The following is a 49,741-nucleotide window of genomic DNA, read 5'->3' as shown; positions in this document are numbered from 1 at the left end:
CTCCGAGATTGTCGTGGATGAGCTTGTCGGACAATGGATCGCCTTGTTGCCGCTCTCCTACGCAGCCTGGTCAATGGGCATAGACATCTTGGACATGTGGCCGGGCTGGATCACGGCTTTTGCCCTGTTCCGCCTGTTTGATATCCTGAAACCTGGCCCAGTTGGGTGGGCAGATCGGCGCGGAGACCCTCTGGGGGTCATGTTGGATGACGTCATCGCTGGCGTCTTTGCAGCAATCGGTGTTTTGGTTCTGGCCGGGATTGCACATGGGTTTTTTACATGAGCCTCGCCAGAGAACTTATTGAAAAAGCGTCTTCTTCCAATGTAAAAATTGCGGCCGCGGAAAGCTGCACCGGTGGTATGCTCACAGCAAGCCTGACAGACGTTCCAGGGTCTTCTGCCGTCGTCGAGCGTGGGTTTGTGACCTATACCAACGCCGCTAAAATCGAGATGCTGGGCGTAAGTCCCGATACGCTCGATGCGCACGGTGCTGTCTCCGAAGAAGTCGCAGGTGAAATGGCGAAAGGCGCTTTGGCCGCCTCTCACGCGCAGATTGCGGTCTCCATTACCGGCATCGCGGGCCCCGGAGGATCAGAACACAAACCCGAAGGGCGCGTTTGTTTTGGCCTTGCGCAGGGATCAAAGGTCGATACCGAAACAATCGACTTTGGCGCACGCGGTCGAGATCAGGTGCGCGTGGCCGCGCGCGAACATGCGTTATCGCTGATACTATCGAAGCTTTGAATCAGAGATAGTGGGCAAGAACCGTCGTCGCGCAACGGGTCGCGCTCACTCACCGTAGAGCGCTTTCGCACGGGTCTCAAACGCCCGCACAATACGCAACATGGCCTCATTGAAAACAACACCAATTAACCGCTCCAAGATCATGTTTCGAAACGCAAAGTCGACAAAAAATCTCACTTCACAGCCGCCATCTACATCCGAGAAAGCCCAGTTCGATTTCATGTATCGAAACGGCCCGTCGAGATATTCGGTATCGATTTTGTATTCCGTTGGCAACAAAACCACGCGACTGGTAAAGCGTTCGCGAAACACTTTGAAGCTGACCACCAGATCTGCCTCCATGACCTCCGTATCGCCGTCCGGCGTTACAGATTTAACGCGCGCCGCTGAACACCAGGGCAAAAACTCCGGATATCGCGCTACATCGGCCACAAGATCGTACATTTGCTGTGCGGTGTAGGGCAGGATTTTGGTCTCGGAGTGCGTAGGCATTGATTTGTCGGTTTGTGAAGGTTAGCCACTCATGTCCTATTTCCTCCGCTCAAGATCAAGGTCAAACCCATGTCGACGCGTCCATATGTCATAGATGAAATGATTTCCGCAAAATCGATCGCTGCCCGTATTGAAGTACTTTGCCGTGAGATCCAGACCGAGTTTGCCGGTACAGACAAACTCGTAGTCGTGGGTCTTTTAAGGGGAAGCTTCGTTTTTATTGCCGATTTGGTGCGCGAGTTGAGCTTACCTATTGAAGTTGATTTTCTAGAAGCCTCCAGCTACGGCGAAGGGATGGAAAGCAGCCGCGAAGTGCGCATCCTCAAGGACCTTCGAGGCACGATCGAAGGTCGCGATGTTCTGGTGGTCGAAGACATCGTGGATACCGGGCATACACTCAATCATGTGACGCGATTGCTAGAAAGCCGCCTGCCGGCCCGTTTGAAATCCATCGCCTTGCTGGACAAACCCAGCCGTCGCGAAGTCGACTTTAAGGCAAGTTGGACGGGTTTCGAAATACCCGACGAATTTGTCGTCGGCTACGGCATTGACTTCGCGCAACGGAACCGGAATTTGCCCTATATCGGCAAAGTGCGTTTCGAGGACGCCTAGCCGCATAATGATTTGGCGTCTTGGATGACCGGTTGCTGCTAGGGTACCGAAAAAGTGACCCATATGTTTTGAAACGGAGATATACTTGCGAATAATCTGAGCCCGTCGAACGTAACACCTATGTAGCCAATTGCCACCAAAGGAGATCTAGAATGAACAAATCCTTCGCACTGCCCCTCGCCGCCGCGCTGGCCCTGACCGGTGTTGCCGGAACTGCGATCGGAGACGGCCATGCGGACAAAGCGCTGCAGTCTGCCATCAGCGCGCGCAAAGCGCAGATGCAACTGGTTGGCTTTAACACCGGTCTGCTGGGTGCCATGGCAAAAGGTGAGGTGCCATTTGATAGCGCGGTTGCTACTGCAGCGGCATCAAATCTGGCGGCAGTCGCCAAGCTGGACCGTAGCATTCTGTGGCTCGAAGGGTCCGTTCAAGGCACCGTGGAAGGCACACGCGCCAAAGCAGAAATCTGGAGCGACCCGGCGGGTTTTGATAAGGCCGCTGTGGCGATGGAGGATGCCGCGACAACCATGATCACCGCGGCGGGCACGGATTTGCCAGCCCTTCAGGCGCAAATGAAAAATCTCGGTACCACTTGCTCGACCTGTCACAAGGCCTATCGCGGACCGAAAAACTAGTCGCGCGCATGCGCAAGCTGATCACAGTTTTGTTGGTGCTTCTCGCCATTGGCGGTGGTTTCTTTTGGTATGTCACACTGCCCGATTTAGAGCCGGTGGATTTGTCAGAGACGATTCCGCCCGTTGCCGCGGACGGGGCTTTGGTCTTTGCAGCGGCTGGCTGTGCATCATGCCATGCGACACCTGACGCAACCCCTGATCAAAAACTGATCCTGTCAGGTGGGCATGCATTCAAAAGTGATTTCGGCACATTTTACGCGCCAAATATCTCATCGCATCCAGAGTTTGGCATTGGCACATGGTCTCAAGAGGCATTTGCGCGCGCGGTGATAAAAGGTGTCTCACCCGATGGCGCGCACTATTACCCGGCGTTTCCTTACGCCGCCTACAACAAGATGACAGCGCAGGATGTTGTTGATCTATTTGCCTATGTTGAAACCCTGCCTTCGTCCGCAACGCCTAGTCGCCCCCATGACGTGGGTTTTCCGTTTTCGCTGCGCCGTTCCTTAGGGTTATGGAAACGGCTCTTTATCAACGATGGGTTCCATCTCGCCGATCCCGAAAATCCGGAGGTGCTGCGCGGCCGGTACCTCGCGGAAGGATTGGCTCATTGCGCTGAGTGTCATACAGCGCGAAACGCGCTGGGTGGCTTGAATGCAGGCAGGTGGCTCGCCGGAGCGCCAAACCCATCTGGCAAGGGCCGTATCCCAAACATTACGCCAGCAGATTTGGATTGGTCGACCGAGGAATTGGTCGAGTACTTCACAAGCGGTTTCACACCTGACTATGATAGCGTCGGCGGGGAAATGGTTGCTGTGATCGAAAATCTTGCGTTGCTACCCAAAGAAGATCGCACCGCTTTGGCAGCATACCTCAAAGCTGTACCCGCGATTCCTTAGAGAAGGCGCGTTTCAGCGTTCCAACGAATCATGCACAACACTTGTTTTGCCATTGCAGATGCTGTCGCATTGCGCATCCCGTGCGATGATAGCATGGATTGCATCTTCGATATGGTGCCCGGCAACGTCATACCTTACGGTGTCCAGCGAAGTTTGAATGTCGCGCAAGGCAAAGATTGCCCAATGGTTGGAGGTCATGATTTCGGCTCTCAGAAAAGGTTACCGGCCCCGACTACACAACTTTGGCGATCAATTTCACGGGAAAACTGCCGCAAAATTCCCCAATAGACGTAACGTAACTATATCTACGCCTTGCTCAGCTTTTGTTGGCGCGCCTCTCGCAGGCGGGCAAAGTCGTCGCCCGCATGGTAGGATGATCGCGTCAACGGCGTGGCCGAAACCATAAGGAAGCCCTTGCCGTAGGCCGCCTTTTCATAAGTTGCAAATTCATCAGGGTGTACAAACCGATCTACAGCATGGTGTTTGGGTGTCGGTTGCAGGTATTGACCGATGGTCAGGAGATCGATGTCAGCGGCACGCATATCTTCCATCACCTGCATTACTGCCTGTTTGTCTTCACCCAGCCCAACCATGATTCCCGATTTCGTGAACATCGCCGGATCCAACTCCTTGACGCGTTGCAAAAGGCGCAAGGAATGGAAGTAACGTGCGCCGGGACGCACCTCTGGATAGAGACCCGGTACCGTTTCAAGATTGTGATTGAAGACATCGGGCCTTGCGGCGACGACAATCTCTAGTGCCTCCGGCGTGCATTTTATAAAATCCGGCGTCAGGATTTCAATTGTCGTGGCTGGACTCCGGTGTCGAATTGCCCGAATCGTCTGGGCAAAATGATCGGCGCCACCGTCTTCGACGTCATCCCGATCCACTGAAGTGATCACGACATGGTTCAGTCCCAGCTTTTCGACAGCATGGGCAACCCGCCCCGGTTCAAAAGCATCGAGATCATCGGGCGGTTTGCCGGTCGCAATATTGCAAAACGTACACGCGCGCGTACAGACTTCGCCCATGATCATCATGGTCGCGTGGCCCTGGCTCCAACATTCACCAACGTTTGGACAGCCGGCTTCTTCGCATACAGTTACGAGCTTGTTTTCCCGCATGATGCGAGCTGTTTCGGCATAGCCCTGACCGCCCGGCGCTTTTACGCGAATCCAATGTGGCTTCTTGGGCTGAGGATTGTCCGGTCGCCGTGCCTTTTCAGGGTGGCGTTGCTCTGGAATCTTGAGATCGCGCGGCGCCATATTGCTCCATCCTCAAATTGCTGACATGTGGTCTGCGGTATTTCCCCACAATGTAGACGACTTGCGACGCGGGTTACAACAGTCCGGCTGGTCGCAGGAGACATGGCTGCATTGCAAGAACTGCGCCCATGAAAAGCAAAAGAGCGCCTTGTGAGCGCTCCTTAAATCCACGTAAAAATGAAATTTCGGCGTTAACCGATCAGCGGTCCACCCGGCCCGATGGTTTCATCGTAGTGCCGCTTGAGCCGCATAAGTGCGATACGCAAAACGATTTTGCCGGATCGTGCTGACCATCCCAGTTTTTTCTCCGCCGTTTCCAACCCTTCAAGATAGCAGCAGCAGCGCAAAACCACATCCGACAGGCCTGGTCCGAGATCGGCCAGTGCGTCTGCGACACGTTTTCTGGCATTGGAAGGTCCGTCACCGACGCCGCTGTCCGGCACAAAGTTTCCGCGACCACCGGAAGTAAGGAACCGGTCCCAGTTCTGTGCAACACGCGGCCCCATCTGCGCAAGTTCAAAGTCTTCACGCAGGCGTTCGCCAACCGTGACAAGATCATCGCTGAGAAAGTTCTCTCCGTTCTTGTCGCGACGACGGGCCAAAGCCGTCAACGGGCTCTCTGCTAGGTTGTACCGCATCCGACGCGGGCGGCCTGTATCGACATCGGGAAGTGTTTTTGCTCCCCAAACGCGATGCTGGCCTGCAAAATCGGCCTGTGCTTCGGCAAAACCAGCCGTTTCGGAACTGGAATCATCGGATTCCATCATTTTTTCCAGTGCAGCGCGGCCCGTGGGGGTGATTGTATAGCGGGTGATTTTGCCCGACGTCTGTGGCGATATCCACTCCTTCAACGCCATTGCTTCTGCAATTTTGCGCGTCACCACACCGGTGCGTGTGGCTTGAGCACCCGCGCCATCGCGCACAATCACGGCCTTTTCCATTTCGGCTGCAACTGCCAAAACCGCGCCTTTTTCGCAAAGTCTGCGCAATACACGCATGCCTTCCGCTTTGAGAGACGCTTCACTTGGTGGGTTTGACCCGTCTTCTGAAGGGGCCGCGATACGATCTTGAAAACTCATGCGTGATGCGTCCTTTGTGTTCTTTTGAGCAGCTTTGGAACGGTTAACGAAATGAGCAGCACCCAGAGCCTTCAAGGCAGCATCAACCAATGGGTCATCGCGCCGTGTCTCAACCCGCCGGATCTGGCGCAATATTGTTGAGGCATGGCATCCGGCGGCCCGGGCGAGCGCTCTGATAGGCAGCCCGGCTTCGGTATGAGCCAAATAGACCTGTGCAGCTGCCGGGACCCAATCAGGCAAACCTGCCTGCCGCGGATCATGTGGACGCAAGGAAGTGATTTCCATTTCGTTCATGTCATTGGTACCGTGGTGCTATTGCTTCAGGGTTGATTTGAAAAACTACAGTACAACCTAGGGATGAATTGGTTACCCATTCGTTAACAGTTTCCGATTTAGCAATTATTCTAGCTAAAACATAAACAGTATTTAAACCTACGCGCGCCCTTGGACCACCAAGCGCAACAGCTAATCAAACCGGCATTTTGGGGTCCAGCGATCAAAACAGACCTCGAAGTACGCGCACAAAACCGCACTACTTCAGAGTGTTAACAAGTCCCTAAGCCCTGCGCGCGTGAATTGACCAACCTGCGCAACACGAGATTTGTCGATGTAATATCCTTCACTGTAGGGCGTAGAAACCCTCGGGGGAAATGACGGATATAAAGGAAAACAAAATGCAAGACCTGATCTCAATGCTGCACGCAATACGCCGGCCACAGCTTCTGATGCGCGCAGCTCGTATCGGCGCTGAAGATTACCGTCGCGCGGTGCACCTGCCACGGTTGTTGGGCTACGGGATCTTGCCAAGACACGGGTCTGCGCTTTTCAAACTGATCGAAATCGAAGCTGATCTGAACACGCAACGCACCAGCGGTGATGCTGGATACAGCTTGATACGCCACGTTGACGTGTTGATCGCGATGCTCGGTGAAGCACGCGTATTACGGGCGTCTCAGGCAGCCTGAGTTACATGAAACTGTCCGGCATTTCAGACTTTTTGCGTGCGATATAGTCTGAGATCGCCTCCTGGATCGCGGGATCAAGGGCGGGTTGCTGATATTCGCTTAGCATCTTTTCGACCCGCAGACTGGCAAGAGTTTGCGTGTCACGGCCGCCTTCGTCTTCCCATGTTTCGTAGGGCTTGTAGTCTAGCAAATCCGATTTCCAGAAAGCATCTTTGAAGTTCTTCTGCGTGTGCTCGCACCCCAGGTAATGACCGCCCGGACCAACTTCACGTATGGCATCCATGGCTTGAGCGTTTGTATCGCTCGAGACACCCTTCGCCAGATGATGCAGCGTGCCAAGTTGATCCGCGTCCATAACAAATTTCTCGAATGAAGACACAAGGCCTCCTTCGAGCCATCCGCAGGCATGCAGCATGAAGTTCACCCCCGCCAGGAGGCCCATATTCAGACTGTTTGAAGTCTCATAAGCTGCCTGTGCATCAGGCAGTTTCGATCCACAAAACGACCCAGCAGACCGGTACGGTAGGCCAAGACGCCGGGCCAGTTGCCCGGCCCCATAGGTGATATGCGCGGCTTCCGGTGTCCCGAAAGTTGGCGCGCCGGAATTCATATCAATGGATGTGACAAAAGCCCCCATGATCACCGGAGCACCCGGGCGGATCAACTGGCTGTATGCAATACCGGCCAACACCTCGGCCAGCACCTGAGTCAGCGTCCCGGCAACAGAAACCGGCGCCATGGCCCCGCCCACGATAAAGGGCGAAATGATACAGGCCTGATTGTTTTTCGCATAAACCTCAAGCGCTCCCATCATCACGTCATCGAAAGTCATGGGCGAGTTGATGTTGATCAGCGATGTCATCACTGTGTTTTGCTGCACGAAGTCCTCACCAAAGAGGAGACCACACATTTCCACCGAATCCTGCGCCCGCGAAGGCTCGGTCACCGAGCCCATAAAGGGTTTGTCGCTCAGCGTCATATGGGCCTGCAGCATGTCAAGGTGGCGCTTATTCACTGGCACGTCGGTTGGTTCGCAGACCGTGCCGCCAGAGTGATGCAACCACTTGGACATGTAACCCAGCTTCACGAACTTTCGGAAATCCTCCATCGTGGCGTAGCGCCGCCCTTCATAAGCATCGCGGACAAAGGGCGGGCCATAAACCGGGGCCAGCACCAGGTTACGACCGCCAACTTCGACATTGCGTTCGGGGTTTCGCGCATGTTGGACGAAGCTGGACGGCGCTGTTTGGCACAGTTGTCTCGCCAGCCCACGCGGGATGCGCACGCGTTCGCCGTCGACGTCCGCACCGGCGTCACGCCAGCGTTTCAAAGCAGCAGGGTTTTCGATGAAATTGACACCAATTTCCTCGAGCACCGTTTCGGCATTGGTTTCGATGATCTCAAGGGCTTCTTCGGTCAGCACGTCAAAGTTTGGGATGTTGCGTTGGATAAATCGCGCAGTCTCGAAAGATACCGCACTGCGCTCGGCACGCCGGGCTGCACCGCCACCACCTCTTCTGCCCCTGCGTTCTGATGCCTGTGCCATTTGCGTCTCCCCGACTTTTACCTGTGCCGGTGCTATCCCATTCAGCACTCTGCATTGGTGCGGATAGCGTCCTTGCAGGGAAAAAAGCGACATGTGCCCCCGGTGTCCGGCGTATCTCGTCGGAAAAACGACATCTGCGCGATGTGGCACCCACTGCAGCCCTTGCCACTTGGCCGCGCCGCGCCTAATCAGCATCCATGAGCACACATGATCATGACCGCCTTCTCATCATCGACTTTGGCAGCCAGGTAACGCAATTGATTGCGCGCCGATTGCGCGAGTTGCATGTCTATTGCGAAATCCATCCCTTCAATGTTGTAGACGACGCTTTCCTTGCGGAATTCACCCCCAAGGCGGTGATTTTTTCCGGCGGACCCTCATCCGTTTTCGCCGAAGGCGCGCCGATGCCGCCCAAAGGCGTTTTCGAGCTAGGCGTTCCGATTCTTGGCATCTGCTATGGTCAGCAGGTCATGATGCAGTGCCTCGGCGGCAAAGTGGAACGTGGTCATGGGACGGCAGAGTTTGGCCGAGCTTATGTGACGCCCGAAGCCCGCAAACTGGCCTTGCTGGATGGCTGGTTCGAGGTGGACCGGGAGCAGGTCTGGATGAGCCACGGCGACCATGTCAGTGAAATCGCACCCGGATTCGAGGTTTTTGGTACCTCGCCGAACGCGCCTTTTGCCATCACCGGCGATGTTTCGCGGGATTTCTATGCAGTGCAGTTCCATCCGGAAGTGCATCACACCCCAAACGGCGCAAAACTCTACGAGAACTTTGTGCGTCTGGCCGGTTTCAAAGGCGACTGGACCATGGGCGCCTACCGCGAAGAGGCCATCGCGCGCATTCGCGATCAAGTTGGCACCGGCCGCGTGATCTGCGCGCTGTCCGGTGGAGTCGATTCGTCGGTGGCAGCGGTGCTGATCCACGAGGCCATTGGGGAGCAACTCACCTGCGTCTATGTAGACCATGGATTGATGCGCAAAGATGAAAGCGTGCAAGTGGTTGGCATGTTCCGCGAACACTACAATCTGCCGCTCATCCACGCGGACGAATCTGATCTGTTTCTGGGTCAGCTCGAAGGGGTCAGCGACCCTGAAACCAAACGCAAGATCATTGGCGGGCTGTTCATCGAAGTCTTTGAAAAACACGCCAAGGCAATGGGCGGTGCGGAATTCCTGGCTCAGGGCACGCTTTATCCGGATGTCATCGAATCGGTGAGTTTTTCAGGTGGTCCCTCGGTCACAATCAAATCGCATCACAACGTAGGCGGCTTGCCCGAGCGTATGAACATGCAACTGGTCGAGCCCCTGCGTGAGCTTTTCAAGGACGAGGTCCGCACCCTGGGTCGCGAACTGGGCCTGCCCGAGAGCTTTATTGGTCGTCACCCTTTCCCTGGCCCGGGTTTGGCGATTCGCTGCCCCGGCGAGATCACGCGCCAGAAACTGGACATCCTGCGTGAAGCGGATGCTGTTTACATTGACCAGATTAGAAAACACGGACTTTACGACGCCATTTGGCAAGCCTTTGTGGCCATCCTGCCGGTGCGAACCGTTGGCGTTATGGGCGATGGGCGCACTTATGATTTCGCCTGCGCCTTGCGCGCGGTGACTTCTGTGGATGGCATGACTGCGGATTATTATCCTTTCAGCCACGAATTTCTGGGTGAAACGGCCACGCGCATCATCAATGAGGTCCCGGGCATCAATCGGGTGACCTATGACATCACCTCAAAACCGCCCGGCACCATCGAGTGGGAATGACGTCGCATGCCTTCGTCACGCTTTGCACCTGCGTTTTAGGGTGCAGCAAGCGACCAGTATGAGCCCTACGTTCAAAGCAGCACTATGGATGGTCGGGTCTATTGCTTCGTTTTCTTGCATGGCCATTCTGGGACGGGAACTGGCCGCTGAACTCGATACATTCGAGATCATGTTGTATCGAAGCGTCTTTGGCTTTGTAATCGTTGTGGTATTGGCCGGGATGACGGGCAGTTGGCGCCAGATCAACACGCGACACATGCCAGTGCATTTGGTTCGAAACATGGCACATTTTGTCGGTCAGAATCTGTGGTTCTACGCCGTCACCGTAATTCCCCTGGCACAGGTCTTTGCTCTGGAATTCACCTCCCCGATCTGGGTGATTGTTCTGTCGCCTTTCTTGCTGGGAGAAAGGCTTACAGCCATGCGTCTTTTGGCCGCCGGTATGGGGTTTATCGGCATATTGATGGTCGCGCGACCTGATATCTCGGGTATTAACATCGGCGTGGTCATGGCGGCGTCGTCGGCCATATTCTTTGCCCTGACGATCATGTTTACCAAACGGCTGACCCGCACACAAAGCACCACCTGCATTCTGTTCTATCTGACCACCATGCAACTGATCTTTGGCGTGATCGCGGCGGGTTTTGACGGCGACATCGCGCTGCCCACGTCGCAAGGGCTTCCTTTTGTCATGTTGGTCGGTGCCGCAGGCCTGGTGGCGCATTATTGCATGACCAACGCTCTTTCGATCGCACCGGCTACCGTGGTGGTCCCTTTTGATTTCATCCGTCTGCCCGCCATCGCCGTCATCGGCATGCTGCTTTACAATGAAGCTCTCGATATCTGGGTCTTAATTGGCGCAATCATAATATTTGCTGGCAATTACTTGAATATATGGTCCGAGACACGTCAAAGAAATTGATTTAACGTGAGGTCACAAGCAAAAATGCCCCTGCGTCAACAATTGACCCAATTTGCAATCGTGCTTACGTGCTCGCGCCTATCTTGCAAATCCGCACAGTCACCATCAGGCACATCTTCTGGGGAGGAGAGTCATGAAAACTTATCTAACAAGTGCAACCGCTTTGTGTCTCGCAGCAGGCAGCGCACATGCTGGCGGCATTGACAGATCAGGCCAATCCATTGAGGCGCTGTTCGAAGAGGGGCGTTACCTTGAATTCAGCGTGGTCAATGTCTCGCCAGATCTGACAGGTGACGCACGCGCAACTTTCGCAAACGGTACGGGCTCAGGCGAAATTGCCCCCAGCTATTTGCGGTTTGGTGGCGCGTACAAAGCCGATCTGAACGATCGTTTTTCTTATGCACTGATCTATGATGAGCCGTTCGGTGCGGAGGTGGACTACCCCGCAGGTACCGGGTATTTCGCATCGACGTCCGACGCATTGTTCGAAAGCCGCGCGTTGACGGGACTGGTCCAATTCAATGATCCATCCGGGTTTTCTGTCTACGGCGGCTTGCGCTTGCAATCAGTAGAAGCCAGCGTCAACGTCAACTTTGACCGCCCTGTCGGTCCGCCACTCAGGTACACCGCAGACGCAGATATTCACTATGGCCTTGGATATGTGGCCGGCGTTTCTTACGAAATTCCCGAAATCGCCTTTCGTGTGTCTCTGACATATAACTCAGAAATCTCGCACGAAACCGACACCACTGAAACGACGCTGGGTGTGGGTACACTTGCGACCACTACAGAATTTGAAACCCCACAATCCGTTAACCTGAAATTCCAAACAGGGATCAACCCCAAGACCTTGTTGTTTGGTGGGATTCGCTGGGTTGACTGGTCTGACTTTCAACTGGATCCCCGGCAATACCTGGCAGTGGTCGGGTCGCCGTTGCTGAGCTACGAAGAGGACGTTATCACCTATACCCTCGGAGTCGGGCGGCGTCTCAACGAGAACTGGTCCGTAGCTGCGAGCATTGGCTATGAAGAAACAACAGGCAATCTATTCACCAACCTGGGTCCCGCCGATGGGCAGGAAATCATCAATCTGGCTGCGATTTATCGTCAAAACAATTACGAGATCACAACAGGCCTGCGCTACATCCGTATTGGCGACACAACGACAGGGGTGCAAGGCATCCCGGCTGCAAATTTCGATGGCAATGACGCGATCGCCTTGGGCGTAAAAGTCGCATATCGTTTCTGATCCAGCGTCACGATCCTTTCAAAACGCCCGTGCGCCTAGCGCCGGGCGTTTTCTTTGCGCATGATCCGGGTGGTTGCATCAGCTGATCCTGCCTAAGGTGACCGCATGATTGAACAGACCAGCATTTCTTCAAAAACATGGGCCGCCATGCTGCTCCTTGCTCTGATCTGGGGCGCGTCATTCGTGTCCATTCGCATTGCACTTGATGAAGTCGGGCCGCTCACTTCCGTAGCACATCGTACGTTCTGGGCCATGTTGGTTTTGTGGGCCGTTACCTTCGCCATGCGTTTGCCTCTGCCACGTGAACCAAAGATCTGGGGCGCATTTTTGATCATGGGTCTTTTGAACAATGTGATCCCTTTTACTTTGATGGCCTGGGGACAAGTGCACATCGAAAGCGGTCTGACATCCATTCTGAACGCGGCCACGGCTATTTTTGGCGTTTTGTTTGCGGCTGTATTTTTCGCGGACGAACGGCTAAGCCTGCGTAAAATAATTGGTGTCAGCCTTGGGTTTCTGGGCGTCGCCATGGCGATCGGCCTGGAAAACCTACGTAATTTCGATCTTCGGTCGCTGGCGCAACTGGCCGTGCTTGCAGGGACCGTTTCCTACGCATTGGCCGGAGTCTGGGCGCGAAAGACGCTCTCTCATCTTGCGCCGCAAGTGGCCGCCGCCGGGATGCTTACTGCCTCAACATTGCTCACCCTGCCTATGGCGGTTCTCTTTGAGGGCCCGATCACACTTGATTTGCAACCCAAATCGATGTTGGCCATCGCATATTATTCCGTTGTCGCCACCGCAGGCGCGTACCTGCTTTACTACTACATCCTCAGCAAGGCCGGCAGTGGGAACCTTTTGCTGGTGACGCTGCTCATAGCGCCCGTCGCGATCATTTTGGGTGCTATTGTTTTAAGCGAGGCGCTAAATCCCAATGCCTATACAGGCTTTGCGCTTTTGGCCCTGGGGTTGATCGTGTTGGACGGCAGGTTATGGCAAAGGCTCCGCAAGCCGCGTATCCCGATCTCTGACTGATTGACCGTACCGAGTGGCAAGGCTAGGAGTTGGCGATCACTTCTGCCTTCAGGATGCGCCCAATGCTATACTCTTCTGCCGCCGAATGGCGGGCCGCGCCGCGCAAATCCGTGCTGGTCTATGGCATGTCGGGTTTGGGGAAAACGCATATGTCCAATCTGTTGCGCGCAAGTGGAAACTGGTTTCACTATTCGATCGATTACCGTATCGGCACGCGCTATATGGGCGAATACATCACGGATAACGCCAAATCCGAAGCGATGAAGGTCCCTTTTTTGCGCGAACTGCTGATGAGCGACAGCATTTACATTGGCTCTAACATTACGTTCGACAACCTCGCGCCCGTCGCCACTTACCTCGGCAAACCGGGTGACCCGAAAAAGGGTGGTTTGCCCATGGCGGAGTATACCCGTCGTCAGGAACAGTTCCGACAAGCCGAAATTTCCGCGCTCTATGACACAACGCATTTCGCAGAGCGCGCCGAGGCACTTTATGGGTATCCGCATTTTATCTGCGATTCCGGAGGGTCGATATGTGAATGGGTAGAGGCTGACGACACCCACGATGCACTAATGCGCGATCTGTCCAGCCATTGTCTGCTGATCTGGATCAAGGGTACCGCCGCTCACACCCGGGAGCTGATACGTCGTTTCGATCGCGCGCCCAAACCGATGGCGTACAAACCCACATTCCTCGCAAGCACCTGGCAGGAATATCTAAGCAAAAACAAATGCCTTGAAGGAGACGTTGATCCTGATGATTTCATCCGCTTCACCTATGCCCGCGCCCTTGCACACCGCCAACCGCGATATGAAAACATGTCGCGCTGGGGTGTCACCGTGACTGCGGATCAGGTCGCCTCGCTGAAAAATCCGCAGGACTTTGATGATCTCATCGCCTCTTGCCTGTAACCCGCGTCACCGAGCTGTGAGTGCTTCGCCCTTGAGACACCCGCACCAAAAGACTATCTGCCATGCCTGAACGCGATCTGGAATACAGTTATGCCCATCAAAATCCCCTCTGCTCTTCCCGCCTATGACGTGCTGACGCGCGAAGGAGTGATGGTACTGGATGATGATCAGGCCGCCTTGCAGGATATCCGGCCCTTGCGGATAGGACTGTTGAACCTGATGCCCAAAAAAATCCAGACAGAAACCCAGTTTGCGCGCCTCATAGGTGCCACGCCTTTGCAGATCGAGTTGAGCCTGATCCGCATGTCAGAGCATAAAACCAAGAACACCGCTTCTGAGCATATGGCCAGTTTCTACCGGCCGTTTCAGGACGTGCGCGCCGAGAAATTCGACGGGCTGATCATCACCGGGGCGCCGATCGAACATCTCGCCTTTGAAGACGTGACCTATTGGGACGAGCTGCGCGAGGTGATGGATTGGACGCAAACCCATGTGCATTCGACCTTCGGCGTGTGCTGGGGCGGCATGGCGATGACCAACCATTTTCATGGCGTCGACAAACACATGCTGGATGCCAAGGCTTTCGGTTGTTTCCGGCATCAAAATCTAGCACCATCGTCACCTTATCTGCGCGGATTTTCAGATGACTGCGTGACCCCCGTCTCTAGGTGGACCGAGATGCGACAGAGTGAGATTGACACCGCATCCGGGCTGAAAACGCTTTTGGGCAGCGATGAGGTGGGCCCCTGTCTGGTCGAAGATTCCGCCCATCGCGCGCTCTATATTTTCAACCACTTTGAATACGACCGCGATACGCTCAAACAGGAGTATGACCGCGATATTCAAGAAAACAGCGCAATTTCGCTGCCAAAAAACTACTACCCGGACAATGATCCGCGCCGGATGCCCTTGAACAGATGGCGCAGTCACGCGCATTTGCTTTACGGCAACTGGATCAATGAAATCTATCAGTCCGCGCCCTTTGAGATGTCCCGTATTGGGACCTAAGGTGCTGATCACGTGCCTTTTTCTGGCTCTGGGCCTTGTTGCCGTTGTGCAGTGGCGCGCGGGCGCGCGTGAGGCCCAGGCAGAGGCAAAACACCCGGCCCTTGGCCAGATTGTAACGGTTGAAGCCACCCCAATACATGTCAGAGTTGTCGGCAACGGCCCGGATTTGGTGTTGATCCACGGGGCCAGCGGATCGCTGCGGGACTACACGTTTGATCTGGTTGACCGGCTGAAACATCGCTACCGGGTCATCGCTCTGGACCGGCCCGGCCTGGGATGGAGTGGGCGTCTGGCGCCGGACTACGGCGGTGTCTGGAACGCCGCGGCCGAGCCTCCAGCCGTGCAAGCCCGGCTTTTGCAAGGCGCGGTTGAGGCGCTTGGCGTAACTCGCCCAATCGTGCTGGGGCATTCATTTGGTGGCGCGGTTGCCCTCGCCTGGGCGCTGGAGCAACCGGATGAAACAGCTGGGTTGGTCCTGCTGGGTGCTGCGTCAAATCCTTGGCCCGGCGATCTGGGCGCACTCTACCAGATCAATTCATCGGTTTTGGGAGGGGCACTTGTTGTGCCTATGATTACAGCCTTCGCGCCGGACAAGCGGATCGAAGACACAGTTGCTTCCATCTTCGCGCCCCAGTCCATGCCGAAGGGGTATCTCGAACACATCGGACCCGAGATGAGCTTGCGGCGCACAACACTGCGCGCAAACGCCCAACAGGTAAACAACCTGCGCCCTCATATCGTTGAAATGGCACAGAAATACCCTGATCTAACCTTGCCGGTCGAAATTCTACATGGCACTGAAGACACTATCGTGCCACTCAAAGTGCATTCAGAACCATTGGCGGTATTGTTGCCCAACGCGCGATTGACGCGGCTCGAAGGTGTGGGGCATATGCCACACCACGCAGTACCCGAGGTGATTGTGGAAGCAATCGACCGTGTCGCGTCCCGTGCGGGTTTGCGTTAAGCCCTTTAACATCCCATATTAAAATCAGACACACCCTCCGGAGGCCTCATGGACCTGCCCTTTGACGGCGCGATCAGCCAGTTTTTCGAGACAGAAGCCCCCAAAGATGTTCGCGATGCAATCAATCGCGCGGATAAAGGTGATATCCTGTCGGCGACCTACCCCCATGGCGAACGTCTCGCGCGCAAACCTTATGAAAGAGAGCTTGCTGATTTACAGATCGAATTGGTCAAGATGCAGGCTTGGACCAAGGCAAGCGGTGCGCGTATCGCGATTGTGTTCGAAGGACGTGATGGTGCAGGAAAAGGTGGCACCATCAGCCGGTTCCGAGCCAATCTTAATCCACGAGGCGCACGTATTGTCGCGCTCTCGAAACCCACGGAAACAGAAGCGACGCAATGGTATTTTCAACGCTACACCAGCCACATGCCCAGTGCCGGTGAGATGGTTTTCTTTGACCGCAGTTGGTACAATCGCGGTGTCGTCGAAAAGGTTTTCGAGTTTTGCACAGATGCGCAACGCGAGCAGTTTTTTAGCCAAGTTGCGTCGTTTGAAGAACTGATTGCCGATGACAACGTGCATTTGTTCAAATTTTGGCTGAATGTAGGCCGCGCCGAGCAGTTGCGACGGTTGTTGGAAAGGGAAAGCGATCCACTCAAGCAGTGGAAACTGAGTTGGATCGATGTGGAAGGCCTTAAGCGCTGGGATGCTTACAGTGATGCCATCTGCGATACACTCACGCGTAGCCATACGGAGACGGCCCCCTGGACAGTTGTGAGATCTGACGACAAACGTCGCGCTCGATTGAATACCATCCGCACCGTTTTGCATGCACTCGAGTACACGAGGAAAGATCCGCAGGCCATTGGAAAGATTGATACAACCATCTGCGGTGGTCTGGATATTTGGGATGCCTAAACGTGGCTACCATCACGGCAACCTGCGTCAAGCTTTGATCGAGGCGGCGTTGCTCCTGATCGAGACACGTGGTCCCATGGGATTTACACTTTCTGAGGCCGCCAAAAAGGCCGGAGTGACCCCCGCCGCCGTTTATCGCCATTTCGAAGGCCGCGAAGACCTGATCGCCGAAGCCGCACTCCAAGGCTACGAGATTTTTGCGGATTTGATGGAATACGCCTACGAAAAAGGGCAGCCTTCAGCGTTGGCTGCATTCTCTGCAACCGGGCGCGCCTATCTGGCCTTCGCCCGAAAGTATCCGGGCCATTATATTGCAATGTTCGAAAGCGGCATTTCGGTGAACCGGACACCAGAGCTGGCAGCCATAGCCAGCCGTGCTAGCGGTGTCTTGGAAAAAGCCGCCACCGACCTCAGTCAGCACATCCCCGAAGACAAGCGCCCTCCGGCGTCCATGTTTTCGGCGCATATCTGGGCCATGAGCCACGGGGTGGTTGAGCTTTTTGCGCGCAATTCACCCGGACGTGCGTCGCCCTTTCCAGCAGATGACCTTTTGGAAACCGGAATTGGCATCTACCTGCGTGGACTGGGTCTTATCGCATCAGATAAATAATGCAGTCTTAGATCTTATAAAAAAATACTTTTTTTTCAAAAGCTGTTCATGATAACTCCCGCAATCAGACCAAAAAAAAGCCGCCTTTTGCAAAGCGGCTTTTCCAATCTGACGTGAAGAGCGTTCAGCGCTTGGAGAACTGGAAGCTCTTACGCGCTTTGGCTTTACCGTATTTCTTACGCTCAACCACACGGCTATCACGCGTCAGGAACCCAGCTGCTTTCAACGCCCCCCGCAAGGATGGGTCATAAAGTTGCAATGCTTTGGAAACACCGTGCTTGACCGCACCCGCCTGACCAGACAATCCGCCGCCCTTGACCGTGGCAACCACGTCGAACTGACCTTCAGTACCCGAAACAGAGAATGGTTGTGCCAGGATCATCTGCAACACTGGGCGCGCAAAATATTCGTTTTGCGGCTTGCCGTTGACGGTAACCTTGCCAGATCCTGGTTTGATCCAGACGCGTGCAATCGCGTCTTTACGCTTACCGGTTGCATAGGACCGACCCAGGTCGTCGCGCACCGGCTCGCGGACAACCACGACTTCGGCTTCGGGCGCTGCGACTTCGAGGCCTGCGGCTTGGCCGAGTTCTTCGAGTGTGTTGATTTCTTCAGCCATGCTCATGCACTCCGCGTGTTTTTGGCGTTCATGGATTTTACGTCCAGAACTTCGGGGCTTTGCGCCTCGTGGGGATGTTCATCACCTGCGTAGACACGCAGATTGGTCATGACCTGACGGCTCAAACGGTTGCCTGGCAACATGCGCTTGACCGCAAGGGTCACAACACGCTCAGGATGCGCACCTTCTAGAATTTGTGCTTTTGTGCGCGACTTGATGCCGCCAGGGTGGCCGGTGTGCCAGTAGTGATGCTCGTCGCGTTTCTTGCCGGTCAACTGGATTTTATCCGCATTGATGACAATCACATTGTCGCCCATATCCATGTGCGGTGTGAAGGTAGCTTTGTGTTTGCCGCGCAGACGCTGAGCAATGATCGAAGCAAGACGACCCAGAACAACGCCTTCAGCGTCGATCAGGATCCATTTCTTGTCGATATCTGCGGGTGTTGCAGAAAAGGTTTTCATGGACGGTTCCCCGTTTGAGGTGGCAGGTCAGCGCGGGTTCGCCCCGACCTCAATTCGATTGGGCGGTTATAAAGGAAGAAACATCCACGTCAAGGACTGTAAACGCAATTAAATTCAATAAAATCAATATATTAAAAAATAGGTATTATAATACCCCAAAATCAAACACTGATTTGTTCGGGTGGATTGTCCAACAATTGACATAACCGGTTTATTGCATCCTCGAAGCTCTTGATCGACACACCAGCATTGACAGCCATGCGCACCGCATGGGGCGCGCGGGCGTCACGGCATACGAACTCTTCGGCAGATCTGATTTGCACACCCACTGCCTCAGCCGCTTGACAAAACGCCCCTGCCCGCCAGCCCAGCGGCAGGCGCAGCCATAAGAATGGCACATCAGCCCGCCAGCTCAGATCATAGCCACCCAATATGTTCACCGCACTTTGCACATATTTGTTAAAGCCTTTGCGGGTTTCCTCGGTCAACTCATCAATTTGGGGATGATTCAGCAGCAAAGCGCAGAGATCCGTCACCGGAGTGGCAAGACCAAAAAAGCTGTGCTCCGCAGTGCGGCGCAGGATCGACCAGTTCCCTTCAGGCGCAATGGCAAAACCAAAACGCAACGCGGGTGTGATCGTTTTGGCGATGGAAGACACATACCATCCACGCTCCGGCGCGAGCATGCGATAAGACGGCGCGCGGTTCACGCCCATCCGGTAGCAGTCATCTTCGACGATCTGCATGTCATGCCGCCGCGCGATAGCGGCAATCTCCTCCCGTCGCGCAACCGGGGTAAAACCCCCTGTGGGATTGTGTACTTCAGGAGAAGTGCACAGAACCTGGGCGTCGTGGGATTTTACAATCGCCTCCAAAGCCGCAGGGATAATCCCGTCTGCGTCCATTGGCACAGGCACAACGTCAGCCCTCAACATTTCGGCCACGCGCCGGAAACCCGGATAAGCCAGTTCCTCTATTAAAACGGTGGGTTTGCGCCCCTGGAGAATGGATTGAAGAACCAGCAAGATCCCGTTTTGACCGCCCTGACAGAGGACAATGTCTTTTTCGCCCAGTGGTCCTAGAGGCGTGCCTTCCAGCCACCGCAGCACAGCCTCACGTGCCGGACGCGCGCCGTTTCGACTGGGATAGTGCATGACGCCGGAGGGCGGGTCCGCCGCAACCTGTGCCATCAATTTCCGGACAAGCGCATCCTGCCCTATGCATGGCAGATGCGGGGAAAACAGACTGACATTGTAAGGATTGAGATCTTCCTCTGCCTTATGCGGGATCACATCAATCTCAATGGGCGCGTCTTGTACGCGCGCGGCCCGGGGTTCTGCGACATAGGTTCCGCGTCCAACTTCCGCCAAAAGCACGCCCTCGCCTGTCAGGATCGTATAGGCACGCGCGACAGTTCCCGGCGTGATCTTGAGCTGCCATGCCAATTCCCGGACTGGCGGCAGTTTATCACCGGTCTGTAATGTACCGACCTCGATACCGGTACGTATTGTTGCAACAACGGCTTTGTACTTGGGATTCTGACCTTCAACGAGCTTCGGTTGCCAAATTGTACCCATTACAATATTTCTCTAGCCTCTTTGTACCCGTATTCGTATCAATACAGCATGGCATAAACGCCAAATTGTGTCAATACAATATAGGAGATACCCATGGCACACGCACTGACACCTTCCCCGAAATCACTGGCCTATTTGCAAGAGGCCAAGACGATGCCAACCGTGGCCATCATCGCGGTTGAGTTTGCAGTCTGCGTGTCCAAATGGGCCACACGCCGCGAAACCAGGCGCGCGCTCAAACAGCTGACCGACTGGGAACTACGCGATGTGGGACTGACACCGAGACAGGCTCGTGATGAGGCTGCCAAGGTGTTCTGGCGGGCGTAACCTCCCCGGTACGCACCCAGACCTCTTCCTCTGGCCGGGCTTAGTCCCGGCCCTTTTTTTGCCAATTGTCAGGAAGTTTCCTGGATGTCGATGCACTCGATGCTGGTCAGTTCCGGTTCTCCGCCCCGCGCCCCGCTGCCCGCCGCGATCCAGAGCTTACGATCATAGACGCAGCAATTCGTGCCATGACGGGCACGATTCAAGTTCGGTCCCAGGCGCCATGTCCCTTGTGCGGCATCGAAAATCTGCATTTCGACAAAAGCCTCCATTCGCCCAGCTTCGCCGCCGACGTAGTGTATCTTGCCATCCAGCACGCCCGTCCCACCCGCTGCCGTTTGTATCGGCAAAGGTTCCGAATGCACCGACCATGTGCCACTGGCGAAATCGTAAACATCCACATCCGAAATGGTCGCGAAGAACAGCGCGTTGTAATCGGTGCCATCGTGACGTCCGGTTTCGCGTCCGCCAAAGAAATAAAGGCGATCATCTACAATCGCGCAGGGGGCATGGTCGCGTTTGTTCGGTGCATCCGGCAATACTTGCCATTCTCCTGTTACTGGATGAATGCGATCAAACCAGGCCTGCGTACCCGAATGGTGACCATCGACGATGCCGCCAACCACATAAATCCAACCGTCGCTGTGCAGAACGCAGCCTGCTGCCCCCCGCCTGCGCTCTTTCGGAATGGTCGGCCCCTCTTTCCAAGTGTCGCTCCCCGGCACATAGATATAGACCGTTTCCAGCGGCGTTTCGCGGGGGAATTCCCCGGTCATGGTGCCCAGCAACCAGATTTCATCCTCCACGATCACCGGCTGGAAATGGTGGATTTCCATCGGCGGCGGCGAAGCAGTTGTCCAAGTTTGCGTGACGGGGTCAAAGATATCCACCGGTTGAATGCGCCTGCCGCCAAAGAGGTAGAACTTCCCGTCATATGCGGCAAATCCGTTTTCATGACGGCAATGCGGCGACCCGTTGCAATCCAGCGTAACCCATTTTGACATGCCTCTGCCCCCGTTTATTCCGTTGACATGCAGATGATCAGACAGCGGGCAGTCGCGCAAGCCATGCCTGCCGGGTCGGGGATCACGTGCTTTTTATGGGCGGGATCGCATATGTCAGGGTCGCGCGCGCCACAGGCGCTTCCATGCCTTCAGAATAGATCAGCACATCGCTCACGGACAATTGCCGGCCCAGCTTCAACAGCCGTACTTTTGCGATCAGATCGATGCCTGCCGCAGGCTTGCGCATGAAATCGATGGAGCAATTGGTAGTGACCGCCAAGGCTTCGGGCCCGATCATCGCCATGGTCACCAGATAGGCAGAAACATCAGCGAGCGCGAACATGGATGGGCCAGAAACCGTGCCACCGGGGCGCAAATGTTTGTCCTGCACGTTTAGCCGCACCGTCAGAGTGTTGGGCGCCACATCTTCTATCGTGAAATCGCCCTTTACCTGTTCAAAGGCCTTGTCCAGAAACGCCCCCATATCGGCGGCTGTCATTTTAATGTCCAAGGTCATCCCCCCCTGCTTTGCCATGCAGAGTTGAGCAGAACATGCGTCAAAGGCAAGTCTGCACATAGGTTGAGAACATTTTCCGTAACGTCGCGGGATTGTTTCGAAATTGCGACCGCAGCGTTTCGTTCTTCAGTCTTTCAATTCGGGCGGGAACATGGCATTTGATCGTCAGGGCGATGAACGTCCTTTCGAATTTTAGGGTCGCCGTGGGCGGAAGGTCCCTCCAAACCAGTCTCTCGCTGGTGTGACATACCCACCACGGCGACCCCAAAATCAGATCTACGAAAAATCGACAACGGGCCAAATCACTGGGCAGTTCTATTGCGCGCTTTGCCCAATCGGCTTAGATGACGGACATGACACAAACACTTCACATCGTTGGCGGCGGAATGGCCGGTTCTGAGGCCGCATGGCAGGCCGCTCACATGGGCGTTCAGGTCGTGATCCACGAAATGCGCCCCAAGGTCGGAACATTTGCCCATCAAACAGGTCTTTTGGGCGAAATGGTCTGTTCCAACTCATTTCGCTCGGATGATGATGAACAAAACGCCGTCGGTTTGCTGCACTGGGAAATGCGCCAAGCAAATGGGCTGATCATGGGTGTTGCAGACCAGCATCGACTGCCTGCCGGGGGTGCGCTGGCAGTCGACCGAGACCCTTTCGCGCAATCTGTGACCGATGCGTTGATGGCGCATCCGAACATTCAGATTGCTTATGGCGAAGTTTCGGAGCTGCCGTCGGACGGACATTGGATCATCGCCACAGGCCCACTGACATCATCGTCTCTGGGTCAGGCCATCGCCGCCGAGACGGGCGCAGAGGCCCTGGCCTTTTTCGATGCAATTGCGCCGATTGTTTATTTCGACAGCATCGACATGTCCAAAGCGTGGATGCAATCGCGTTATGACAAGGGTGACACCGAGGAAGAACGCACCGCTTATCTGAATTGTCCGATGGACCGTGATCAATATGAGACCTTCATTGATGCGCTGATGGCCGCAGATAAAACTGAATTCCATGAAGGTGAAACAGCCGGTTACTTCGATGGCTGCCTCCCTATTGAGGTGATGGCGGAGCGCGGGCGCGAAACACTGCGATTTGGCCCCATGAAGCCTGTGGGGCTCACCAATCCGCATGCGCCTGACGACAAACCCTATGCTGTTGTGCAGCTACGTCGCGACAACAAACTTGGCACGCTTTACAACATCGTTGGTTTCCAAACTAAGATGAAATACGGCGCTCAAACTGATGTTTTTAAAACGATTCCCGGGTTAGAGAGTGCGAGCTTTGCGCGTTTGGGCGGCATCCATCGCAACACATTCCTGAATTCTCCGACGCTGCTGGACGAACAGATGCGTCTGCGCTCGCGGCCCAACATCCGTTTCGCGGGCCAGATCACAGGCGTTGAGGGATATGTGGAATCCGCTGCCATGGGCCTTCTGGCGGGCCGTTTGGCAGCAAGCGAAATTCTGGGGCAAACATGGGGTGCACCACCTTCTGATACGGCAACCGGCGCTTTGATCACGCATATTTCCGGCGGTGCTGAAGCAAAAACATTTCAACCGATGAACGTGAATTTCGGACTTTTTCCACCCGTTGTGGGCTTCAAAGGCGGGAGACGCGGGCGTAAAGAGCGATACAAGGCCTACACGGATCGCGCGAAAGCCTCTTGGCAGGCATGGCTCCAGGCTGAAGCACTGGACGCCGCCTGAGTTGACCGGTTAATATGACCACATGGGACAGGGATTTTTACAAAAAGTTTACTCGGCACGTGATGCTGTGCAAACGCGGACTTTGTACAATGAATGGTCAGAGAGTTACGAAGCCGAGCTGCGCGAGAACGGATATGTGACGCCCGGGCGTTGTGCCGAGGCTTTAGCAAAGTTTTCATCAGACCAGTTGCAACCAATTCTAGATTTCGGTTGTGGAACAGGACTTTCCGGACTGGCGTTAAAGTTATCTGGCTTTGCTGAGATCGACGGCGTTGATCTTTCAGAGGACATGATCGTCAAGGCAAAGGCAAAGCGCCTTTATCGCAGTTTGCAGGTAATCGAGGCAAATGCGCCGCTGCCATTCAGCAGTGGCACCTATTCGGCCATCGCAGCGGTTGGGGTGATCGGGGCAGGTGCAGCACCTATTTCTGTTTTAGATGTACTGTTGAATGCCTTGGGTCCGGGCGGGCTCTTGGTGTTTTCGCTGAACGATCACGCCCTGCAAGACCGCACCAACGAAGCACGCATCAACGAGTGGACCGATTGTTGCGCTGCACGTTTGCTGTTTTGTGAGCATGGGCCACACCTGCCTGGTATCGAGTTGAACTCCAGCGTCTACGTGCTTGAAAAAGCGTGACAACCGTAACAAGGTTTGCGCCATCGCCAACAGGGCCAATGCATCTTGGCCACGCCTACGCGGCTTGCGTCGCCTCAGACTTGGCTCGGGACAAAAGAGGCCGGTTCCTGGTGCGGATCGAAGACATTGATCAAACCCGCGCGCGCGCGCATTGGGAAACGCAGATTTTTGATGATTTGTCGTGGTTGGGATTGCACTGGGAAACACCTGTGCGGCGCCAATCAGAGCATTTTCGCGATTACTCCAAAGCATTGGATAGTCTTTGGGAAAAGGGCCTTATCTACCCTTGTTCATGTAATCGGCGCGACATTTTGGAGGCGGCAGCGGCCCCTCAGGAAGGCGCAGAGCGAAAATTTGGTCCCGATGGATTGGTCTATCCAGGCACCTGCCGCAACAAACCAAAATCCAAAAAACGTCCAAGCGACATGGCCTTACGGCTCGATTTGAACCTCGCTCTGCAATCTGGAACTTACTCTTTTATCGAAACGGGCGCAGGCCCAAACACGGAATCTGGAACCATCTCTTTGGATCGCGCCTCAATCTTCAAAAACGTTGGAGATGTGGTGTTAGCACGCCGCGACATGGGGACATCATATCATCTCTCCGTTGTCGTGGACGATGCGGCGCAGGGCGTCACTCGTGTTACGCGCGGTTCAGATCTTTTTGACGCGACGCAAATACACGTTGTTTTGCAAAATCTGATGGGTTTCAAGACACCCCTTTACCACCATCACCGACTGATCCGGGATGAAAACGGCAAACGCCTTGCCAAAAGAGATGATGCACGCGCCTTGGCTAAATATCGGTCCGATGGTCTCAGCGCATCTGACATACGCCGCATGATCGGGCTGGGCTAAGAGCTATGATGAATGGGTTTCATCAATTCAATCTCATTGCCACCTGATACTTCGGTATAAAAGCAAGTGCGCCTATTTGTGTGACACGCAGGCCCGGTCTGTCGCACCTGGATCAACAGGCAATCGCGATCACAATCCACCCGCATATCGACCAATTCCTGAAGGTGACCGCTGCTTTCCCCTTTCACCCAGAACGCTTGACGAGACCGGCTCCAATAGGTCACCTTCCCGGTCTGCAACGTGCGTGTCACGCTTTGCGCATTCATCCAAGCCATCATCAACACTTCTTTGCTGACAGCGTCCTGAGCGATCGCCGGGATCAAGCCGGATGCGTCGTACTTAAGTGTCGCCGGGTCGAACGGAATAAGATCAGAAGACATCGCTAAAACCTTTTTGCATCCTCGTAAAAAGGACTTATGTATACTTTGGTGAGTAACAAGACAGCCATGGGGTGCGGTATGCCTGGTGAAAATGACCTGATCAATCTCTATTCGGGCCGGATTTTGGCACTGGCCGCCGATATTCCGCACCTGGGTCGGCTAGATAGTCCGATGGCGTCGGTCAAGAAACGCTCGCCACTGTGCGGTTCTGCAGTGACCGTGGATCTGACGATCGCAGGTGGGCAAGTGACGGAATTTGCGCAAGACGTAAAAGCCTGTGCATTGGGTCAAGCTGCGGCCGCCGTGACGGGCACCGCCGTTATCGGATGCAACCTAAGTGATCTGGAAACTGCGCGTGACCAACTGCGTGCGATGTTGAAAGATGGCGGGCCAGTACCTGCCGACCCATTTGCCGGGTTCGAATACTTGCAGCCCGCGAAAGACTACAAGAACCGCCATGCCTCGATCCTGTTGAGCATCGAAGCCGCATGCGAAGCTATGACGCAAGCACTGCAATCCGATTGCGCTTAACGGTATTAGCACTTTTTAAGTAAAATCTGATTAGTGTTCTCGCATCTCGAAGCGGGGCCTTATGAGTAATCAACCACAGTTCTCCGAAAACACACACACGGATCGTCTCACGGAGGCTGCGGCAGCCTTGGGATATGAAATCGTAGACATTGCCGGTTTCCTTGACCTGGTGGAAGAACACGCACATGCGCAACGCAAAGGCCTCGATGTATTGGATGCCCGTGCGACCGACATGGTGCGCGCAAATTCAGACATGCGCGAAGCGGTTCAGACGATGGCTGAAAACACGGGCGAAACATCGCAAGATGTGAAATCCTCCGCGCAGCTTGTTCGCTCCACTGGAGATAAAACGCGTAACGTGGCCGAGTGGGTACAATCACTCGCCGAACGCACTGCTTCAATCAGCGATACGCTTTCTGCCGTGAAAAGCAACAATCAGCAGATTGCCAGCATCGCTATGCAAGTCAACACATTGGCAATCAATGCAAAAATCGAGGCAGCACGTGCTGGAGAGGCCGGAAGAGGATTTGCGGTCGTTGCCGAAGCCATCAACAGCCTATCGCAAAAAACCCGCGGCGCGGCAGTTGAGATTTCGGATAATATCGAAACGCTCACTGAATGGATTGCGGTTCTAGGCAAGGAATCTTCCGGTGTGGCCAGCGAAGCAGCGCACGTTCTGGAAAATGCCGGTGGTACAGACGACGCCCTCGGCCGCATTGAAGCTTCCATCGTTTCGGCCAACACGCAGGCGCAACGGATTTCGGAAGAAACCGACAGAATGCAAACTGCGATGCAGGATTTCACGCCCGCATTGCAGAGTATTGGTTCTGCGGTGAAAAGCACCACCGCTGGCATTGAAAAGACGCATAAACGCGTTCTCAACCTGATCGATACATCCGAGACAATTGTTCAATCTACCGCGATGTTGGGCGGTGCATCAGTGGATACCCCTTTCATTCAGAGAGTGCAGTCGATCGCGCACGATCTTTCGCAACAAATGGCCGCCGCCGTAGACAGTGGCGAAATTTCCATGTCCCAGTTGTTTGATCAAAACTACAAGCTTGTTCCCGGCAGTAACCCAGAGCAGTACCTGACGTCATTCACAAATCTGATAGATGGGCTTTTGCCACCTTTGCAAGAACCTGTTCTCGACATAGATGCAAAGGTTGTCTTTTGTGCTGCCGTTGACCGCAATGGGTACTTGCCAACACACAACCGAAAATTTTCACATCCGCCCAGTAAAGACCCGGTCTGGAACATGGCAAATTGCCGTAACCGACGCATTTTTGATGATCGGGTGGGCTTGAAAGCCGGACAAAACACAGAGCCCTTTCTATTGCAAGTCTACCGCAGAGACATGGGCGGCGGTGCATTCAAGATGATGAAAGATCTCTCAGCGCCGATTGTTGTGCGGGGTAAACATTGGGGCGGTTTACGTCTCGCTTACACATTCTAAGCGCAAAAAAAACGCCGCACGTTCGAACGAGAACGGCGGCGTCAGGTTATGCAATCCTCGCGTGGGACCCAAATAAGCGCAGTGAGGAAAACCTCTGTAAGACCAGGAACAGGCAGAATCTGTCTTACGTACTGGATTGGGGAAAGTACGCGCGCTTAAACGGCGCGAGATCGCAGGCAGAAATCAGACAAAAGAGGGAAGGTGCAAGCCAACCACAAGCATCACAATCAAAGCAGCAGCACCTGCCGCATCGTGCAGCAATGTCTCTTGCGAGCGTGTTGCGGCGGCCTTGATTTGTAGCAGTGTGATCATGTGAACCTCCATCGTATGTTGCCTATTTGTTCTCATATTCTTAACCGCTTGTAAAGAACTAAAAGAGAACATTCGACAGTAATTCTCAGTGTTTTGTCTAACCCACTGAAATCAAACGGATGGCTTCATCCTGTCGCATCAACCATAAGAGCAGCCTTGCGGCTTCTCCTCGAGGGCTTCGCAGCTTGGGATCGTCCGCGAGCAAGGCGCGCGCATCGCTTTGTGCGATGGCCATCAACCCGGCCTGTCGCTCGAGATCCGCCAACTTGAATTTGGGGACACCGGACTGCGCTGTGCCAATCAAGTCTCCTGCGCCACGCATCTGCAGATCGGTTTCGGCAATGACAAAACCATCCTCAGTTTCGCGCAGAACTTCCAACCTCTTGCGCCCATTCTCGGACAAAGGCGATTGATAGAGCAGTAAACACGTGGACGCCGCATCACCGCGCCCGACACGTCCGCGCATTTGGTGCAATTGCGCCAAGCCGAATGTCTCTGCCCGTTCAATCACCATGATCGTCGCATTGGGCACATTTACCCCAACTTCGATGACCGTTGTCGCAACAAGTATCTTGCTGTCACCGGCTTGAAACCGGGCCATGGCTGCGTCTTTGCCCGCCAAAGGCATCTGGCCATGTACCAGATCGACTACATTTTCGCCCAATGCCGCGCGCAAAAATTTGAACCGGTCTTCTGCGGCCGTCAAATCCAACACTTCACTTTCCTCGACCAAAGGACACACCCAATAACATTGACTTCCGGACGCGATTACATCGCGCAGTCTTTCAACGACTTCATCCATGCGGCCGGTACTGACCAAGGCGGTTTTGATCGGTTTTCGTCCGGGTGGTTTTTCGTCGAGAACGGAGACATCCATGTCGCCGTATTGGGCCAAAGACAAAGATCTCGGTATCGGCGTGGCTGTCATCACCAACACATCGACAGCGTCCCCCTTGCGTCCCAGTTCAAGCCGCTGACGCACGCCAAAACGGTGCTGCTCATCAATTACGGCCAGTCTCAAGTCGTCAAAAGACACGTCAGCCTGGAACACCGCGTGTGTGCCAACCAAAACGTGAATGTCGCCGCGCTGCAAGGCTTCCAGTTTCGCCTGACGCTCTTTTCCCTTGTCGCGGCCAGTCAGCACTTCCAGAACAACACCTGCATGTTCTGCCAGAGGTCGCAGACTTTCCAAGTGCTGCCGCGCCAGAATTTCTGTGGGTGCCATCATTACCCCCTGCCCGCCCGCTTCTACCGCGCGCAGCAATGCCATGAAGGCCACCAGCGTTTTGCCCGAACCCACATCGCCTTGGAGCAATCGGTTCATGCGCGAAGGATCGGCCATATCGCGATTGAGGTCTTCTATTGCGCGGCTCTGGGCCCCCGTCGCCTGGTAAGGCAGTGATGCCAAGACCTTTGCTTGCAGCTTGCCATAGCCAATGCTGCTGCGCCCGGCTCGACGTCTTTCAATGGATCGCGCAAGGGCCAGCGTCAGTTGATGTGCCAACAACTCATCATAAGCCAACCGTTCCCGCGCCGGATCCGTAGCCAGCGTATCGTCTTGATCGTGCGGATTATGTGCTCTGTGCACAGCTTGGTCAAAATCTGGCCACCCTGCGCGTGTTTTTTGGGCCGGATCAATCCACTCCGGAAACTCGGGAACCAAAGCCGCCGCCGCACGAGTGGCTTTGAACATCACTTTTTGAGTGATCCCGGCCGTGAGAGGATACACAGGTTCAAATTCCGGAATGTCGTCTGCCGCATCTTCGGGCACGATATGATCGGGATGCACCATTTGCGCCATGCCATCAAAGGATTCGACTTTGCCTGAAACAATGCGCCTGCTGCCTTCTGGCAGAGCCTTGCGCCAGTAATCTCCACGCGCATGGAAAAAAACCAGTTGGAAATGTGTCTCTTCATCTTCGACATTAATGCGATACGCGCCACCCTTGGTGCGGGCTGCGATATGATTGCCGACAGTGACTGTCACCGTCAGAACAGCTGGCAAAACGGATCCATTGATTGAGCTTTTCAATCGGCGATCGATGCTCGTATGAGGCAAGGTAAAAATCAGATCGCGCGGCGCTTCGACACCCAACGCACGCAAATTCACTGCCGATTTGGGCCCAATTCCTGACAGGGTTTGCACCTCGGCAAACAATCGGAAAAGCCGCTCGGGGCGACCGCTCATGTGTCCGCTATCAGGGCGAGCCAGCCGTCTTCGTCCAAGGTTTCAATACCAAGTTCAGCCGCTTTTTTCGCCTTGGATCCGGCGCCCGGACCAGCCACCAGAATATCGGTTTTAGCGGAAACGGAACCAGAGACCTTTGCGCCCAGCCCTTCAGCTCGCACTTTTGCTTCCGCGCGGGTCATTTTTTCCAAGGTTCCAGTGAAGACAATTGTTTTACCGACAACGGGGCTGTCAGCTACTTCGGGACGCTCGACCGGTTGAACGGTGAGTTCATCGATCAGGCGATTAATCGATGCGCGTTCAGCCTGCTGGGCAAGGGTTTGCGTCAAGGATTCAGCCATGACCGCACCAACTCCATCAATCGCAATCAAGTCATCCCAAGCGGCACCGGACATGCTCTGCGCTTCACGCATCGCTGTATCAAATTTGGCCCAACTGCCGTAGTGCATGGCAATCAGATTAGATGCGGCCTCTCCGACGTGTCTGATCCCTAAAGAAAAAATGAGACGGGAGAGCAATATTGAACGTTTTTCATCGATCGCATCAAACAGGTTCTGTGCAGATTTTTCGCCCCAACCTTCTCGGTTTTTGAGCTGTTGCATTCCCTCGCCAAACCGCGCGCGCAGTGTGAAAATGTCAGCGGGTTCCTTGATCCAGTTATCCGCATAGAATTGTTCGACCTGTTTGGCGCCCAGCCCTTCTATGTCAAATGCCGCGCGCGATACGAAGTGTTTCAGCTTTTCCACTGCTTGCGCAGGGCAGATCAGGCCACCAGTGCAGCGCCTGACCGCATCCCCTTCTTCACGCAAAGCTGCGCTGGCGCATTCTGGGCATGTGGTAGGAAACTCATAGGGCTTTGCTTCGGAAGGACGCTTACTTAAATCGACATCCGCGACCTTGGGGATCACATCACCAGCCCGGTAGACTTGCACCCAGTCGCCCTCACGAATGTCTTTCCCTTCCCGCAGAATTCCGCCTTTGTTATCCCGGCCAGCGATATAGTCTTCGTTGTGAAGGGTCGCATTGGATACGACAACGCCGCCCACAGTCACGGGGGATAACCGCGCCACAGGTGATAATGCTCCGGTGCGGCCAACCTGAATATCGATACTCTCAAGACGCGTCCACGCAAGCTCAGCGGGGAATTTATGCGCCGTCGCCCATCTTGGCGTGGTGGATCGGAAGCCAAGCCTTTGCTGTAGTTTCAGATCATTTACTTTGTAGACAACACCATCGATGTCGTAGCCCAACGTCGCGCGTTTTTCTTCGATGTCGGCGTAGTGCTCCAAAAGCGCGTCTGGCCCGGTACAAAGTCTCGTCAAGGGATTGATCGAAAAACCGAATTCGCCCAACTGCGCAATCGCATCCATTTGCGAAAGACCCAACGTATCAGACAATTCCCCCCAGGCGTAGGCAAAGAAATGTAATGGCCTAGCGCGCGTGATCTGCGCGTCCAACTGGCGCAAAGACCCGGCCGCCGCATTTCTTGGGTTGGCGAAAACCTTGCCTCCGATTTCTTTCTGCCGGCTGTTCAGCGCAGTGAAATCCGGATGCGACATATACACTTCGCCGCGCACTTCGAGCACATCTGGAGCATCCGGTATAGTATCTGGAATATCAGCAATGGAACGGGCATTTGCAGTTACGTTTTCGCCAACAGAACCATCACCCCGCGTAGCCGCTTGCACCAGCTGTCCCGCCTCGTATCGCAGCGACAGCGACAAGCCATCGATTTTCGGTTCCGCCGTGTAGGTGAGAGATTCATCTGGCGACATTCCCAGATACTTCCGAATACGCGCGTCAAAATCAGTAACATCCGAGGCATGAAACGCGTTCGACAATGACAGCATCGCGACGGAATGGATGACCTTTGAGAACCCCTCCGCTGGCGCAGCTCCCACTTGATCAGAAGGGCTATCGCGATGTTTTAGATGTGGAAACTGTTTTTCAATTGCCAGATTGCGCAATTTTAGTGAATCAAATTCTGCGTCTGATATCGTGGGCGCATCTTGCGTGTGGTACGCTTTGTTTGCCCGATGCAGAATGTCTGAAAGACGCTTCAGTTCAGCCTTTGCAGAGGCTTCGTCCATTTCATCGATATTGGTCAAAGACGCCAAAACCCGACCCTTGATTGCTCACTATCCTTGTAGATATGCGCAGGTAAGGGTCAGGTCCAGTCTAATAAAATGCCGACGCTTTTTTGGTAACGCGTGCTCCGGTTCAATGATCCGGAACAATTTTTTTCGGTTAAGCGCCTACCGCAAGCCGTTGCGGATCGTCTACTTGGCTCGGCTCCGGGTCTCGCAGAACATAACCACGGCCCCAAACTGTTTCGATGTAGTTCTCACCACCTGTTGCAACGCTTAGTTTTTTGCGCAGCTTGCAGATAAACACATCGATGATTTTCAGTTCTGGCTCATCCATCCCGCCATAAAGATGGTTGAGGAACATTTCCTTCGTCAACGTCGTTCCCTTTCGCAGGGAAAGAAGCTCCAGCATCTGGTATTCTTTGCCGGTTAGATGAATTGCTTTGTTGTCTGAACTGACGGTTTTCGCATCCAGGTTTACCGAAATCCGACCTGTGTCGATCACAGATTGCGAATGCCCTTTGGAGCGGCGAATGATTGCATGGATGCGGGCAACTAGTTCTTCCCGGTGGAAGGGCTTTGTCAGGTAGTCGTCTGCGCCAAACCCGAAACCTTTGATCTTGTTCTCCGTGTCATCCGCACCGGACAAGATCAAAATAGGGGTTTCAATGCGCGACAACCTCAATTGGCGCAACACTTCGTGGCCATTCATGTCCGGCAGATCAAGGTCCAGCAGGATCAGGTCATAGTCGTACAGTTTTGCAAGATCTATCCCTTCTTCCCCCAGGTCTGTCGCATAGACATTCAAGTTCGCATGAGTGAGCATTAGCTCAATGCTTTTCGAGGTCGTGGGATCGTCTTCCACAAGCAGTACGCGCATATTAATCTCCGCATCGGATGAACGTTTGTCTTCTCGTTAACCTGAACAAAAAAGGTTAACCACACGTTACCGTTTGTACGAATATTACGTTAACAACTTATGGTTGTCTATATTTTTGTAGGGTCGTGGCTTTCAACGCGTCTTCTCCATGTTCAGATACGGCTTTCACCCACTCCTGAAACTCGTCACTGCTGATCTGATATCGTTTCAACGCGTCACTTTGAGTCATCAAACCATAGGCAACTCCGCGCACAACAGCAGCCTTGCGCGAGGCTACCCAGCGCCGTGTATTCGCAGGAGGCAAATCAGCAAGCGTCATGACGCTGCCATCAGCAAGGGTCACTGACCGCGGACCATCAACTTTCTTTAGATACATCACTCATACCCGTAGTTACTCATTTGCAGGAACCTTGACGTTATCGCCTTAAAGACCGATGAAGCCGCCTATTGAGAGTAATTAGGATTTTCCTATATTTCCTCGCAATATCCGGAGAAAACGTTATGGCGCTCGACAACAAGCCCTCGCTGAACTCACTTGGCTTTGCCAAAGCACCCGCCGATACGCGGGTTGTCGTTGCTATGTCCGGCGGCGTAGATAGCTCTGTTGTCGCTGCTATGTTGGCTGAAGAGGGCTATGACGTGGTTGGCGTAACCCTCCAACTTTACGATCACGGCGCCGCTCTGGCCAAAAAAGGCGCATGCTGCGCAGGTCTAGATATTCACGACGCACGACGAGTCGCAGAGCAAATGGGATTCCCGCATTACGTGTTAGATTATGAGAACATTTTTAAAGATGCGGTGATTGACGAGTTCGCAGACAGCTATTTGGGCGGTGCCACGCCAGTTCCCTGCATTCGCTGCAACGAGCGGGTGAAGTTCAAAGACCTACTGGAAACGGCCAAAGACCTTGACGCAGACTGCATGGCAACCGGGCACTATATTCAACGCTTTCCCGGCCCTCAAAGTGCTCAATTGCATGCAGCAGCCGATGCCTCGCGCGACCAAAGCTATTTTCTGTTCTCAACCACCGCTGAACAACTCGATTTCTTGCGCTTCCCACTAGGACATCTGGCGTCCAAAGCTGACACGCGGGCGCTCGCCACAAAATACAATCTTAGTGTCGCTGACAAACCCGACAGTCAGGACATATGTTTCGTGCCCAACGGCGACTATGCTTCGGTAATCCGAAAGCTGCGCCCGGAAGCCGCGGACCCCGGTAATATTGTGCATGTAGACGGGCGCGTTCTCGGGCGCCACGAGGGCGTTATCAACTATACTATTGGTCAGCGTCGCGGGTTGGGCATCGGTGGGCTCACCGACCCGCTTTACGTGATCAGGCTTGACGCCGAAACAAAATCCGTGGTGGTCGGCCCGAAAGACCTGCTCGCAACAAGAACCGTCCCTGTGCGCGAGATCAATTGGCTGGGCGATGAGCCCTTCGCATCCAAAGATGCCTGGCAACTGGCTGTCAAAGTTCGATCGACACGCCCTCCAACAGAAGCGATCATTCGCCCGATCAATGCCAGCCAGGCCACTGTGGAACTTGTCACACCTGAGGAAGGCGTATCGCCAGGTCAGGCCTGTGTCTTCTACGATCCTGAAAGCACCCGCATCTATGGCGGCGGTTGGATCCACAAAGGTTGAACGATGCGGCATCCGGGTCACATGCGCGACAGTGGCAACTTGCACGACCTAAAGGCGTCAAGCGAAGCCTGCCGTTTTCACCCGCTTGCGTTATAGACGCATAAGAACAGCGCGGGCGGCACGCAACCCGGGATCCTCGCCCCCATCGCCGAGCAGTTGCATCGTGGCGTCCATTGCCTGCAACTGTGCCTCGGGGTCATCCATGATTTGCAACATGGCGTGACCAATCTGGTCCGGTTGACACTTGGGACCCAAAAATTCTGGCACAAACCGCGTCTCTGACACCAAATTGACGAGCGTTACAGTGTCGATCAAGGCCATCGCCCGGATCAACCGAAACGTCAGCCAGTTCATCTTGTAAGCAATCACCATCGGTGTGCGGGCGGCCGCCAGTTCCAATGATACCGTTCCTGATGCGGCCAATGCGATGTCCGCCGCGCGAAAGGCCGCGCGCTTGAGGTTACCGGTCTTGGCAAGCGGCACGCCGCGCGGGTCCAGAACAACGGGTTTCACAGGCCAGGCACGAACTTGATCGCGCACCAGATCAACAACCGGTGCAGCGGCGGGAACAACGACTTTCAGATCGGGGTGCCGTGACAACACAGGCTCAATTGACTTGCCAAAAACACCAGCCAGACGGGATACCTCGCCACGTCGCGAACCCGGCAGGGCTAGCAACATCGGCGATGCACCGATTCCATGATCGGTCCGAAAGGCCAAAGCGTCTACGTCGCTGGCCTTCGGTTCGGCCACCACCGGGTGGCCGACAAAATCACAGACCATATTGCCGACTGACATGAGAGGTGGCTCAAATGGAAAGAGCGCGAGCACCTGATCAATCACCTCTGCCATCTTTTTTGCACGCCCAGCGCGCCAGGCCCATACGGTCGGGGCGACATAGTGCACGGTTCTGATGTTGGAGACCGATTTGACCCGGCGCGCAACCCGCAAGGAAAAATCCGGACTGTCGATGGTAATCAGCACGTCCGGCGCCCATTGGACCGCCGCCGCGGCTGTTTCATTGATCCGCGTCATGAGCGCACGGTATTTGGGCAGGATTTCTGCAATCCCCATGACGCTTAGTTCTTCCATGGGAAAGCGGCTTTGCAAGCCTTGCGCTTGCATGTCCGGTCCGCCGATGCCATCGAACGTGATGTCCGAATGAAGTTGGTTCAACCCCTTCATCAAAGCGCCGCCCAATTTGTCGCCTGAAGGCTCACCTGCAATGACAAAGATACGCATCAGGGCGTATCACGCGCCCAAAGTACCAAACCTGCCGCATCCGCAGCGGCCAGCGTGGCCTCGGGTTCCAAAAGAATGACGCTGCCTGCTTCAACACAGATCCCGGCCAGACCCGCGCGGACGGCTGCCGCAATGGTTCCCGATCCAATGGTCGGCATGTCAACGCGGCGGTCTTGCGCCTCTTTGGGCTTCTTGACCAACAAGGCGCGCGCCTTGGCGACACCCTCCGGCAGAGTGTTCAACATATGATCGGTACCGCCCAGCGTTTCGATGCCCCAGATCTGACCAGCCCCAACGACACAGCCCTGCCCCACATCCAAAGGAGCCAAGGCCGCCAGGACCGCATTTGCGCGTGCTGCATCGGCGATCATCTGATCATCCGGTGACACAGCGCTGAGAACCCCCTCGGGAATCAGCAAATCCGCGACGAGATCGTGCGCGGCACGGATCTCGAAACCCTGATCTTCGAAAACGGCAATCGCGGCGCGCAGGGCACCATCATCCCCGGCGCTCAAAGCCTTCATGATAATGGGGACGAACGGCAAGGTTGCGGCATCCAGGGCCGTTGGATCGACAGGCGGGCGTTCAATCGCACCGCAAAGGCATACCTCCAATACACCCCGGCTTTTCAGATCCGCCAAAAGGGTTCCCAGATGCTCAAGCCGAAAGGTGATATCGGCGGTCAGTCCGTCGGGTTCAAACCCTTTCAACACACAAATCAAAGGCATTTGCGCCTGAGCCTGTGCAATGCGGGTGGGTAACCCTCCGCGTCCTGCGATCAGGGCCAGCATCAGCGCGGTGTCAGAAAGTGGCGGTCACTGTCAGCCAAAATGAAGCTGACAATCTCACGCACATAGTCGCTTGTCGTCTCATCTGCCAAACGGCGCGCTCGATCGTGGAATGTCCCCTCGCCCTGCGCCAGCATTTGAAATGCCGCACGCAAAGCCGTAATATCGGAGCGCGCCACGCCACGCCTTTTTAACCCGACCAAGTTCAACCCATCCAACTCGCCACGTGGCGCTTGTACTAGGCCGTATGGGATCACATCATTTGTCACCATGGTCACCGCGCCGATGATGGCGCCGCGTCCGATGCGCACGAATTGATGCACACCCGAAAGACCACCCACAATAACATCATCCTCAAGCACACAATGCCCGGCAATCGCCACCGAGTTCACGATGATACAACGGTGCCCAATCACCGCATCATGGGCAATGTGGCAGCCCGCCATAAACAACCCATCATCGCCAATGCGTGTGACCCCGCCACCGCCTTCGGTGCCGCTGTTCATGGTGACATGTTCGCGGATCCGGTTGCGCTTGCCGATCACAAGCCGCGTGGCTTCGCCCTTGAACTTGAGGTCTTGCGGAATCTCTCCGATCACGGCGAAAGGAAAGATGACTGTATCTTCTCCAATTTCCGTGCGTCCGGTGACCACAACATGGCTCTTGAGTTGAACGCCGGCAGCAAGCGAAACTTCTGCCCCAACAACGCAAAACGGGCCGACCTGCGCTGCAGGATCAACCTGCGCGCCCGCTTCGATTACGGCACTGGGGTGAATGTTGCTCATGGCCTAGTTCAGATCCATCATCGCGGTGAACTCACACTCGGCGGCCATATCACCTTCGACCGACGCCACGCCGCCAAAGCGCCATACCTTACCACCAGGCTTGCCACGCAATGTTTGTAACTTCATTTCCAGCACATCGCCTGGAATAACCTTACGGCGGAACTTGGCCTTTTCAATCGCCATGAAATAGACTTTCATTTCCTTATCCGCCATCTCAAGCGTCACACCAACCATCACGGCAGCCGTTTGCGCCATAGCCTCGACAATTGTCACTCCTGGCATAATAGGCATACCCGGAAAATGACCCTGAAAATGCGGCTCGTTCATGGTGACGTTTTTGATGCCCATAGCGGACGCGGTGCCATCGATATCAACCACCTTGTCCACCAAGAGAAATGGATAGCGATGTGGGAGGATGCGCTGGATCAATTGGATGTCAGCATGGGTTTGAGGGCTGGTCATAGCGGCTCCTTTTGTCCTCAAGGGCTTGGCCCTCTGCCTAACAACTCATCTTGCACGGAGCAAGCACTCCACGCCATGACTATTGCTCAGGTGCGTCGCTCCCATCCCCAAGAACGGTGTCTAGCCGGTCGATGGCGGTGCGGGTCACATCAATGGCATTGGAGCTCAGAAAAATGGACCGCCGCTCCAAAATAACGGCCGCGCCTGCCTCGCGCATCAATTGTTCCAGAATGGGAGCAGCCGCGTTAAGAAAAACCACCCGCCGCCCTTCCAGCGCAACGTTCAAGTCCCGGGTCTTGGCATCTTGCGTCCGGCGTGTGACCTGCACCTTTTCATCGAAAGCATCCGCCAGTTCGCGAAATTCAGGCGCAGGCATGGTTGCACGCTTTTCGGTCAGGTCTTTCTCTTCCAAAGACAATTCCTCTTCAATGCGACGGTTCTCGGCGGCAAGCTCTGCGCCGCGCTCCTCGAATTCGCTTACAACCCGTTGCCCGAATGCGCTCTCGGAAAAAAGACGCTCTGAGTCGATGGTCAAAATCGGAGACTGGATTGGACCAATGCGTTGTGCCTGTGCATCGCTGCCTGCAATGCACAACCACATCGAAATCGCCAAAAATAAGAGGCCAACTGCGCGCCCCATCGGATCAGAAAGTCGTGCTGAGCGTCAACTCGAAAGACTGATCGCGGTCAAACTCTTCCTTGCGCAACGCATCGGTGAAGTTAAACCGCAATGGCCCGACCGGCGTATTCCACAGAATGGCAAACCCGATGACGTGCCGGAAAGACCCGCCCTCGCCAACAATATTGCCGCCTGTCACATCGACGTCGCTCAGATCCCACAGGTTGCCCACATCATAAAAGAGGCCGCCAGTGATGCCATATTCCTCGGGCAATCCCAATGGGAATTCGGCTTCAAGCCGGGCGACGACATAGAGGTTTCCACCCAATGGATCCTCTGTGCTGACGGACAGGTCGCGTGGACCGATACCTCCGGGTTCAAACCCGCGCATGATATTGGTATTCAACAAAAATCGGTCGACCGCCCGATTGGTTCCGCTGGACCATGACAAAGCGCCCCCTTCCAAAGTGGCTCGCAAAGTTACTTCCTCGCTGAGCACCTTGGTCTGCCCCACGACACGACCCACAGTCTTGATGTATTGGCTGTCACCGCCAAGACCCGCAAAGTCCTGCGCAAACTCGAGTAGGTATCCAGAGTTCGGGTCCAAGCCGCTTAGGCGCGTGTCATATGTAAGCTCGTACCCGACCGCGCTGCTAAGCTGTTCTCCCACGGCGATTTCGTTTCCGATGACCACGCCGTTGACGGCTGGGTTCCGTTGCTGCATCTCGGAATCTTCCAAGGTGTATCGCAATTGCAGCCTTGTGTTTTCGGCCACCGGGAATGTGAGCGAGGGTTGGAACAAAAACCGCTCGGTATCGTATGTGGTAAAAGAGCTGTCTGTTTCAGCGATATCCAGTCGCAGACCAAACGCCAGGTCCCGACCCAGGAAGGCCGGTTCGACAAAGTTGATACCATAACGCCGCGAATCTTCGGTTGTTTCGATATTTAAGGCCAGCCGCTGACCCCTTCCCAAGAAGTTTTCTTCAGCGAAACGAATGGCAAAACCGATACCATCGTTGTTTGAAAAGGAGGCACCAAAACTGAACGAGCCTGTGGGCGCTTCGATCACGTCGACATCAACCACAACCTGATCCGGAGACGTCCCCTCGCGGGCATTGACATCGGCTGTTTCAAAATAGCCCAAAGCGCGGATGCGTTCCGCCGCTTCACGGATTTCTCGCGGATTGAATGGGTCACCCTCCACGCTTTTGAACTGACGTCGGATCACCTGATCCTGCGTTGTGGTATTGCCCTCAATGTCTATGCGTTCAACAAAAACGCGTGGGCCTCGAGACAACACATACTCAATATTCAGACGCAGATTTCGATCATCGCGCGTGACGCGCGGCTCGACACGCAGGAAATCCACGCCGTCTCGCAGAGCCTGGCGCTCCATGCGTGCAATATCCGCCTCCAACAATGTCGGGGAATAAACGACGCCCGGTTTGATTTTGGCAACGTCGCGATAGACATCCGACTCAGCTCCAGGGATTGTGCTGGTTACAGTAATTTCACCAAAGCGGAATTGCTGACCTTCCTGAATGTTGAACACAAGGAAATAAGCGTCGCGTTCTTCGGTCAATTCGGCATTCACGGAATTCGTGCGAAAATCGATGTATCCACGCGATAGGTAAAAGTCGCGCAGCAACTGCTTGTCGAATTCTATGCGGTCAGCGACCAACAAATCGGCCCGTACAAAAGCGCGAAACAGACCCGCTTGTTTCGTATCCAAAACCCTGCGCAAACGTCGGTCGGAATAGGCCCTGTTGCCAACAAAACTAAGACGTTCAATCTCGATGTTGTCGCCTTCAAAGATTTCAAACACCAAATCCACGCGATTGTCGGAGCGCCGGATTATTGTTGGGGTGACTTTGGCTGCCAGACGCCCTTCATTGGCATAGGCATCGGCGATCAGACCCGCGTCACGCTCGGCCTGAGACGGGTTGAAAACACGTCGTTCGTTGGAGTTGATCGCGGCGGCAAGTGCATCGTCTTCGATGCGGGCATTGCCTTCAAAGCTAATGCGGTTGATTGTTGGGAACTCGACAACTGTGATGCGCAACGCACTGCCTTGAGGCTCGAAGTCTACCTTTTCGAACAATCCAGAATCGTTGAGTTGTTGCAGCGCCGTGTTCAACTGCGCGGCACTTACGGTCTGGCCGGGCGCAAGACCCGCCCGTGTCAGAATAGCCGCATCGCCGACGCGCACATTGCCGTCAATAGAGATGGAATTGAGCGTAAACTGCTGCGCTTGAACAGGTTCCGCAGGCACAAACCAGGCCGCTGACAGCAGTAGGAAAAAACTGCACAATTGCAGCCATGATTTCAGTGGTTTACGATGTGCAAGCTTACTTGGATCTGCGCCCAATGTCCCTCGTCTCATAATCTGCCTCGATCCTCAGATTTTTTATTAATATCTGAGTATCCATATTGGCAAGATTTGTCAAAACCATGTGGCCAAAAAACAAGCAACAACTATATGAGCGCTTTTCAGCCCGTCATCGCTTTTCGTTCAACATTTAAGCCAGAGACATAAATGCTGGAAAATTCAACCAAAAATAGTTCCTACCCAAGCGCCTGCTCCCAAAGCCAGCGCGATGGTTGCGACATAAAGAGCACGATCCCAATTGAGATCCATCAAAAGTCCTAGTCCACTATATCCGTTATGCATTGCTTGCATTGGTTTTCTCCGACAACGAATTCTCAAAATAAAAGAAAATTGCGGCGCCAATATGACCAAATACGGTCTGGACCAAACTTTTTAGCGTGTTCATGGGCAGAAGATGTCATTGCCCAAGGCGAAAACCATCAACGTCAAAACAGCGGCCAGACCAAACGTCATCAAAACGCGCAGCGCCTTGTCGCTTGGGGGTTTGCCAGCAACGGCTTCGTAGGCATAAAACACAAGATGCCCACCATCCAGAGCCGGGACCGGAAAAAGGTTCAGGAGACCCACAGCGGTGCTCAGCACGGCAATGAACCAGATGAAAGATTGAGCGCCCTGACTGGCCATGGCTCCTGACGTCTGCGCGATACCAATGGGTCCGCTGAGATTGCATGTGCTGATCGCACCGGTAATCATATGACCCAAACCGGATAGAGACCCTTCGATGATCCGCCCCGTTTGCCGCACACCGGTCATCAGTGCCTCGCCGATACCGGGTGTTTGTGTTGCAGCCTCGAAGGCCAATCCCCCCGCGATGCCGATACGCCACTGCGTTGCAAAACCACCTTCGGGTTGCGGTTCATCCACGCGTTTCGGGGTCAGCGTCATCGCCAACTCTTCGCCGTTTCGCCAAACGCCTAGAGCCAACGGCGCACCATTGCCGCCTTCAACGGCTGCTTTGAGCTGATCAAATGCAAAAATCTGCGTGTCATCAATCGAGATGATCACATCGCCCACGGCGAGGCCTGCGCCCATCGCCGCGCTTTGTGGGCTGACGCCTGTGACCAGCGGCGGCAACAAAAATGCCCCGGACACGTCACGCTCCGTGTCTCCCCGCTTGACCGTGTAGTCAAGCGTTGGCACCATCGGGATGGCGTCGATGAAATCAGCATAGGCGACGGCATCTTGAGTGCTGGGTAGGTCGGCGCCATTGATGCGAATAATCTCGTCTCCGCTTTCCAGACCACGGTCCGCGACGGGCAAGGGACGCAATTCGCCCACCGTCAATTGGTCGCGTGATACACCGCTCGTGAGAACGACAGTGGCAAAAACGAGGATCGACAAAGCAAAGTTGAAGAGTGGGCCTGCGGCAACCGTCGCGGTCCGTGCCCACAGGGGTGCGCCGTGCATGGTCGCCCGCAATCTCTCCGGGTCCGCTTCCGCCTGTGCCATCGCCTCTTCGTCCTTGCCGGAGGCGGCATTGGAATCCCCTGCAAATTTTACATATCCGCCAAAAGGGAGTGCTGCGACTTGCCACTTGGTCCCACGCCGGTCCACCCGAGACCACAAAACCGGACCGAAGCCCAAGGAGAACACATCCGCGTGAATGCCGGACCAACGGCCCACGATATAGTGACCATATTCGTGAATCGCGACAATGACGGACAGAGCCAGCACAAAGGCGGCCAATGTCCAGATCAACCCGCCAAACTGAGGGATAAACGCAAAAATATCCAAATTCTAACCTGCTCTTTTCTGTATGACCCGACGGCTCTCTTGTCGTGCCAAATGGTCCACTTGGGCCACGTTATCAAGGGTCATAGTGGCATCAATGTGATTGGGGGTGTCCGACATGATGCCCAGAACTTCTTCCACAATCATTGCCATTTCGTTGAAACCGATCTCTCCGGCGATGAAACCATCCAACGCCGTCTCCTTGGATGCATTGAAAACCGCGCCCGCCAAGCCGCCGGATTCCATCACCTCGCGTGCAAGCCGCAGCGCAGGCCAGCGCGTGTCACATGGCGCGCGGAAACTCAGCGTTGCAACCTGCGCCAGATCCAATCGTTCGACCGGCAAAGCCCGCCGACTAGGCCAATGCAACGCGTACCCGATGGCATGGCGCATGTCAGGCGGTCCCACATGGGCCATCAAGGCACCATCGGAGAATCCGACAAGGGCATGGATTATGGATTCGGGATGCACCAGCACTTCGATTTGGTCGGGTCGAACGCCAAAATATTCTCGCGTTTCAATAAGCTCCATGGCTTTGTTAAACATAGATGCAGAATCGATTGTAATCCTTTGACCCATATCCCAGTTGGGGTGGCTGGATGCCTGATCCAGCGTCGCTTGCGCCAAGTTCTCGACGGGCCAGTCGCGGAACGCACCGCCGCTTGCGGTTATGATTACCCGCTCGACCGCCGCCATATCTTCGCCCACCAACGCCTGAAACACCGCTGAATGTTCACTGTCGACCGGTAAAAGGCGTGCATTATGGGTTTTGGCCGTTTCCAACATCAAAGCACCGGCGCAGACCAGCGATTCCTTGTTGGCCAGCGCCAATGTGGTGCCTTGCTTTAGAGCCTGCAACCCAGGGGCCAAGCCCGCGGCCCCGACAATCGCGGACATGATCCAATCCGCCGGTCGTGCGGCGGCTTCGATTATCGCTTGTCCGCCTGCCTGCGCTTCGACCCCGGACCCGGCAAGTGATGTACGCAAGTCTGGCAACAAATGTTCATGCGCCGTAACCGCAACTTCGGCCTTGAGCCGGATCGCATCCGCAGCCAATAGCTTGATGTTTGAGGCACCTGTCAGCGCGACGACGTGGTAATCCTCCGGTGCACGCGCGATCAGGTCAATGGTGTTTTGGCCAATCGAACCCGTCGCGCCAAAGATGCTCACCCGACGCATGACTTATCCCGGCACAATAGCTGGCCCCATCAAGGGCCCGCCGATGATCAACAGAAAAACGGATGCCCCGAGCATGCCATCAAACCGATCCAGCAAACCGCCATGACCCGGGATCAAGTTAGAACTGTCCTTGACGCCGACCCGACGTTTGATGGCGCTTTCAGCGATGTCACCCATTTGACTGGCCATCGAGACCGCAATCGACACACCGATCAACTGCCATCCACTGCCCGTGGTCGACATGAATGTGGCGCCCACAATAGCAGCTCCCCCCCATCCAAAAACAGTTCCGGACCATGTTTTCTTGGGGCTGACGCGTGGCCAAAATTTTGGCCCGCCGATCATACGGCCCGCAAAATAGCCGACTACATCGGTGACCACCACCACCAACACCAACCAGAGCATCCAGTGAAATCCAAGATCGTCGCGGACCGACATCATGCCATAACCCGCCAACAATACCATCACCGAGAACACCATGTAGATGGCTTTGAACTGACGCAACTGACCAAAACCGACCAGAGCTGCGGCCAGCAGAATTGGCAAAGCGAAACCAGAGGGCAGATAGATCGCTGCAAAGGCTGCGCACCCGGTCAAGAGCCCCAGTTGCAAACACTTGTCTCGCGACGCGCGCAACATCACGGCCAGTTCCCAAACCATCAGGCCACATATTGTCGCAACCATGGCATGGAAGACATGACCACCGGCCCAGACTCCCCAAAGACCGAAAACAACGAGACCGGCACCAGACCCCATGCGGGCTGCAAGGTCAGACCATTTCTTCGGTGCCTCTGTCACCCAACGACACCACCATAGCGGCGATCACGGACTCCATAAGACGCGCAAAGGTGTTGAAATTCGTCGCTTGTGAAATCGGGCCACAAAGTATCGACAAATTCATATTCCGAATAGGCTGACTGCCAGAGCAGGAAGTTTGAAATCCGCGCTTCGCCACTGGTGCGGATCACCAGATCCGGATCGGGCAAAACCCGCGTGTCAAGATAACGCGGCAGGGTTTCCTCATCCACATCATCAGGCAGCAACTTGCCGTCGGCCACATCCTTTGCAAGTCGTCGGGTCGCACGCGCCACTTCGTCACGCCCACCATAGTTCAGGGCGATGGTCAAATGAACACCGGTGTTTTTTTCCGTCGCGACCTCAAGATCGTTCATCAGATTGATGAGCTTGTCGTCCAGACGCAGCCTGTCCCCAATAAACCTGACGCGTACGCCCGAGGTGATCAACGCCCGTGTCTCTTTGACGATATAACGTCGAAACAGGCTCATCAGCCCGGCCACTTCAACTTGGGTCCGTTTCCAGTTTTCCGTCGAAAACGCGAAGATCGTCAGGTACTCGACACCAATCTGCGGACAACTTTCCACGATTTCGCGTACACGCTTGGCGCCAGCATGATGCCCGTAGAGTCGCGGCCGTCCACGTTGGGTGGCCCATCTGCCGTTCCCATCCATGATGATTGCGACATGGCGCGGACATCCCGGGATCAGGTTAACTTGAGGTTGTGGCACACCGGCCATGTTACGCTCCTAATTCCCGCATGCCGATAGTATAGACGGCCAGTGCGATAACGGTAAATCGCTTTTGCGCAGGAATTGTGAACATGATGTTCCACAACAACGGTAGCAAATCAGCGCGTTCGAAAAAGCATTCTGCACACGCATAGGTTTATGCACGCACACTAGCCTAAACCTGCATGATTTCGCCTTGCTTGTTTTCCAGCATGTCATCAATCGATTTGATTGCGCGATCCGTGATATCCTGCACTTCGCCTTCCCATATTTTTTGGTCGTCTTCCGACAACCCGTCTGACTTGGCTTTTTTGATCTGATCCATCCCGTCGCGCCGCACGTTTCGCACGGAAACGCGGGCATTTTCGGCGTAACTACCAGCCACTTTCGTCAATTCGCGACGGCGTTCTTCATTCAACTCTGGGATCGGCAACATGATAATTGTGCCGTTGAGCTGCGGATTGATACCAAGACCGCTTTCGCGGATCGCCTTTTCGACCTTGCCGACAAGTCCCTTGTCCCAAACGTTTATGGTGACCATCCGTGGCTCTGGCACGTTTACGGTTCCGACCTGATTGATGGGCGTCATGGCTCCATAAGCGTCCACCATCACCGGCTCCAACATGGAGGCAGAGGCACGCCCGGTTCTTAAGGATGCAAATTCGGTGCGCAAATTTGTCATTGCGCCGTCCATGCGCCGCTCAAGATCGTCCGTATCGAGCATAAAGTCGTCCGACATATGATATTCCTGCCACAAGTTTCCCAGATGCCGCCTCGGCTGCATCGATCTTCGGCGTCTTATAATTCAGGAAGACCACGAAAGACCAGCCTCAGTTGCTTTGCGGCTTGTGTCTGCTTTAGAAAAAGTCCCGGCTGGATAGCACCTTCGCCCAGTATGTTGGCTTGTGCCTAATGCCTTCTCTACCAGCGCACCTCGCTGTTCCTCTGATTTTCAAGGATGGAAACATTTCTCTGGACGCCCTGACGGCAGACGGTTACCTGACTGTTGTGCTTGTTGGCCAAACATTGGGCGTTCTGTTTTGGGAAGGGCTGGTCCGGATGCTTTGAGCGAAGAACGGGATAAGCATTCGCTTCCCATGCTCGCGACTTCCGTACAAAGGATGAAAGCAAACGCGTTTCTCGCCACCTTTTCAAATGCGATCTGAATCGCAAAACGGCCCGTGCTGCATCCACAAAACGCCCGATCCAAATGCGATACGCCGGGCGCGTTGGTTTTGAAACCGATTTGAGGTCCAATCAGTGGGGGACACTATCGACGACCAGCCGAGGCTGCCTGGTAAGGCCGATCTAACCCTGCACTTTGGTGTAAGTGCCTCTGCCAGCCAGAATGCCCTGAAAGCCACCCGGCTCGTCCAGCGAGAATACGATGATCGGCAGGTCATTGTCGCGTGCCAAAGCAATGGCACTAGCATCCATCACCCCAAGCCGTTTTTGCAAAACGTCGTCATAGGTAATATTGTCATAGCGCACGGCATCGTCGTGTTTCTTGGGATCTTTGTCATAGACACCATCCACCTGTTTGCCCATAAATATCGCTTCGCAGGCCATTTCGTTCGCACGCAGGGATGCGGCCGTATCTGTAGTGAAATAGGGGTTGCCTGTCCCAGCGGCAAAGATGCAAACGCGCTTTTTCTCCAGATGTCGAACGGCGCGGCGCCGGATGTAGGGTTCAGCCACTTCGTTCATCGTAATGGCTGAGATAACCCGCGTGTGTACGCCCAGACCTTCGAGCGCTGATTGCATGGCCAGTGCGTTCATGACCGTTGCCAGCATCCCCATGTAGTCTGCGGTTGTGCGCTCCATGCCCTGCGCAGAGCCCTGCAAACCCCGAAAGATGTTACCGCCTCCAATGACCATGCAAATCTCGACGCCAAGCTCGTGAACCGATTGCACTTCTCGTGCAATGCGCTCCACCGTCGGCGGATTTAGGCCGAACCCTTGGTCGCCCATCAACGCCTCGCCGGAAATTTTCAGCATGACGCGCCTAAAGGTAGCCTGAGGTTTCGGTTCAGTCATGGATTCGGCTCCTGAGGCATGGGGTTTAGTTCGCGGGCAAAATGTCGCAAAAGCGGTTGGACTTCAATGCATCCCAAGGGGTACCGAAAAAAATGACTGCTTTCGGCTCTCTCAGCGCGCAGAATTTGATCGCGCGCCTGTCGCCGGAACGCCCGGTGTTGATCGCTGGGCCGACCGCCTCAGGAAAATCGGCTCTGGCGTTGGAGATTGCCGCGCGGCAGGGCGGTGTCATCGTCAATGCCGATGCAAGTCAAGTTTACAACTGCTGGCGGATTGTCACAGCGCGCCCGTCGCGGACCGAGGAAGCGACGGCACAGCATGTTTTGTATGGACACAAAAATGCACATGACGCTTATTCTGCGGGCCATTGGCTGAGAGAAGTCATGCCGGTTTTGGGCGGTCCGAAACGGCCCATTATTGTCGGGGGAACAGGTCTCTATTTCACGGCGCTGACACAAGGTCTGGCCGATATTCCAGCAACGCCCAGCGACGTCCGCGCTTTGGGTGACACTATTCCGCTTTCCGCTTTGCTCAAAGCGCTGGATGATGAGACCAAGGCACGCCTAGATCTCGCAAATCGCGCCCGGGTGCAGCGCGCCTGGGAAGTGTTGCAGACCACGGGCCGTAGTCTGGTATCCTGGCATGACGAGACAGGTGACGCGACCCTTCCCATCGGCCAATCCGAGAATATTGTAGTCGACGTTGACAAGGACTGGTTGAACGCCCGCATTGAAAAACGGTTTGACCAGATGATCAACGAAGGTGCATTGGCCGAGGCCAGATCAGTTCAGCCAGACTATGACCAGCGCCTGCCCGCACACCGGGCGATTGGCGCACCTGAGTTGATGGCGCATTTGAACGGTGAACTCTCATTGAAGGAAGCGCGCGACCAAGCTGTGATTGCCACGCGGCAGTTCGCCAAACGTCAAAGAACCTGGTTTCGATCAAAAATGCGCGATTGGCAGCCGTTCTCGCCGCACATGCCAGACTGAGACTTGCAATCGTTAATGCAGTGGTAATTAATTCCGCATCGGTTCTCGATTTTGTAAGATACATGTGCAAGGCTGCACGCAGGGGTTGCATGACGAACGGCACAATGGAAATTGTCTCTTTATCACAGCTAAGCAATGGACAGGACTGGCGCCTGTCGCTGGCGCATGACAGGGCGGAACATCTGATGCTCTGGATTACTCGTGGCCAGGGGCGTGTACTGCTCGACGGGCAGCGTCGCGGCGTCGGCGCGCACAACGCGATTGTCATCCCGTCGCGATCACTTTTCGCGTTGGATCTCGGACGGCAATCCGTTGGTCAGGTTGTTGTAATCCCAGAAACAACTGATTTAGCCGTGCCAACTATGCCACGACTCCTGAGGATCAGGGATGGCGGGGTGATGAATGACCTCACGACCTTGATCGACGCAGCCTCGCGGGAACAAGCCAGCGGGAAAAGCCTGCGTGCGCAATCGATGGATGCATACGGTGCTCTGATCTCGATCTGGGTGCAACGACAATTGGCTCTTGAAGATCATGCCCCTGCGCGGCGTAACGCAGCGGAACGCCTGAGCGCTGCCTACTGCCAGCGAATTACTGCTTTTTTTGCGGAACCCATGACCATGGCGGACCACGCCGAAGCTCTCAATGTGACGCCGACGCATCTGACACGAGCCTGCAAGGCCGCCACCGGCAAAACGGCCGCCGACCTACTGACTGAAAGAGTCCTCTATGAAGCCAGGTGCTTGCTTGCCTCCACCAAAGTGCCGGCTCAGGACATTGCCCGGCATTTAGGCTTTGGCAGCGCTGCTTATTTCACCCGTTTCATGCAGCACCACACAAATGCAACGCCGACTGCACTGCGCAAAGCATCCGGCAAATTCACTCAAGCAGCCTAGCGCTACTGCATCACATTGCTTTGCAGTTGGCGCTGGTGCTTCCATTTGCGACCACCAGGATGTCGCAAAAATACAAGAATGCGACGCAAGCCAACGTTGACGCAGGCAAAAAAGTCATGCCTGATGCCGCAATAGAATAAAAAAATTGCTCAAAAGAGCTTTGAAAGCTGACACGATCAGCCTGCCATCGCCTGACAACAGGGGCACCTATGGTACTATTCATACTCCGAAGATTGGGCGTTATGGTATTGACCGCGCTTTGTCTGACATTCGTCGTCTTCTGGCTGACGAACCT

General features: G+C 54.8%; 54 protein-coding genes (1 of these 54 only partly in view). 26 read left to right on the top strand and 28 right to left on the bottom strand.

Features of this window, described 5'->3' with window-relative positions; translation table 11 throughout:
- Positions 1-283 (top strand): phosphatidylglycerophosphatase A (locus AB8B75_RS19595; RefSeq protein WP_405364502.1); only part of this gene is annotated, 283 nt, incomplete at its 5' end.
- Positions 280-744, top strand: a complete 465-nt coding sequence (locus AB8B75_RS19590) for a CinA family protein (RefSeq protein ID WP_405364501.1) — start codon at positions 280-282, stop codon at positions 742-744. The genes AB8B75_RS19595 and AB8B75_RS19590, both read left to right, overlap by 4 nt.
- A 45-nt stretch (positions 745-789) precedes the next feature.
- Here AB8B75_RS19590 and AB8B75_RS19585 read toward each other — a convergent pair whose 3' ends face one another.
- On the bottom strand, positions 790-1,236 hold the full coding sequence (locus tag AB8B75_RS19585) for a type II toxin-antitoxin system RatA family toxin (RefSeq protein WP_405364500.1): 447 nt from the start codon (positions 1,234-1,236) through the stop codon (positions 790-792).
- A 69-nt stretch (positions 1,237-1,305) separates the two neighbouring features.
- Here AB8B75_RS19585 and hpt point away from each other — a divergent pair, with 69 nt between their 5' ends.
- From hpt to AB8B75_RS19570, 3 genes are all read left to right on the top strand, one after another.
- Complete coding sequence (hpt, locus tag AB8B75_RS19580) at positions 1,306-1,848, top strand: hypoxanthine phosphoribosyltransferase (RefSeq protein ID WP_405364499.1); 543 nt, start codon at positions 1,306-1,308, stop codon at positions 1,846-1,848.
- Between the two features lie 152 nt (positions 1,849-2,000).
- On the top strand, positions 2,001-2,483 hold the full coding sequence (locus tag AB8B75_RS19575) for a c-type cytochrome (RefSeq protein WP_405364498.1): 483 nt from the start codon (positions 2,001-2,003) through the stop codon (positions 2,481-2,483).
- 8 nt (positions 2,484-2,491) lie between these two features.
- Entirely contained in the window at positions 2,492-3,382 is an 891-nt protein-coding gene (locus tag AB8B75_RS19570) for a c-type cytochrome (RefSeq protein ID WP_405364497.1), read from the top strand.
- A gap of 12 nt (positions 3,383-3,394) precedes the next feature.
- Here AB8B75_RS19570 and AB8B75_RS19565 read toward each other — a convergent pair whose 3' ends face one another.
- The 3 genes from AB8B75_RS19565 to AB8B75_RS19555 form a co-directional block, all read right to left on the bottom strand.
- The gene (locus AB8B75_RS19565; protein WP_405364496.1) at positions 3,395-3,580 is read right to left on the bottom strand and encodes a hypothetical protein; all 186 of its coding nucleotides are present in this window, start codon (positions 3,578-3,580) and stop codon (positions 3,395-3,397) included.
- Positions 3,581-3,687: 107 nt separating this feature from the next.
- Entirely contained in the window at positions 3,688-4,647 is a 960-nt protein-coding gene (gene lipA / locus AB8B75_RS19560; protein WP_405364495.1) for a lipoyl synthase, read from the bottom strand.
- Positions 4,648-4,838: 191 nt separating this feature from the next.
- On the bottom strand, positions 4,839-6,020 hold the full coding sequence (locus AB8B75_RS19555; protein WP_405364494.1) for a DUF6456 domain-containing protein: 1,182 nt from the start codon (positions 6,018-6,020) through the stop codon (positions 4,839-4,841).
- Between the two features lie 380 nt (positions 6,021-6,400).
- On the opposite strand from AB8B75_RS19555, the gene AB8B75_RS19550 reads away from it, so the two are divergent.
- Positions 6,401-6,691: a DUF6477 family protein gene (locus AB8B75_RS19550; RefSeq protein ID WP_405364493.1), complete on the top strand. Its 291-nt coding sequence runs from the start codon at positions 6,401-6,403 to the stop codon at positions 6,689-6,691.
- 1 nt (position 6,692) lies between these two features.
- On the opposite strand, the gene AB8B75_RS19545 is transcribed toward AB8B75_RS19550, so the two are convergent.
- A complete protein-coding gene (locus AB8B75_RS19545; protein WP_405364492.1) occupies positions 6,693-8,237 on the bottom strand; it encodes a trimethylamine methyltransferase family protein in 1,545 nt (514 codons plus the stop codon).
- A gap of 197 nt (positions 8,238-8,434) precedes the next feature.
- Here AB8B75_RS19545 and guaA point away from each other — a divergent pair, with 197 nt between their 5' ends.
- The 9 genes from guaA to AB8B75_RS19500 all read left to right on the top strand — a co-directional run bounded on the left by guaA (position 8,435) and on the right by AB8B75_RS19500 (position 17,614).
- Positions 8,435-9,997: a glutamine-hydrolyzing GMP synthase gene (gene guaA, locus AB8B75_RS19540; RefSeq protein WP_405364491.1), complete on the top strand. Its 1,563-nt coding sequence runs from the start codon at positions 8,435-8,437 to the stop codon at positions 9,995-9,997.
- Positions 9,998-10,055: 58 nt separating this feature from the next.
- Entirely contained in the window at positions 10,056-10,919 is an 864-nt protein-coding gene (locus AB8B75_RS19535) for a DMT family transporter (RefSeq protein WP_405364490.1), read from the top strand.
- Positions 10,920-11,052: 133 nt separating this feature from the next.
- On the top strand, positions 11,053-12,168 hold the full coding sequence (locus tag AB8B75_RS19530; protein ID WP_405364489.1) for an OmpP1/FadL family transporter: 1,116 nt from the start codon (positions 11,053-11,055) through the stop codon (positions 12,166-12,168).
- Positions 12,169-12,273: 105 nt separating this feature from the next.
- Entirely contained in the window at positions 12,274-13,200 is a 927-nt protein-coding gene (locus AB8B75_RS19525) for a DMT family transporter (RefSeq protein ID WP_405364488.1), read from the top strand.
- A 62-nt stretch (positions 13,201-13,262) separates the two neighbouring features.
- Entirely contained in the window at positions 13,263-14,111 is an 849-nt protein-coding gene (locus AB8B75_RS19520; protein WP_405364487.1) for an ATPase, read from the top strand.
- A gap of 90 nt (positions 14,112-14,201) precedes the next feature.
- Positions 14,202-15,119 (top strand): homoserine O-succinyltransferase, encoded by a 918-nt coding sequence (gene metA / locus AB8B75_RS19515; protein WP_405364486.1) that lies wholly within the window; start codon positions 14,202-14,204, stop codon positions 15,117-15,119.
- A gap of 1 nt (position 15,120) precedes the next feature.
- Complete coding sequence (locus tag AB8B75_RS19510) at positions 15,121-16,086, top strand: alpha/beta fold hydrolase (protein ID WP_405364485.1); 966 nt, start codon at positions 15,121-15,123, stop codon at positions 16,084-16,086.
- A 48-nt stretch (positions 16,087-16,134) separates the two neighbouring features.
- Positions 16,135-17,004: a polyphosphate kinase 2 gene (ppk2, locus tag AB8B75_RS19505; protein WP_405364484.1), complete on the top strand. Its 870-nt coding sequence runs from the start codon at positions 16,135-16,137 to the stop codon at positions 17,002-17,004.
- The gene (locus tag AB8B75_RS19500; protein ID WP_405364483.1) at positions 16,997-17,614 is read left to right on the top strand and encodes a TetR/AcrR family transcriptional regulator; all 618 of its coding nucleotides are present in this window, start codon (positions 16,997-16,999) and stop codon (positions 17,612-17,614) included. The genes ppk2 and AB8B75_RS19500 overlap by 8 nt, the downstream gene beginning before the upstream one ends.
- A gap of 124 nt (positions 17,615-17,738) precedes the next feature.
- Here the strand turns inward: AB8B75_RS19500 and rpsI are convergent, their stop codons facing one another.
- The 3 genes from rpsI to AB8B75_RS19485 form a co-directional block, all read right to left on the bottom strand.
- Positions 17,739-18,233, bottom strand: a complete 495-nt coding sequence (gene rpsI / locus AB8B75_RS19495; RefSeq protein ID WP_405364482.1) for a 30S ribosomal protein S9 — start codon at positions 18,231-18,233, stop codon at positions 17,739-17,741.
- Positions 18,234-18,235: 2 nt separating this feature from the next.
- The gene (gene rplM / locus AB8B75_RS19490; protein WP_405364481.1) at positions 18,236-18,697 is read right to left on the bottom strand and encodes a 50S ribosomal protein L13; all 462 of its coding nucleotides are present in this window, start codon (positions 18,695-18,697) and stop codon (positions 18,236-18,238) included.
- Between the two features lie 161 nt (positions 18,698-18,858).
- Positions 18,859-20,274, bottom strand: a complete 1,416-nt coding sequence (locus tag AB8B75_RS19485) for a PLP-dependent aminotransferase family protein (RefSeq protein WP_405364480.1) — start codon at positions 20,272-20,274, stop codon at positions 18,859-18,861.
- 93 nt (positions 20,275-20,367) lie between these two features.
- Between AB8B75_RS19485 and AB8B75_RS19480 the strand changes: the two genes are divergently transcribed.
- Positions 20,368-20,601, top strand: coding sequence for a DUF1127 domain-containing protein (locus AB8B75_RS19480; RefSeq protein WP_405364479.1), 234 nt, complete (start codon positions 20,368-20,370; stop codon positions 20,599-20,601).
- A 68-nt stretch (positions 20,602-20,669) separates the two neighbouring features.
- Here the strand turns inward: AB8B75_RS19480 and AB8B75_RS19475 are convergent, their stop codons facing one another.
- Both AB8B75_RS19475 and AB8B75_RS19470 read right to left on the bottom strand, forming a co-directional pair.
- A complete protein-coding gene (locus tag AB8B75_RS19475) occupies positions 20,670-21,602 on the bottom strand; it encodes a Kelch repeat-containing protein (protein ID WP_405364478.1) in 933 nt (310 codons plus the stop codon).
- Positions 21,603-21,684: 82 nt separating this feature from the next.
- Positions 21,685-22,113 (bottom strand): PaaI family thioesterase, encoded by a 429-nt coding sequence (locus AB8B75_RS19470; RefSeq protein ID WP_405364511.1) that lies wholly within the window; start codon positions 22,111-22,113, stop codon positions 21,685-21,687.
- Between the two features lie 359 nt (positions 22,114-22,472).
- On the opposite strand from AB8B75_RS19470, the gene trmFO reads away from it, so the two are divergent.
- The 3 genes from trmFO to gluQRS all read left to right on the top strand — a co-directional run bounded on the left by trmFO (position 22,473) and on the right by gluQRS (position 25,322).
- Positions 22,473-23,828: a methylenetetrahydrofolate--tRNA-(uracil(54)-C(5))-methyltransferase (FADH(2)-oxidizing) TrmFO gene (gene trmFO / locus AB8B75_RS19465; RefSeq protein WP_405364477.1), complete on the top strand. Its 1,356-nt coding sequence runs from the start codon at positions 22,473-22,475 to the stop codon at positions 23,826-23,828.
- 67 nt (positions 23,829-23,895) lie between these two features.
- A complete protein-coding gene (locus AB8B75_RS19460) occupies positions 23,896-24,465 on the top strand; it encodes a class I SAM-dependent DNA methyltransferase (protein WP_405364476.1) in 570 nt (189 codons plus the stop codon).
- Positions 24,462-25,322 carry a tRNA glutamyl-Q(34) synthetase GluQRS gene (gluQRS, locus tag AB8B75_RS19455; RefSeq protein ID WP_405364475.1) on the top strand — a complete coding sequence of 287 codons (861 nt, stop codon included), beginning with the start codon at positions 24,462-24,464 and terminating at the stop codon, positions 25,320-25,322. The genes AB8B75_RS19460 and gluQRS overlap by 4 nt, the downstream gene beginning before the upstream one ends.
- Here the strand turns inward: gluQRS and hisI are convergent.
- A complete protein-coding gene (hisI, locus tag AB8B75_RS19450) occupies positions 25,319-25,687 on the bottom strand; it encodes a phosphoribosyl-AMP cyclohydrolase (RefSeq protein ID WP_405364510.1) in 369 nt (122 codons plus the stop codon). The two genes, gluQRS and hisI, sit on opposite strands and share 4 nt — an antisense overlap.
- Positions 25,688-25,780: 93 nt before the next feature.
- Between hisI and AB8B75_RS19445 the strand changes: the two genes are divergently transcribed.
- Positions 25,781-26,233 (top strand): iron-sulfur cluster assembly scaffold protein, encoded by a 453-nt coding sequence (locus AB8B75_RS19445; RefSeq protein ID WP_405364509.1) that lies wholly within the window; start codon positions 25,781-25,783, stop codon positions 26,231-26,233.
- A gap of 61 nt (positions 26,234-26,294) precedes the next feature.
- Positions 26,295-27,689, top strand: a complete 1,395-nt coding sequence (locus AB8B75_RS19440; protein WP_405364474.1) for a methyl-accepting chemotaxis protein — start codon at positions 26,295-26,297, stop codon at positions 27,687-27,689.
- A gap of 183 nt (positions 27,690-27,872) precedes the next feature.
- On the opposite strand, the gene AB8B75_RS19435 is transcribed toward AB8B75_RS19440, so the two are convergent.
- The 5 genes from AB8B75_RS19435 to AB8B75_RS19415 form a co-directional block, all read right to left on the bottom strand.
- On the bottom strand, positions 27,873-28,001 hold the full coding sequence (locus AB8B75_RS19435; protein ID WP_405364473.1) for a hypothetical protein: 129 nt from the start codon (positions 27,999-28,001) through the stop codon (positions 27,873-27,875).
- Between the two features lie 97 nt (positions 28,002-28,098).
- Entirely contained in the window at positions 28,099-30,189 is a 2,091-nt protein-coding gene (gene recG / locus AB8B75_RS19430; protein ID WP_405364472.1) for an ATP-dependent DNA helicase RecG, read from the bottom strand.
- On the bottom strand, positions 30,186-32,279 hold the full coding sequence (gene ligA / locus AB8B75_RS19425) for an NAD-dependent DNA ligase LigA (RefSeq protein WP_405364508.1): 2,094 nt from the start codon (positions 32,277-32,279) through the stop codon (positions 30,186-30,188). Before ligA ends, recG begins: the two co-directional genes overlap by 4 nt.
- Before the next feature lie 157 nt (positions 32,280-32,436).
- Positions 32,437-33,156 carry a response regulator transcription factor CtrA gene (ctrA, locus tag AB8B75_RS19420; RefSeq protein WP_405364471.1) on the bottom strand — a complete coding sequence of 240 codons (720 nt, stop codon included), beginning with the start codon at positions 33,154-33,156 and terminating at the stop codon, positions 32,437-32,439.
- A 97-nt stretch (positions 33,157-33,253) separates the two neighbouring features.
- Positions 33,254-33,532 carry a DUF1153 domain-containing protein gene (locus AB8B75_RS19415; protein WP_405364470.1) on the bottom strand — a complete coding sequence of 93 codons (279 nt, stop codon included), beginning with the start codon at positions 33,530-33,532 and terminating at the stop codon, positions 33,254-33,256.
- A 125-nt stretch (positions 33,533-33,657) separates the two neighbouring features.
- Here AB8B75_RS19415 and mnmA point away from each other — a divergent pair, with 125 nt between their 5' ends.
- The gene (mnmA, locus tag AB8B75_RS19410) at positions 33,658-34,800 is read left to right on the top strand and encodes a tRNA 2-thiouridine(34) synthase MnmA (RefSeq protein ID WP_405364469.1); all 1,143 of its coding nucleotides are present in this window, start codon (positions 33,658-33,660) and stop codon (positions 34,798-34,800) included.
- Positions 34,801-34,890: 90 nt separating this feature from the next.
- Here the strand turns inward: mnmA and lpxB are convergent, their stop codons facing one another.
- The 11 genes from lpxB to frr all read right to left on the bottom strand — a co-directional run bounded on the left by lpxB (position 34,891) and on the right by frr (position 46,260).
- Positions 34,891-36,042 carry a lipid-A-disaccharide synthase gene (gene lpxB / locus AB8B75_RS19405; RefSeq protein ID WP_405364468.1) on the bottom strand — a complete coding sequence of 384 codons (1,152 nt, stop codon included), beginning with the start codon at positions 36,040-36,042 and terminating at the stop codon, positions 34,891-34,893.
- Positions 36,042-36,833, bottom strand: a complete 792-nt coding sequence (locus AB8B75_RS19400; protein ID WP_405364467.1) for an LpxI family protein — start codon at positions 36,831-36,833, stop codon at positions 36,042-36,044. Before AB8B75_RS19400 ends, lpxB begins: the two co-directional genes overlap by 1 nt.
- On the bottom strand, positions 36,833-37,615 hold the full coding sequence (gene lpxA, locus AB8B75_RS19395) for an acyl-ACP--UDP-N-acetylglucosamine O-acyltransferase (protein ID WP_405364466.1): 783 nt from the start codon (positions 37,613-37,615) through the stop codon (positions 36,833-36,835). Before lpxA ends, AB8B75_RS19400 begins: the two co-directional genes overlap by 1 nt.
- A gap of 3 nt (positions 37,616-37,618) precedes the next feature.
- Entirely contained in the window at positions 37,619-38,077 is a 459-nt protein-coding gene (gene fabZ, locus AB8B75_RS19390; RefSeq protein ID WP_405364465.1) for a 3-hydroxyacyl-ACP dehydratase FabZ, read from the bottom strand.
- A 79-nt stretch (positions 38,078-38,156) separates the two neighbouring features.
- Positions 38,157-38,678 carry an OmpH family outer membrane protein gene (locus AB8B75_RS19385; protein WP_405364464.1) on the bottom strand — a complete coding sequence of 174 codons (522 nt, stop codon included), beginning with the start codon at positions 38,676-38,678 and terminating at the stop codon, positions 38,157-38,159.
- A gap of 43 nt (positions 38,679-38,721) precedes the next feature.
- Positions 38,722-41,079 (bottom strand): outer membrane protein assembly factor BamA, encoded by a 2,358-nt coding sequence (gene bamA, locus AB8B75_RS19380; RefSeq protein ID WP_405364463.1) that lies wholly within the window; start codon positions 41,077-41,079, stop codon positions 38,722-38,724.
- A 387-nt stretch (positions 41,080-41,466) separates the two neighbouring features.
- Positions 41,467-42,819, bottom strand: a complete 1,353-nt coding sequence (gene rseP, locus AB8B75_RS19375; protein WP_405364462.1) for an RIP metalloprotease RseP — start codon at positions 42,817-42,819, stop codon at positions 41,467-41,469.
- Positions 42,820-42,822: 3 nt separating this feature from the next.
- Positions 42,823-43,995: a 1-deoxy-D-xylulose-5-phosphate reductoisomerase gene (gene dxr / locus AB8B75_RS19370; protein WP_405364461.1), complete on the bottom strand. Its 1,173-nt coding sequence runs from the start codon at positions 43,993-43,995 to the stop codon at positions 42,823-42,825.
- A gap of 3 nt (positions 43,996-43,998) precedes the next feature.
- Entirely contained in the window at positions 43,999-44,751 is a 753-nt protein-coding gene (locus tag AB8B75_RS19365) for a phosphatidate cytidylyltransferase (RefSeq protein ID WP_405364507.1), read from the bottom strand.
- Positions 44,752-44,789: 38 nt separating this feature from the next.
- Entirely contained in the window at positions 44,790-45,530 is a 741-nt protein-coding gene (locus AB8B75_RS19360; RefSeq protein ID WP_405364460.1) for an isoprenyl transferase, read from the bottom strand.
- A 166-nt stretch (positions 45,531-45,696) separates the two neighbouring features.
- Positions 45,697-46,260: a ribosome recycling factor gene (frr, locus tag AB8B75_RS19355; protein WP_405364459.1), complete on the bottom strand. Its 564-nt coding sequence runs from the start codon at positions 46,258-46,260 to the stop codon at positions 45,697-45,699.
- Between the two features lie 173 nt (positions 46,261-46,433).
- Here frr and AB8B75_RS19350 point away from each other — a divergent pair, with 173 nt between their 5' ends.
- On the top strand, positions 46,434-46,589 hold the full coding sequence (locus AB8B75_RS19350; RefSeq protein ID WP_405364458.1) for a hypothetical protein: 156 nt from the start codon (positions 46,434-46,436) through the stop codon (positions 46,587-46,589).
- A gap of 240 nt (positions 46,590-46,829) precedes the next feature.
- Here the strand turns inward: AB8B75_RS19350 and pyrH are convergent, their stop codons facing one another.
- The gene (gene pyrH, locus AB8B75_RS19345; protein WP_405364457.1) at positions 46,830-47,558 is read right to left on the bottom strand and encodes a UMP kinase; all 729 of its coding nucleotides are present in this window, start codon (positions 47,556-47,558) and stop codon (positions 46,830-46,832) included.
- 92 nt (positions 47,559-47,650) lie between these two features.
- Here pyrH and miaA point away from each other — a divergent pair, with 92 nt between their 5' ends.
- From miaA to AB8B75_RS19330, 3 genes are all read left to right on the top strand, one after another.
- Complete coding sequence (miaA, locus tag AB8B75_RS19340) at positions 47,651-48,550, top strand: tRNA (adenosine(37)-N6)-dimethylallyltransferase MiaA (protein WP_405364456.1); 900 nt, start codon at positions 47,651-47,653, stop codon at positions 48,548-48,550.
- A gap of 89 nt (positions 48,551-48,639) precedes the next feature.
- A complete protein-coding gene (locus AB8B75_RS19335; RefSeq protein ID WP_405364455.1) occupies positions 48,640-49,446 on the top strand; it encodes a helix-turn-helix domain-containing protein in 807 nt (268 codons plus the stop codon).
- A gap of 209 nt (positions 49,447-49,655) precedes the next feature.
- Positions 49,656-49,741: the beginning of an ABC transporter permease gene (locus AB8B75_RS19330; protein ID WP_405364454.1), read on the top strand. Its footprint extends 958 nt past the window's final position; only the first 86 of its 1,044 coding nucleotides appear in the window; its start codon is at positions 49,656-49,658; its stop codon lies off the right edge, out of view.

This window comes from Roseobacter sp., from assembly GCF_045106495.1.
Lineage (GTDB): Bacteria > Pseudomonadota > Alphaproteobacteria > Rhodobacterales > Rhodobacteraceae > Roseobacter.
The sequence above is the reverse complement of the archived record's forward strand: the minus strand, read 5'-3'. Positions and strand labels throughout refer to the sequence as shown.

Excerpts from the sequence above, each read along its gene's own strand:
- AB8B75_RS19485 (WP_405364480.1), bottom strand. The coding sequence starts at position 20,274 with ATGGGTACAATTTGGCAACCGAAGCTCGTTGAAGGTCAGAATCCCAAG.
- AB8B75_RS19480 (WP_405364479.1), top strand. The coding sequence starts at position 20,368 with ATGGCACACGCACTGACACCTTCCCCGAAATCACTGGCCTATTTGCAA.
- AB8B75_RS19415 (WP_405364470.1), bottom strand. The coding sequence starts at position 33,532 with ATGTATCTAAAGAAAGTTGATGGTCCGCGGTCAGTGACCCTTGCTGAT.
- AB8B75_RS19350 (WP_405364458.1), top strand. The coding sequence starts at position 46,434 with ATGCCTTCTCTACCAGCGCACCTCGCTGTTCCTCTGATTTTCAAGGAT.
- rpsI (WP_405364482.1), bottom strand. The coding sequence starts at position 18,233 with ATGGCTGAAGAAATCAACACACTCGAAGAACTCGGCCAAGCCGCAGGC.
- dxr (WP_405364461.1), bottom strand. The coding sequence starts at position 43,995 with ATGCGTCGGGTGAGCATCTTTGGCGCGACGGGTTCGATTGGCCAAAAC.
- AB8B75_RS19520 (WP_405364487.1), top strand. The coding sequence starts at position 13,263 with ATGCTATACTCTTCTGCCGCCGAATGGCGGGCCGCGCCGCGCAAATCC.
- AB8B75_RS19365 (WP_405364507.1), bottom strand. The coding sequence starts at position 44,751 with ATGGGGTCTGGTGCCGGTCTCGTTGTTTTCGGTCTTTGGGGAGTCTGG.
- AB8B75_RS19530 (WP_405364489.1), top strand. The coding sequence starts at position 11,053 with ATGAAAACTTATCTAACAAGTGCAACCGCTTTGTGTCTCGCAGCAGGC.
- pyrH (WP_405364457.1), bottom strand. The coding sequence starts at position 47,558 with ATGACTGAACCGAAACCTCAGGCTACCTTTAGGCGCGTCATGCTGAAA.
- AB8B75_RS19585 (WP_405364500.1), bottom strand. The coding sequence starts at position 1,236 with ATGCCTACGCACTCCGAGACCAAAATCCTGCCCTACACCGCACAGCAA.
- fabZ (WP_405364465.1), bottom strand. The coding sequence starts at position 38,077 with ATGACCAGCCCTCAAACCCATGCTGACATCCAATTGATCCAGCGCATC.
- AB8B75_RS19475 (WP_405364478.1), bottom strand. The coding sequence starts at position 21,602 with ATGTCAAAATGGGTTACGCTGGATTGCAACGGGTCGCCGCATTGCCGT.
- AB8B75_RS19575 (WP_405364498.1), top strand. The coding sequence starts at position 2,001 with ATGAACAAATCCTTCGCACTGCCCCTCGCCGCCGCGCTGGCCCTGACC.
- lpxB (WP_405364468.1), bottom strand. The coding sequence starts at position 36,042 with ATGCGTATCTTTGTCATTGCAGGTGAGCCTTCAGGCGACAAATTGGGC.
- metA (WP_405364486.1), top strand. The coding sequence starts at position 14,202 with ATGCCCATCAAAATCCCCTCTGCTCTTCCCGCCTATGACGTGCTGACG.
- AB8B75_RS19550 (WP_405364493.1), top strand. The coding sequence starts at position 6,401 with ATGCAAGACCTGATCTCAATGCTGCACGCAATACGCCGGCCACAGCTT.
- lipA (WP_405364495.1), bottom strand. The coding sequence starts at position 4,647 with ATGGCGCCGCGCGATCTCAAGATTCCAGAGCAACGCCACCCTGAAAAG.
- AB8B75_RS19360 (WP_405364460.1), bottom strand. The coding sequence starts at position 45,530 with ATGGCCGGTGTGCCACAACCTCAAGTTAACCTGATCCCGGGATGTCCG.
- AB8B75_RS19500 (WP_405364483.1), top strand. The coding sequence starts at position 16,997 with ATGCCTAAACGTGGCTACCATCACGGCAACCTGCGTCAAGCTTTGATC.
- AB8B75_RS19440 (WP_405364474.1), top strand. The coding sequence starts at position 26,295 with ATGAGTAATCAACCACAGTTCTCCGAAAACACACACACGGATCGTCTC.
- frr (WP_405364459.1), bottom strand. The coding sequence starts at position 46,260 with ATGTCGGACGACTTTATGCTCGATACGGACGATCTTGAGCGGCGCATG.
- AB8B75_RS19335 (WP_405364455.1), top strand. The coding sequence starts at position 48,640 with ATGACGAACGGCACAATGGAAATTGTCTCTTTATCACAGCTAAGCAAT.
- recG (WP_405364472.1), bottom strand. The coding sequence starts at position 30,189 with ATGAGCGGTCGCCCCGAGCGGCTTTTCCGATTGTTTGCCGAGGTGCAA.
- AB8B75_RS19545 (WP_405364492.1), bottom strand. The coding sequence starts at position 8,237 with ATGGCACAGGCATCAGAACGCAGGGGCAGAAGAGGTGGTGGCGGTGCA.
- AB8B75_RS19445 (WP_405364509.1), top strand. The coding sequence starts at position 25,781 with ATGCCTGGTGAAAATGACCTGATCAATCTCTATTCGGGCCGGATTTTG.
- miaA (WP_405364456.1), top strand. The coding sequence starts at position 47,651 with ATGACTGCTTTCGGCTCTCTCAGCGCGCAGAATTTGATCGCGCGCCTG.
- lpxA (WP_405364466.1), bottom strand. The coding sequence starts at position 37,615 with ATGAGCAACATTCACCCCAGTGCCGTAATCGAAGCGGGCGCGCAGGTT.
- bamA (WP_405364463.1), bottom strand. The coding sequence starts at position 41,079 with ATGAGACGAGGGACATTGGGCGCAGATCCAAGTAAGCTTGCACATCGT.
- ligA (WP_405364508.1), bottom strand. The coding sequence starts at position 32,279 with ATGGACGAAGCCTCTGCAAAGGCTGAACTGAAGCGTCTTTCAGACATT.
- AB8B75_RS19435 (WP_405364473.1), bottom strand. The coding sequence starts at position 28,001 with ATGATCACACTGCTACAAATCAAGGCCGCCGCAACACGCTCGCAAGAG.
- AB8B75_RS19590 (WP_405364501.1), top strand. The coding sequence starts at position 280 with ATGAGCCTCGCCAGAGAACTTATTGAAAAAGCGTCTTCTTCCAATGTA.
- AB8B75_RS19555 (WP_405364494.1), bottom strand. The coding sequence starts at position 6,020 with ATGAACGAAATGGAAATCACTTCCTTGCGTCCACATGATCCGCGGCAG.
- AB8B75_RS19385 (WP_405364464.1), bottom strand. The coding sequence starts at position 38,678 with ATGTGGTTGTGCATTGCAGGCAGCGATGCACAGGCACAACGCATTGGT.
- AB8B75_RS19570 (WP_405364497.1), top strand. The coding sequence starts at position 2,492 with ATGCGCAAGCTGATCACAGTTTTGTTGGTGCTTCTCGCCATTGGCGGT.
- ppk2 (WP_405364484.1), top strand. The coding sequence starts at position 16,135 with ATGGACCTGCCCTTTGACGGCGCGATCAGCCAGTTTTTCGAGACAGAA.
- ctrA (WP_405364471.1), bottom strand. The coding sequence starts at position 33,156 with ATGCGCGTACTGCTTGTGGAAGACGATCCCACGACCTCGAAAAGCATT.
- hpt (WP_405364499.1), top strand. The coding sequence starts at position 1,306 with ATGTCGACGCGTCCATATGTCATAGATGAAATGATTTCCGCAAAATCG.
- AB8B75_RS19565 (WP_405364496.1), bottom strand. The coding sequence starts at position 3,580 with ATGACCTCCAACCATTGGGCAATCTTTGCCTTGCGCGACATTCAAACT.
- AB8B75_RS19400 (WP_405364467.1), bottom strand. The coding sequence starts at position 36,833 with ATGCTGGCCCTGATCGCAGGACGCGGAGGGTTACCCACCCGCATTGCA.
- AB8B75_RS19525 (WP_405364488.1), top strand. The coding sequence starts at position 12,274 with ATGATTGAACAGACCAGCATTTCTTCAAAAACATGGGCCGCCATGCTG.
- guaA (WP_405364491.1), top strand. The coding sequence starts at position 8,435 with ATGAGCACACATGATCATGACCGCCTTCTCATCATCGACTTTGGCAGC.
- mnmA (WP_405364469.1), top strand. The coding sequence starts at position 33,658 with ATGGCGCTCGACAACAAGCCCTCGCTGAACTCACTTGGCTTTGCCAAA.
- rplM (WP_405364481.1), bottom strand. The coding sequence starts at position 18,697 with ATGAAAACCTTTTCTGCAACACCCGCAGATATCGACAAGAAATGGATC.
- trmFO (WP_405364477.1), top strand. The coding sequence starts at position 22,473 with ATGACACAAACACTTCACATCGTTGGCGGCGGAATGGCCGGTTCTGAG.
- AB8B75_RS19535 (WP_405364490.1), top strand. The coding sequence starts at position 10,056 with ATGAGCCCTACGTTCAAAGCAGCACTATGGATGGTCGGGTCTATTGCT.